At 71.7% G+C, this 54363-nt stretch carries 59 protein-coding genes, 1 tRNA gene and 1 pseudogene (1 of these 61 only partly in view); 15 read left to right on the forward strand and 46 right to left on the reverse strand.

Annotated elements, in window-relative coordinates; translation table 11 throughout:
- The 3 genes and pseudogenes from JAN01S_RS17095 to JAN01S_RS16870 all read left to right on the forward strand — a co-directional run.
- A pseudogene (locus JAN01S_RS17095) lies at window positions 1-681 on the forward strand (hypothetical protein); the annotation flags it as partial.
- An 87-nt stretch (window positions 682-768) separates the two neighbouring features.
- Window positions 769-1485 (forward strand): PspA/IM30 family protein, encoded by a 717-nt coding sequence (locus JAN01S_RS07050; protein ID WP_068315776.1) that lies wholly within the window; start codon window positions 769-771, stop codon window positions 1483-1485.
- A gap of 174 nt (window positions 1486-1659) precedes the next feature.
- Window positions 1660-1818, forward strand: a complete 159-nt coding sequence (locus JAN01S_RS16870) for a hypothetical protein (protein WP_157075642.1) — start codon at window positions 1660-1662, stop codon at window positions 1816-1818.
- Between the two features lie 12 nt (window positions 1819-1830).
- Here JAN01S_RS16870 and pth read toward each other — a convergent pair whose 3' ends face one another.
- The gene (pth, locus tag JAN01S_RS07055) at window positions 1831-2421 is read right to left on the reverse strand and encodes an aminoacyl-tRNA hydrolase (RefSeq protein ID WP_068315779.1); all 591 of its coding nucleotides are present in this window, start codon (window positions 2419-2421) and stop codon (window positions 1831-1833) included.
- Window positions 2422-2533: 112 nt separating this feature from the next.
- Between pth and JAN01S_RS07060 the strand changes: the two genes are divergently transcribed.
- Window positions 2534-2944, forward strand: a complete 411-nt coding sequence (locus tag JAN01S_RS07060) for a hypothetical protein (protein WP_068315782.1) — start codon at window positions 2534-2536, stop codon at window positions 2942-2944.
- Window positions 2945-3018: 74 nt separating this feature from the next.
- Here the strand turns inward: JAN01S_RS07060 and JAN01S_RS07065 are convergent, their stop codons facing one another.
- Together JAN01S_RS07065 and JAN01S_RS07070 are read right to left on the reverse strand one after the other, a co-directional pair.
- Window positions 3019-3696, reverse strand: coding sequence for a 50S ribosomal protein L25/general stress protein Ctc (locus JAN01S_RS07065; protein WP_068315786.1), 678 nt, complete (start codon window positions 3694-3696; stop codon window positions 3019-3021).
- A 181-nt stretch (window positions 3697-3877) separates the two neighbouring features.
- Window positions 3878-4927, reverse strand: coding sequence for an EamA family transporter (locus JAN01S_RS07070; RefSeq protein WP_068315789.1), 1050 nt, complete (start codon window positions 4925-4927; stop codon window positions 3878-3880).
- Window positions 4928-5000: 73 nt separating this feature from the next.
- Here JAN01S_RS07070 and JAN01S_RS07075 point away from each other — a divergent pair, with 73 nt between their 5' ends.
- Window positions 5001-5546, forward strand: coding sequence for a CGNR zinc finger domain-containing protein (locus JAN01S_RS07075; protein ID WP_068315792.1), 546 nt, complete (start codon window positions 5001-5003; stop codon window positions 5544-5546).
- 208 nt (window positions 5547-5754) lie between these two features.
- Here the strand turns inward: JAN01S_RS07075 and JAN01S_RS07080 are convergent, their stop codons facing one another.
- The 4 genes from JAN01S_RS07080 to JAN01S_RS07095 all read right to left on the reverse strand — a co-directional run bounded on the left by JAN01S_RS07080 (window position 5755) and on the right by JAN01S_RS07095 (window position 9560).
- Window positions 5755-6726, reverse strand: coding sequence for a ribose-phosphate diphosphokinase (locus JAN01S_RS07080; RefSeq protein WP_068315795.1), 972 nt, complete (start codon window positions 6724-6726; stop codon window positions 5755-5757).
- The gene (gene glmU / locus JAN01S_RS07085; RefSeq protein WP_084360084.1) at window positions 6723-8198 is read right to left on the reverse strand and encodes a bifunctional UDP-N-acetylglucosamine diphosphorylase/glucosamine-1-phosphate N-acetyltransferase GlmU; all 1476 of its coding nucleotides are present in this window, start codon (window positions 8196-8198) and stop codon (window positions 6723-6725) included. The genes JAN01S_RS07080 and glmU overlap by 4 nt, the downstream gene beginning before the upstream one ends.
- A gap of 111 nt (window positions 8199-8309) precedes the next feature.
- Window positions 8310-8987, reverse strand: a complete 678-nt coding sequence (locus JAN01S_RS07090) for a histidine phosphatase family protein (protein ID WP_068315798.1) — start codon at window positions 8985-8987, stop codon at window positions 8310-8312.
- 9 nt (window positions 8988-8996) lie between these two features.
- Complete coding sequence (locus tag JAN01S_RS07095; protein WP_068315801.1) at window positions 8997-9560, reverse strand: TOPRIM nucleotidyl transferase/hydrolase domain-containing protein; 564 nt, start codon at window positions 9558-9560, stop codon at window positions 8997-8999.
- Window positions 9561-9613: 53 nt separating this feature from the next.
- Here JAN01S_RS07095 and JAN01S_RS07100 point away from each other — a divergent pair, with 53 nt between their 5' ends.
- The gene (locus JAN01S_RS07100) at window positions 9614-10243 is read left to right on the forward strand and encodes a cation diffusion facilitator family transporter (protein WP_068315803.1); all 630 of its coding nucleotides are present in this window, start codon (window positions 9614-9616) and stop codon (window positions 10241-10243) included.
- Window positions 10244-10246: 3 nt separating this feature from the next.
- On the opposite strand, the gene JAN01S_RS07105 is transcribed toward JAN01S_RS07100, so the two are convergent.
- The 3 genes from JAN01S_RS07105 to JAN01S_RS07115 form a co-directional block, all read right to left on the reverse strand.
- Window positions 10247-11608, reverse strand: coding sequence for a hypothetical protein (locus JAN01S_RS07105; protein ID WP_068315806.1), 1362 nt, complete (start codon window positions 11606-11608; stop codon window positions 10247-10249).
- The gene (locus JAN01S_RS07110) at window positions 11605-12999 is read right to left on the reverse strand and encodes a hypothetical protein (protein WP_157075643.1); all 1395 of its coding nucleotides are present in this window, start codon (window positions 12997-12999) and stop codon (window positions 11605-11607) included. The genes JAN01S_RS07105 and JAN01S_RS07110 overlap by 4 nt, the downstream gene beginning before the upstream one ends.
- Before the next feature lie 70 nt (window positions 13000-13069).
- Window positions 13070-13148, reverse strand: a tRNA-Gln gene (locus JAN01S_RS07115).
- Between the two features lie 115 nt (window positions 13149-13263).
- Between JAN01S_RS07115 and JAN01S_RS07120 the strand changes: the two genes are divergently transcribed.
- Window positions 13264-13869 (forward strand): TetR/AcrR family transcriptional regulator, encoded by a 606-nt coding sequence (locus JAN01S_RS07120; RefSeq protein ID WP_084360088.1) that lies wholly within the window; start codon window positions 13264-13266, stop codon window positions 13867-13869.
- Window positions 13870-13875: 6 nt separating this feature from the next.
- Here JAN01S_RS07120 and JAN01S_RS07125 read toward each other — a convergent pair whose 3' ends face one another.
- Entirely contained in the window at window positions 13876-14235 is a 360-nt protein-coding gene (locus tag JAN01S_RS07125) for a VOC family protein (protein ID WP_068315810.1), read from the reverse strand.
- Window positions 14232-15032 (reverse strand): methyltransferase domain-containing protein, encoded by an 801-nt coding sequence (locus JAN01S_RS07130; protein WP_068315811.1) that lies wholly within the window; start codon window positions 15030-15032, stop codon window positions 14232-14234. The genes JAN01S_RS07125 and JAN01S_RS07130 overlap by 4 nt, the downstream gene beginning before the upstream one ends.
- Window positions 15033-15122: 90 nt before the next feature.
- Here JAN01S_RS07130 and JAN01S_RS07135 point away from each other — a divergent pair, with 90 nt between their 5' ends.
- The gene (locus JAN01S_RS07135; protein WP_068315812.1) at window positions 15123-15629 is read left to right on the forward strand and encodes a MarR family winged helix-turn-helix transcriptional regulator; all 507 of its coding nucleotides are present in this window, start codon (window positions 15123-15125) and stop codon (window positions 15627-15629) included.
- Here JAN01S_RS07135 and JAN01S_RS07140 read toward each other — a convergent pair whose 3' ends face one another.
- The 6 genes from JAN01S_RS07140 to metG all read right to left on the reverse strand — a co-directional run bounded on the left by JAN01S_RS07140 (window position 15630) and on the right by metG (window position 23701).
- Window positions 15630-17456 carry an ABC-F family ATP-binding cassette domain-containing protein gene (locus JAN01S_RS07140; RefSeq protein ID WP_068315814.1) on the reverse strand — a complete coding sequence of 609 codons (1827 nt, stop codon included), beginning with the start codon at window positions 17454-17456 and terminating at the stop codon, window positions 15630-15632.
- Window positions 17456-18394, reverse strand: a complete 939-nt coding sequence (locus JAN01S_RS07145; RefSeq protein WP_068315818.1) for a 4-(cytidine 5'-diphospho)-2-C-methyl-D-erythritol kinase — start codon at window positions 18392-18394, stop codon at window positions 17456-17458. Before JAN01S_RS07145 ends, JAN01S_RS07140 begins: the two co-directional genes overlap by 1 nt.
- Window positions 18391-19305 (reverse strand): 16S rRNA (adenine(1518)-N(6)/adenine(1519)-N(6))-dimethyltransferase RsmA, encoded by a 915-nt coding sequence (gene rsmA / locus JAN01S_RS07150; protein ID WP_084360085.1) that lies wholly within the window; start codon window positions 19303-19305, stop codon window positions 18391-18393. Before rsmA ends, JAN01S_RS07145 begins: the two co-directional genes overlap by 4 nt.
- 96 nt (window positions 19306-19401) lie before the next feature.
- Window positions 19402-20649 carry a resuscitation-promoting factor gene (locus JAN01S_RS17675; RefSeq protein WP_280513181.1) on the reverse strand — a complete coding sequence of 416 codons (1248 nt, stop codon included), beginning with the start codon at window positions 20647-20649 and terminating at the stop codon, window positions 19402-19404.
- A gap of 377 nt (window positions 20650-21026) precedes the next feature.
- Complete coding sequence (locus JAN01S_RS07160) at window positions 21027-21902, reverse strand: TatD family hydrolase (RefSeq protein WP_068315821.1); 876 nt, start codon at window positions 21900-21902, stop codon at window positions 21027-21029.
- A complete protein-coding gene (gene metG, locus JAN01S_RS07165; protein ID WP_068315824.1) occupies window positions 21902-23701 on the reverse strand; it encodes a methionine--tRNA ligase in 1800 nt (599 codons plus the stop codon). The genes JAN01S_RS07160 and metG overlap by 1 nt, the downstream gene beginning before the upstream one ends.
- Before the next feature lie 93 nt (window positions 23702-23794).
- Here metG and JAN01S_RS07170 point away from each other — a divergent pair, with 93 nt between their 5' ends.
- Window positions 23795-24403 (forward strand): DUF4126 domain-containing protein, encoded by a 609-nt coding sequence (locus tag JAN01S_RS07170; protein ID WP_068315827.1) that lies wholly within the window; start codon window positions 23795-23797, stop codon window positions 24401-24403.
- Between the two features lie 12 nt (window positions 24404-24415).
- Here the strand turns inward: JAN01S_RS07170 and JAN01S_RS07175 are convergent, their stop codons facing one another.
- Window positions 24416-25009 carry a TetR/AcrR family transcriptional regulator gene (locus JAN01S_RS07175; protein WP_157075644.1) on the reverse strand — a complete coding sequence of 198 codons (594 nt, stop codon included), beginning with the start codon at window positions 25007-25009 and terminating at the stop codon, window positions 24416-24418.
- Between the two features lie 121 nt (window positions 25010-25130).
- Between JAN01S_RS07175 and JAN01S_RS07180 the strand changes: the two genes are divergently transcribed.
- Window positions 25131-25313, forward strand: coding sequence for a hypothetical protein (locus JAN01S_RS07180; protein ID WP_068315835.1), 183 nt, complete (start codon window positions 25131-25133; stop codon window positions 25311-25313).
- 94 nt (window positions 25314-25407) lie between these two features.
- Window positions 25408-26175, forward strand: coding sequence for a CPBP family intramembrane glutamic endopeptidase (locus tag JAN01S_RS07185; RefSeq protein WP_068315838.1), 768 nt, complete (start codon window positions 25408-25410; stop codon window positions 26173-26175).
- A 12-nt stretch (window positions 26176-26187) separates the two neighbouring features.
- Here the strand turns inward: JAN01S_RS07185 and JAN01S_RS07190 are convergent, their stop codons facing one another.
- From JAN01S_RS07190 to JAN01S_RS07205, 4 genes are read right to left on the reverse strand one after another with little or no spacing between them, the layout of a single operon-like run.
- Complete coding sequence (locus JAN01S_RS07190; RefSeq protein ID WP_068315841.1) at window positions 26188-27087, reverse strand: hypothetical protein; 900 nt, start codon at window positions 27085-27087, stop codon at window positions 26188-26190.
- Between the two features lie 10 nt (window positions 27088-27097).
- Window positions 27098-27841 (reverse strand): succinate dehydrogenase/fumarate reductase iron-sulfur subunit, encoded by a 744-nt coding sequence (locus JAN01S_RS07195; RefSeq protein ID WP_068315844.1) that lies wholly within the window; start codon window positions 27839-27841, stop codon window positions 27098-27100.
- A gap of 2 nt (window positions 27842-27843) precedes the next feature.
- Window positions 27844-29832 (reverse strand): fumarate reductase/succinate dehydrogenase flavoprotein subunit, encoded by a 1989-nt coding sequence (locus JAN01S_RS07200; protein ID WP_068315847.1) that lies wholly within the window; start codon window positions 29830-29832, stop codon window positions 27844-27846.
- An 18-nt stretch (window positions 29833-29850) separates the two neighbouring features.
- The gene (locus JAN01S_RS07205) at window positions 29851-30567 is read right to left on the reverse strand and encodes a succinate dehydrogenase cytochrome b subunit (RefSeq protein ID WP_068315851.1); all 717 of its coding nucleotides are present in this window, start codon (window positions 30565-30567) and stop codon (window positions 29851-29853) included.
- A 137-nt stretch (window positions 30568-30704) separates the two neighbouring features.
- On the opposite strand from JAN01S_RS07205, the gene JAN01S_RS07210 reads away from it, so the two are divergent.
- Window positions 30705-31388, forward strand: coding sequence for a spermine/spermidine synthase domain-containing protein (locus tag JAN01S_RS07210; protein WP_068315854.1), 684 nt, complete (start codon window positions 30705-30707; stop codon window positions 31386-31388).
- A gap of 521 nt (window positions 31389-31909) precedes the next feature.
- Here the strand turns inward: JAN01S_RS07210 and hemL are convergent.
- From hemL to JAN01S_RS07270, 13 genes are all read right to left on the reverse strand, one after another.
- Window positions 31910-33241 (reverse strand): glutamate-1-semialdehyde 2,1-aminomutase, encoded by a 1332-nt coding sequence (gene hemL / locus JAN01S_RS07215; RefSeq protein ID WP_068315857.1) that lies wholly within the window; start codon window positions 33239-33241, stop codon window positions 31910-31912.
- Between the two features lie 18 nt (window positions 33242-33259).
- Window positions 33260-33739, reverse strand: a complete 480-nt coding sequence (locus JAN01S_RS07220; RefSeq protein ID WP_068315859.1) for a MarR family winged helix-turn-helix transcriptional regulator — start codon at window positions 33737-33739, stop codon at window positions 33260-33262.
- Window positions 33736-34740, reverse strand: coding sequence for a porphobilinogen synthase (gene hemB, locus JAN01S_RS07225; RefSeq protein WP_068315862.1), 1005 nt, complete (start codon window positions 34738-34740; stop codon window positions 33736-33738). The genes JAN01S_RS07220 and hemB overlap by 4 nt, the downstream gene beginning before the upstream one ends.
- On the reverse strand, window positions 34737-36371 hold the full coding sequence (locus JAN01S_RS07230) for a bifunctional uroporphyrinogen-III C-methyltransferase/uroporphyrinogen-III synthase (protein WP_068315865.1): 1635 nt from the start codon (window positions 36369-36371) through the stop codon (window positions 34737-34739). The genes hemB and JAN01S_RS07230 overlap by 4 nt, the downstream gene beginning before the upstream one ends.
- The gene (gene hemC, locus JAN01S_RS07235; RefSeq protein WP_068315868.1) at window positions 36368-37327 is read right to left on the reverse strand and encodes a hydroxymethylbilane synthase; all 960 of its coding nucleotides are present in this window, start codon (window positions 37325-37327) and stop codon (window positions 36368-36370) included. The genes JAN01S_RS07230 and hemC overlap by 4 nt, the downstream gene beginning before the upstream one ends.
- Window positions 37324-38598, reverse strand: a complete 1275-nt coding sequence (locus JAN01S_RS07240; protein ID WP_068315871.1) for a glutamyl-tRNA reductase — start codon at window positions 38596-38598, stop codon at window positions 37324-37326. Before JAN01S_RS07240 ends, hemC begins: the two co-directional genes overlap by 4 nt.
- A complete protein-coding gene (locus tag JAN01S_RS07245) occupies window positions 38595-39275 on the reverse strand; it encodes a redox-sensing transcriptional repressor Rex (RefSeq protein ID WP_068315874.1) in 681 nt (226 codons plus the stop codon). Before JAN01S_RS07245 ends, JAN01S_RS07240 begins: the two co-directional genes overlap by 4 nt.
- A 124-nt stretch (window positions 39276-39399) precedes the next feature.
- Complete coding sequence (locus JAN01S_RS07250) at window positions 39400-39648, reverse strand: glutaredoxin family protein (RefSeq protein ID WP_306305658.1); 249 nt, start codon at window positions 39646-39648, stop codon at window positions 39400-39402.
- Window positions 39649-39656: 8 nt separating this feature from the next.
- Window positions 39657-41219 carry a lysophospholipid acyltransferase family protein gene (locus JAN01S_RS07255; RefSeq protein ID WP_084360086.1) on the reverse strand — a complete coding sequence of 521 codons (1563 nt, stop codon included), beginning with the start codon at window positions 41217-41219 and terminating at the stop codon, window positions 39657-39659.
- Window positions 41219-42271, reverse strand: a complete 1053-nt coding sequence (locus tag JAN01S_RS07260) for an NAD-dependent epimerase/dehydratase family protein (protein ID WP_084360087.1) — start codon at window positions 42269-42271, stop codon at window positions 41219-41221. The genes JAN01S_RS07255 and JAN01S_RS07260 overlap by 1 nt, the downstream gene beginning before the upstream one ends.
- A gap of 172 nt (window positions 42272-42443) precedes the next feature.
- Complete coding sequence (locus JAN01S_RS16600; RefSeq protein WP_003792170.1) at window positions 42444-42542, reverse strand: 30S ribosomal protein bS22; 99 nt, start codon at window positions 42540-42542, stop codon at window positions 42444-42446.
- Between the two features lie 160 nt (window positions 42543-42702).
- Window positions 42703-42900, reverse strand: coding sequence for a helix-turn-helix domain-containing protein (locus JAN01S_RS07265; RefSeq protein ID WP_068315878.1), 198 nt, complete (start codon window positions 42898-42900; stop codon window positions 42703-42705).
- Between the two features lie 170 nt (window positions 42901-43070).
- A complete protein-coding gene (locus JAN01S_RS07270; protein WP_068315881.1) occupies window positions 43071-44261 on the reverse strand; it encodes an acetoin utilization protein AcuC in 1191 nt (396 codons plus the stop codon).
- Between the two features lie 71 nt (window positions 44262-44332).
- Here JAN01S_RS07270 and JAN01S_RS07275 point away from each other — a divergent pair, with 71 nt between their 5' ends.
- Window positions 44333-44992, forward strand: coding sequence for a potassium channel family protein (locus JAN01S_RS07275; protein WP_068315933.1), 660 nt, complete (start codon window positions 44333-44335; stop codon window positions 44990-44992).
- 115 nt (window positions 44993-45107) lie between these two features.
- On the opposite strand, the gene JAN01S_RS07280 is transcribed toward JAN01S_RS07275, so the two are convergent.
- From JAN01S_RS07280 to JAN01S_RS07325, 10 genes are all read right to left on the reverse strand, one after another.
- Window positions 45108-45626 carry a GNAT family N-acetyltransferase gene (locus JAN01S_RS07280; RefSeq protein WP_068315884.1) on the reverse strand — a complete coding sequence of 173 codons (519 nt, stop codon included), beginning with the start codon at window positions 45624-45626 and terminating at the stop codon, window positions 45108-45110.
- A 42-nt stretch (window positions 45627-45668) separates the two neighbouring features.
- Complete coding sequence (locus tag JAN01S_RS07285) at window positions 45669-46157, reverse strand: GNAT family N-acetyltransferase (RefSeq protein WP_157075645.1); 489 nt, start codon at window positions 46155-46157, stop codon at window positions 45669-45671.
- Window positions 46157-46942: a pyrroline-5-carboxylate reductase gene (gene proC, locus JAN01S_RS07290; protein ID WP_068315890.1), complete on the reverse strand. Its 786-nt coding sequence runs from the start codon at window positions 46940-46942 to the stop codon at window positions 46157-46159. The genes JAN01S_RS07285 and proC overlap by 1 nt, the downstream gene beginning before the upstream one ends.
- A gap of 29 nt (window positions 46943-46971) precedes the next feature.
- The gene (locus JAN01S_RS07295; RefSeq protein ID WP_068315895.1) at window positions 46972-47916 is read right to left on the reverse strand and encodes a proline dehydrogenase family protein; all 945 of its coding nucleotides are present in this window, start codon (window positions 47914-47916) and stop codon (window positions 46972-46974) included.
- Window positions 47913-48833 (reverse strand): diacylglycerol/lipid kinase family protein, encoded by a 921-nt coding sequence (locus tag JAN01S_RS07300; protein ID WP_068315898.1) that lies wholly within the window; start codon window positions 48831-48833, stop codon window positions 47913-47915. Before JAN01S_RS07300 ends, JAN01S_RS07295 begins: the two co-directional genes overlap by 4 nt.
- A gap of 44 nt (window positions 48834-48877) precedes the next feature.
- The gene (locus tag JAN01S_RS07305; protein ID WP_068315901.1) at window positions 48878-49612 is read right to left on the reverse strand and encodes an ABC transporter permease; all 735 of its coding nucleotides are present in this window, start codon (window positions 49610-49612) and stop codon (window positions 48878-48880) included.
- A complete protein-coding gene (locus JAN01S_RS07310) occupies window positions 49609-50331 on the reverse strand; it encodes an ABC transporter ATP-binding protein (RefSeq protein WP_068315903.1) in 723 nt (240 codons plus the stop codon). Before JAN01S_RS07310 ends, JAN01S_RS07305 begins: the two co-directional genes overlap by 4 nt.
- A 195-nt stretch (window positions 50332-50526) precedes the next feature.
- Entirely contained in the window at window positions 50527-51111 is a 585-nt protein-coding gene (locus tag JAN01S_RS07315; RefSeq protein ID WP_068315905.1) for a TetR/AcrR family transcriptional regulator, read from the reverse strand.
- On the reverse strand, window positions 51111-51911 hold the full coding sequence (locus tag JAN01S_RS07320) for a sugar phosphate isomerase/epimerase family protein (protein ID WP_068315907.1): 801 nt from the start codon (window positions 51909-51911) through the stop codon (window positions 51111-51113). Before JAN01S_RS07320 ends, JAN01S_RS07315 begins: the two co-directional genes overlap by 1 nt.
- A gap of 68 nt (window positions 51912-51979) precedes the next feature.
- Window positions 51980-52906 carry a Ppx/GppA family phosphatase gene (locus tag JAN01S_RS07325; RefSeq protein ID WP_068315910.1) on the reverse strand — a complete coding sequence of 309 codons (927 nt, stop codon included), beginning with the start codon at window positions 52904-52906 and terminating at the stop codon, window positions 51980-51982.
- A gap of 61 nt (window positions 52907-52967) precedes the next feature.
- Here JAN01S_RS07325 and JAN01S_RS07330 point away from each other — a divergent pair, with 61 nt between their 5' ends.
- Together JAN01S_RS07330 and JAN01S_RS07335 are read left to right on the forward strand one after the other, a co-directional pair.
- Window positions 52968-53804 carry a DUF3109 family protein gene (locus JAN01S_RS07330; RefSeq protein ID WP_068315936.1) on the forward strand — a complete coding sequence of 279 codons (837 nt, stop codon included), beginning with the start codon at window positions 52968-52970 and terminating at the stop codon, window positions 53802-53804.
- Between the two features lie 2 nt (window positions 53805-53806).
- Window positions 53807-54363: part of an FAD-binding oxidoreductase coding region (locus JAN01S_RS07335; protein ID WP_157075646.1), annotated on the forward strand (this coding region is incomplete at its 3' end). 131 nt of the annotated region lie beyond the right edge of the window; the window shows 557 of its 688 annotated nt.

Below are 54363 nucleotides of genomic sequence, written 5' to 3' on the forward strand. Positions count from 1 at the left end.
GCGTCGATCTCCTCCGACCTCATGGACGTCAAGCGGCTCCAGGCCAACGACCAGATGACGGCCGACGCGGTGGCCCAGGCCCAGCAGGCCGTCGACCTCGGGACCAGGGCGCGCTCCGGGGGCGACGTCCTGCACGCCCTGAGCACCCTCGAGCGGGCCGAGCACTACCTCGACACGGCCCTCGAGCGCTACCGCAAGGACGCCGACCGCACCGCCGCCCGGGCGGAGAAGTTCGACCGCCGCTACGAGCACGTCCGCTCCCGGATCGTCATGGTGGAGCGGCAGATCGACAGCCTGCGCGGCCTCGTGGACGCGGGTCCGCGCACCCAGGTCAAGGAGGCCTCGCGCCAGCTCGCCGCGGCGCACTCGGCTCGCTCGCACGACCTCGACCAGGCGGCCGAGCACCTCACCGAGGCCGAGATCCTCGTCGAGCGCGCCGTCGCGGCCGTCAACTCCCGCTCGAACGACCACCACGGGTTCGGCGGTGGGTTCGGTGGCGGCATCGGCGGTGGCCGCAACAACGGCATCGACGTCGGCTCGCTCATCCTCGGCGGCATCCTCTCCGGCGGCTTCGGCGGCCGCGGCGGTGGCTGGGGCGGCTCCTCCGGTGGATTCGGGGGCGGCAGCTTCGGCGGCGGCGGTGGCGGAGGCGGCGGCTTCGGCGGAGGTGGTCGTTTCTGACCGGCCCGCGCTCCCCCCTTCGTCCTTGACCGCACGACCAGACCACCAGCACCACGACCGGCGGGAGACCGCCAGGAGGAACGCACGATGACCAAGAAGCAGACCATCCTCGGCCGCGTCAGCCAGCTGGCCAAGGCCAACATCAACTCCCTCCTCGACCGCGCCGAGGACCCTGAGAAGATGCTCGACCAGCTCGTGCGCGACTACACGAACTCGATCGCCGAGGCCGAGGAGGCCGTCGCGCAGACCATCGCCCACGTGCGCATGGCCGAGGGCGACCTCAAGGCCGACCGCGAGGCCGCCACCGAGTGGGGCAACAAGGCCGCCGCCGCGGCCAACAAGGCGGACGAGCTCGCCGCTGCCGGTGACAGCGCCGGCGCCGAGAAGTTCACCAACCTCGCGCGGGTCGCCCTGCAACGCCAGATCCAGCACGAGGGCGAGGCCAAGGACGCCGAGCCGGCGATCGCCGCGCAGAACGCGCAGGTCGACCAGCTCAAGTCCGGTCTGGTGTCGATGAAGACCAAGCTCGAGGATCTCAAGACCCGCCGCGACACCCTCGTCGCTCGGGCCCGCTCCGCCGAGGCCCAGTCGCGCGTGCAGGAGGCCATCGGGTCCATCGACGTCATGGACCCCACGAGCGAGCTGGGCCGGTTCGAGGACCGGATCCGTCAGCAGGAGGCGCTCGTCCAGGGCCGCGCCGAGGCCCAGGCCACCACGCTGGAGGACCAGTTCGCCGAGCTCGAGGACCACAGCCAGGACGCGGAGATCGAGGCGCGGCTGGCCGCCCTGCGCAACAAGGGCTGAGGCTGCCTCACCCGTCCCGGGATCATCGGGTCACCCGAGAAACCCCGCCTTCGCAAGAGTTCGGAACTCTTGCGAAGGCGGGGTTTCTCTTGTCCAGCGGCGCTGGCCCCTCCCGCGGGCCGGCGACTGCCAAAATCGTGCGACACAGCAGGATCCACGCGAAGGGGGAACGACATGTGGTGGTTGATCGGAGGCCTGGTCGTGGTGTGCGCCGGTCTGGGCGGGGTCATCGCCCCACGCGGCGGGACCATGAGCAGCGACGACATCGACGGTCACGCACGTGCGGCAGCGGAGACCATCAGCTCCAAGAACAACGAGGGCCGCGGCCTCTGAGACCGAGGCCGATCAGGGGCGCGGCGCGTGCACGACCTGCTGCGCGTCCGTCAGCCCCTTGTCGATGAGCAGCTCGACCGCGTCGGCGGCGTCGTCGATGAGGAAGGGCAGCTCCTTGCGCTCCGTCGAGCTGAAGTCCTTGAGCACGTAGCTCGCCGCGTCCATGCGTCCCGGCGGGCGACCGATACCGATGCGCACCCGCAGGTAGTCCTTCGTCCCGAACGAGCTGGTGATCGAGCGCAGGCCGTTGTGCCCCCCTTCGCCTCCACCGAGCTTGAGACGCACCTCGCCGAAGGGGATGTCCAGCTCGTCGTGCAGCACGATCGTGCGCTCCGGCGGGACGGAGAAGAAGGTCGCCAGGCCCTTGGTCGGGCCCCCGGAGAGATTCATGTACGAGTGCGGCACCGCGATGATCGCGCGGACCCCAGGCGGGGGTCCGAGGCGGATCGACTCGGCACTCGCCCCGGCCTTGTGCGTGCGCAGCCGAGCGCCCGCGCGCTCGGCGAGGTGGTCGATGACCATCGCGCCGACGTTGTGCCGGTTGCCGGCGTACTGCGGGCCGGGGTTGCCGAGACCGACCACGAGCCAGGTGTCATCACTCACGGGGCCCCACTCTAGGCAATGACGAAGGGAGGTGAGCGCACCTCCCTTCGTCGTCCACAGGAGTCGCGCACACGCACTGCGCCGTCACCTCCGGCGTGCCATCGTCTCGTCCATGGCATCTGGACCCAAGGCTGTCCCCGACCTGAGCCCCCGCGAGGAGTTCGACATCCGTGCGCGCAACCTGCGGATCCGGATGGCCACCTACGGTCGACGGCTCGACAACGTGCACAACCATCCCCACAACGACCTGAGGCCCGACGACGTGGTGATGCTGCGCGGGCGCCTCGACGACGCACGCGCAGGGCTGTTCGCAGCCGAGCAGCAAGCGAAGGACGACCTGCACGGCGCGTCGTTCGCGCTCGACTCAGCCGCTGATCTGGCCGATCGCATCGGCCGGCTGGGGCTGATCACCGGGCCGGCACCCCAGGAGTCCGTCGACGTCTTCGAGGCGCCACCCGGGTCCACGCCCGTGCTCGACGCGATCTTCTGGCTCCTCGAGGGCGGCCCGTTCCGCAGACCGTGACCTGACCACGGACAGACGAAGGGCGGGACCTCCGTGTGGAGGTCCCGCCCGTCGTCATGCGGTGTGCCGTTGGGTCACTCCTGCTCGGAGGACTCCTCGCCACCCTCGGTGGACTCCTCGCCATCGGCGGCCTCGGCGTCGGACTCGTCGTGCTCGATGCCGGCCTCGGCCTCGGCCTCGGCGAGCTCGGCCTCAAGCTCCTCGGCGGAGATCTGCTGGGTGATGTTGACGACGAGCAGCTCCGGGTCGGAGGCGAGCGTCGCACCGGCGGGCATCTCGACCTCGCTGGCGTGGATCTGGGTGCCGACCTCGAGGCCCTCGACGGAGACCGTGAGGCTCTCGGGCAGGTTGGTGACGTCGGCCTCGATCTCGAGGGTCTGCGCGTCGACCGTGACCACGGTCTCGGGGGCGGCGTCGCCCTCGACGTGGACGGGGACCTCGACGGTGACCTTCTCGCCGCGCTTGACCATGACGAGGTCGACGTGCTCGATGATCGGCTTGATCGGGTCGCGCTGGACGTCCTTGGCCAGGGCCAGCTGGTCGTCCTCGCCCTCGACGGAGATGGTGAGCAGCGCGTTGGGGTTCTTCAGCGCCTGGAAGGTGTCGTGGAAGGGCAGCGCGAGGTGGATCGGGGCCTCGCCGTGGCCGTAGAGGACCGCGGGGACCTTGTCGGCGCGACGCAGCTTGCGCGCCGCGCCCTTGCCGAACTCGGTGCGCTTGTCGGACACGAGGCGGATCTCGTCGGTGGACATGTGGTGCTCCTTGGTGTGGGGGTCGGCCCGCGCAGGGAGCGGGCGTGTCTCGGACGGTGGCCTCGACGCGGGACGCGGCGCGGACGGATGTCGACGCGCGGGAGAACCCACGGGGCGGCACCGCGTCGATCACGGATCGCTGCGACCGTGCAGCGTCCCTCGCCGAGGCAACCCCGAGATCCTAGTGGACCCGCTCGGGCTGCGACAAACCGGTCCCGGAGCTGGCGCCGGCCACGTCCGCGGACGTGGCCGCGTGCACCGCGATGTCGACGTCGTCGGCGGGCGCGGAGGCGGCTGCATCCTCCCCTTCGCCCAGCTTGACCATGACGACGCCCGCGAGGACCGCCGCGCCCCCGAGCAGTTGGCCGGGCGTCATCGCCTGGCCGACGAGCACCCAGGCGAAACCGATCGCGAGGAGCACCTCGCTCAGCCCGACGAAGGAGGCGACAGTGCCGCCCAGCGCCCGGGCGGCCGCGATCCCGCTGGCGTACGCGACGGCACCCGCGACGAGGGCCAGCTCGAGGACGGCCACCCACCACGGCAGGCTCGTCCCACCGAGGACCACGGTGCCGGTGGTCATCGACCACGGCAGCAGACCGACCGCCGCGGTGACGACGAGGCCCACGGCGCCGACGGCCAGGCCGCCACCGGCGAGGGCGATGGGCGGCAGCGAGTCACGCGTCTCGTGCGCGGCGACGAGGAAGAAGACGACGAGGCCGACCGCGGCGAGCAGGCCCCACAGCACACCGACGACGTCGAGACGGGCCCCCGAGGCGACGTCGAGGACGAGCACGAGCCCCACGACGGCGGCCGCGACACCGGCGCTGGTCAGCACGCTCGGTCGACGCCCGTGCCGGGCCCACATCCACCCGACGATGAGCACCGGCGCGAGGTACTCCAGCAGCAGGGCGACGCCGACGGAGAGCCGCTCGACGGCCATGAAGTACGCGAACTGACACCCCGCGACCGCGAAGAGTCCGTAGGCCAGGGCCTGGCCGAGATTGCGCCGCAGGAGGTGCCACCGCCCGCGCATCGCGATGACGGTGGGGCCGGCGAGCAGCAGCGCCGCCCCGACGATGCGCAGGGTGACCACCGCTGCGGGACTCCAGCCGGCCTCCATGAGCGCGGTCCCGAAGGTGCCCGACGAGCCGAAGGCCGCCGCGGAGAAGAGCGCGATGGCCAGCCCGACCACGAAGGGGGTCCGCTGCGCGGTGGAGTCGACGCTCGCCACGGGCGCTCCTGACGTCATGAGTGAACTAACCTGTTGGTGATGACGCTAGACCTCGCTGACGTCAGGAGTCAACATGACCTTTGCCCATGACACGGACGTGGCACTGCGTACGGCCGCCGCGCTCGTCAACACGAGCGGCCCCTCCCGCGACGAGGACGCCCTCGCGACCACCGACGACCTGCGCGCGTTCTACGTCGAGTGGGGCTGGACCGGCCGATTCGACGGTGACGACGCAGAGCTGACCCAGGCGCGCGCTCTTCGCTCCCGCGTGCGCGCGGTGTGGCTCGCCAGCGAGGACGAGGTCACCACCGTCGACCTCGTGAACGAGCTGCTGCGCGACGGCCGAGCCCTCCCCCAGCTCGTCGAGCACGACGACTACGGCTGGCACATCCACGCGACGGACGGCGACGCCCCCTTCGCCCGGCGGATGCAGGTGGAAGCCGCGATGGCCTTCGTCGACGTGATCCGCGCCGGCGAGCTCTCCCGCCTGCGCGTCTGCGCCGCCGACGACTGCGACGACGTGCTCGTCGACCTCTCCCGCAACCGCTCCAAGCGCTATTGCGAAGGGGGCTGCGGCAACCGCCTCGCCGCCGCCGCCTATCGGGCGCGGCACGGCTGAGCCCGGACCGACTGTCGTCCACTCCGTGGCCCGGAGTGGGGTCGGCGGCTGCCGAAGTCCTTCGTTGTCATGTGGTGAAGTTGTCGTTCTCGACTTCGGCTTGATGCTCGCCGACCCCACCCCGGACCTCTGCGCTCCAGCACAGCTCACCTGACGCAGCGAGCCCCGCAGCCGGGGGGCTGCGGGGCTCGTCCGGTCACGTGATGGCTCAGGTGAACAGGCTGGTGACCGAGCCGTCCTCGAAGACCTCACGGATCGCGCGGGAGACGAGCGGGGCGATCGACAGGACCGTCAGGCCCTCGAACTTCTGCTCGTCGAGGAGCGGGAGGGTGTCGGTGACGATGATCTCCTCGGCGGCGCAGGCGACCATGCGCTCTGCGGCCGGGCCGGAGAAGATCGCGTGCGTGGCGGCGATGATCACGCCTGCGGCCCCGTCGGCCATGAGCGCGTCGGCAGCCTTGGTGATCGTGCCGGCGGTGTCGATCATGTCGTCGACGAGCACGCACCAGCGGCCCTCGACCTCACCGACGACGCGGTTGGCGACGGACTCGTTGGGCCGGTCGATGTTGCGGGTCTTGTGGATGAAGGCCAGCGGCACGCCGCCCAGCTGGCGCGACCACTGCTCGGCGACCTTGATCCGGCCGGCGTCCGGGGAGACGACGGCGAGCTTGCGGTCGCCGTACTTGTCCTTGACGTAGTCGGCGAGGATCGGCCGGGCCATGAGGTGGTCGACCGGGCCGTCGAAGAAGCCCTGGATCTGGTCGGTGTGCAGGTCGACGGCGATGAGCCGGTCGGCGCCGGCGGTCTTGAAGAGGTCGGCCATGAGGCGGGCGGAGATCGGCTCGCGGCCGCGGTGCTTCTTGTCCTGGCGGGCGTAGCCGTAGAAGGGCTGGACGACGGTGATCCGCTTGGCGCTGGCCCGCTTGAGGGCGTCGACCATGAGCAGCTGCTCCATGATCGCCTCGTTGATCGGGGTCGCGTGGCTCTGCAGGACGAAGGCGTCGCACCCGCGCACCGACTCCTCGTAGCGCACGTAGATCTCACCGTTGGCGAACTCGTACGCGCTGGAGGGGACGAGGTCCGTCCCGAGCTCCTCCGCGACGGCCTCGGCCAGCGCCGGGTGGGTCCGCCCGGTGAAGACCATGAGGTTCTTTTCCGTGGTCTTGTTGATACCGGTCACTGGGAGTCCTCGCTGCTGTCGGTGGTGGACGAAGGGGGCGTCGCGGCCTGTGCCGCGGCCTCGGTCGGGGTGCCGGCCCGGTGGGCGGCCACCCAGCCGTCGATGTTGCGCTGGCGGCCGCGGGCGACACCGAGCTGGCCGGGGCCGACTGCATCGGTGAGGGCGGAGCCCGCGGCGACGTAGGCACCGTCGGCGACCTCGACCGGCGCGATGAGCACCGTGTCGGAGCCGACGAAGGAGTGCTTGCCGATGACGGTCTGGTGCTTGGCCACCCCGTCGTAGTTGGCGAAGATCGTGCCGGCGCCGATGTTGGCGCCCTCACCGATCACGGCGTCGCCGGCGTAGGTGAGGTGCGGGACCTTGGCCCCGTCCCCGATCTTGGCGTTCTTGGTCTCGACGAAGCCACCGATCTTCCCCTTCGCCCCGAGCTCGGTGCCGGGACGCAGGTACGAGAAGGGACCCACGGTGGCGTCCGCGCCGATGACCGCGAGGTGCCCCTCGGCCCGCTTGACCTCGGCCCCGTCGCCGACCTCGCAGTCGGTGAGCGAGACGTCCGGGCCGATCGTGGCCTCGGCGCCGATGCTCGTCGCACCCAGCAGCTGGGTGCCGGGCAGCACGCGGGTGTCCTGGCCGATGGTCACGTCGACGTCGATCCACGTGGAGTCCGGGTCGACGATCGTCACGCCGGCGCGCATGTGGCGCTCGAGGACGCGCTGGTTGAGGACCTTGCCCAGCTGCGCGAGCTGGACGCGGTCGTTGACGCCCTCGGTCTGCCGGATGTCGTCGAGGACGTGCGCGGCGACCGTCCCTCCGGCAGCGCGGGCGAGCTGGAGGACGTCGGTGAGGTACTTCTCGCCCTGGGCGTTGTCGGTGGTGACATTGGCCAGCTCACGGCGCAGGACCTGCGCGTCGAAGGCCCAGATGCCCGAGTTGATCTCCCGGATGCCCCGCTCGGCTTCGGTCGCGTCCTTGAACTCGACGATCCGCTCCACGTTGCCGTCCGCGTCGCGGACGATCCGGCCGTAGGACTGGGCGTCGGGCAGCACGGAGGTGATGACGGTGACGGCCGCGCCGGCGGTCACGTGCACCCGGGTCAGCTCGCTGATCGTCTCGGACGACAGGAGGGGGACGTCACCCATCGTGACGATGACCGTCCCCTCGAGGTCCGCAGGCAGCACGTCGAGGCCGCACTCGACGGCGCGTCCGGTGCCCTTGAGCTCGTCCTGGTCGGCGGTGCGGCAGGCGATCCGGTGGCGCTGCGCGTACTCGTCGATGAAGGCGGCGACCCGGTCGCGCTGGTGGCGGATGACGACGACCGTCTCGCTCGCCCCGGCTCCTGCGGCCGCTCGCATCGCGTGCCCGAGGAGCGGGGCCCCGCCGATCGGGTGGAGGACCTTGGGGAGGGTCGATTTCATCCGGGTGCCCTCGCCGGCGGCGAGGATGATGACTGCGTCTGGACGGACGTCGTTCACGCGGTGTTCTCCGAGGTGTCGGGGGTGCGGCCGGCCGTCATGGCCGCTTCGTCACTGTAGCGGCCCGGCGGGACGCTCATCGACCGAGTCCGGTCGCAGCCGCTCGAGCGGTCAGTCGTCGAACTCCTCGTCGACCGCCTCGCCGGTGACGTCGTGGGCGCGGACACCCGCGAGGTGCGCGCCGCCGAGCGGCTCACTCGTCCAGTGCACGAGGCCCCAGCCCTGCGTCGGGTGCCCCTCGAGCAGGATCATCCCGGTGTTGTTGATCCACATGCTCTCCACGTCCTCCGCCGCGAGCCCGGCCGCACGAGTCGCGTAGGCCCGGATCGCCGCGCCGTGGCTGAAGAGCGCGACCGTGTCGTCCCGCCCGTGGCGTTCGGCGACGGCCCGCACCGCCGCGTCGTAGCGTGCGATGAACTCGTGACCGGTGCTGCCTCCCGGCAGGGCGTGGTCGAGGTCGCCGTGCAGCCAGCTCGACAGCGCACCGAGGTAGGCCTCGACGGCCGCCCGGTCCGAGCGCATCTCGAACTCGCCCGCGGCGATCTCCTCGAGTCCCTCACGCACGTGCACCTCGATGCCGCGCTCCTGCGCGAGGGGTGTGCCGGTCAGCTGGGTGCGCACGAGCGGTGAGGCGTAGACCGCGCTGACGTCCTCGTCGGCGAGCGCGGTCGGGACCGCAGCCGCCTGGGCCCGACCGAGATCGGTCAGCCCGGCTCCGGGGAAGGCGGTGTCGAGCGCTCCCACGACGTTGTTGGGGGTCTGACCGTGACGGATGAGCAGGAGTCGCACGCCTGCAGGCTACGCGGCGCCCTCCCGGAGCACGTCGAGGAGGGGACGCGGTGCCCGATCGAGGTCGAGGGCCTGCGTGAAGAGCTCGGCGTATCGCGCCTTGCGTCCCGACTGCGACCCCAGGAACCGTCGCAGCAATTGTTCGCGCGACCATCCCCGCTGGGCGGGCATCTGGGCGAGCAGACGACGGGAGCGCCCCTCGCCTGCGCGGTCGACGATGGCCTCTGCGGCGTCGAGCCCGAGGGCCCGCAGCAGCTCACCCTCCAGATCGGGGTCGCAGGCGTGGAATCCCTGGGCGACCGGACCCACGACGGGGTCGACCAGAAGGCCGGCAGCGGCCAACCCCCTTCGCACGTGGCGCTCCTCGCCGATGTCGTAGAGGCCGATGACCCGTCGGCCCAGACCCTGCGGGCCGTGCTCGCTGGCGAAGGCACGGATGTTGGTCACGCCGCCCATCGGCAGGATCGCGACGCCCTCGGCCGCCAGGTCACGACCCAGCCGTCCGGCGAGGACACGCAGCGCCACCCGGTCGCTCTCCCCCTCGACCAGCACGACGACCCGTGGAGCGCTCACCCGACCATTGAGCGCCGGAGGGCCTTGCGACGCAAGCGGTTATCGTCGCCGACATGAGCAGCGACTCCGCGCCACGGACCGCAGCCGATCGACTCCGCCGGATCGTGCTCGTCGTGGCACTGATCAACTTCGCCTACTTCTTCGTCGAGTTCTCCGTCGCCCTCGTCGCGGGGTCGGTGTCACTGCTCGCCGACAGTGTCGACTTCCTCGAGGACACGGCGATCAACCTGCTGATCTTCGTGGCCCTGGGCTGGCCGTTGGCCCGGCGTGCCCTCATGGGCAAGGGGATGGCCCTGGTCATCCTCGGCCCGGCGACCGTGGCCGGCATCGCGGCGGTCCGCCGCTTCGCCGACCCGGTGGCGCCGGACGTGCTGCCCGTCGTGCTCGCTTCGCTCGGCGCGATCGCCGTCAACGGCACGAGCGGGTGGCTGCTCGCCGGCGTGCGGCACGACGGCGGCTCGCTCAGTCGCGCCGCCTTCCTCTCCGCGCGCAACGACGTGCTGGTCAACATCGCCGTCATCGGGATGGCCGTGGTGACCCTGTGGACCTCCTCAGGCTGGCCCGACCTCGTCCTCGGGTGCGCGATCATCCTCATCGCCCTCCACGCGGCCTGGGAGGTGTGGGAGGTCAGCGAGGAGGAGCGCCTCGCCGCCAAGGCGCTGGCCGGCGAAAAGATCGACTGACCATCACGGGCGCTGCACCTCGTCGACCCCGACGACCCAGGCGCGTTTCTCCGTTCGAGCAGGGGCCTTGTTCTCGATGTACTCGCTGACGATCGCGAAGCCATCGGTCGAGACGTCCGCGCCGGGCGACAGGCCGTCCTTGCTCATGATCAGCTCGGTGGTCCGGGTGTCGACGATGCGGAAGGAGCTCTCCGGGCTGTCCCCGAACAACTGGTCGGTCGGCTGGTAGAAGACGATGAGTCGCCCGCGCGGGTCGTTCGTGGCGATGCGGAAGCCGTCCTCCACCTCGACCGTCCCGATCTCCTTGTCGGCCAAGGCATCCCGCAGTGTCAGCTCGTCGCCGTCCCGGGAGATGAGGAACCGGTCGTGCACCACCGAGCCCCCGTCGGGGACCTGCTGGTTCTTCCCGACGGGCGGGGCGTCGACCTCGACGAAGCCGTCCTCGCCGAGCAGTCGCACGCTGTCACCGCAGCGGACGACGGGCGTCCCCTCGGGCGCCAGTCGGCCTCCGGACTCGCCGACGCCGTCGAGACGGGCGCCCGGGCAGGAGACCTGCGCGATCTCGTCCCCGGAGCGAAGGGAGGTGACTGTCACCTCGTCGCCGGACCGGTGGACCGCCTCGTCACCCCGGACGATGACCCGGCCGCGGGGCGAGTCCTCGAACGTCTTCGCCACCTTGCCCGTGTCGAGATCGAGCGCCTGCGTCGTCTCCTCCTGCGGGGTGATCAGGACGTACTCCTGCTCGGGCAGCCCCTCGGGGAAAAGCGTCACCAGATCGGTGTCGCACCCGACCTCGGTGTCATGGCTCCACGTCACGGCGCCGTCCTCGAGCGCGACGCCGGAGACGACGAGGGTGCCACCGTCGACGTCCTCGCCCAGCCGGGCCTCGCTCTGCGGGGACATGCACGAGACGACCGCGACGTGCTGCTCGGACAGGCCGATGATCTCGACCTCGCCACCCGGCTGCAGCGACCGGTCACCCTGGGCGACGAGCAGGTCGGTGCCGGGCACCTCGATCTCACCGCTCTCCCTGCGGATCCGCACGTCGGGGCCGAGTGCGCTGACGTGGGTCCCATCGGAGGTGAGCGCGGGCACCCCCACGCCGTAGAACATGTCGCCACCCCAGCGACGACCCGTCGGCGCGTGCTCCACCCAGTCGTTGGCGTCGTCGTCGGAGTAGGCGAACCACCCGTTCGGGCCGATCGACATGCCATGGGGCTTGTCGCCGGTGAAGTACACGTGCCCGTCGACCCCGCCGCCACCGCGGGTGAACCAATACCAGCCGCCGAGCGTCACCGTGAGCGCACCCACGACCAGCACGGCAACGAACTTGGCGAGGTCGGCCGCCCGGCTCGGAGTGCTCACGTGGTCTCTCCCTTCGTCCCCGCGACCCAAAGGCGCGTGCCCTCGGTGTCCAGGTCATCGGTCTCCACGATGACGATGCCATCGGGTGAGGCGTCCGGGCCCGTACGCAGCGGGCCGTCGGCGGTGACCACGACCTCGCCGGTGCGGGCGTCGAAGATCCGGTAGTTGCCGGTGCTGCGGTCACCGCCCCGCTCCCACTTCACGAATCCGACGAGATCGCCTGCGGGCAGGAACCCGGCCAATTGGAAGTCGTCGGGGACCTTCAGGTCGTCGAGGGTCTCACCTGTGAGCGCATCGCGCAGGTGGACGGTCTCGGTGTCGGCGACCCGCTCGAGCACGAGGCGACCGACGGCCACCTCCTCGCCCTGCGGGAGCGGGGTGTCGGTCGGTGCGGGCGGCGCCCCGACGTCGACGAACTCGTCGCCGTCGAGGACGTGGACGGTGTCTCCGCACTCGACGAAGGGAGTCGCCCCGGGCGCGATCTGCCGAGAGATGTCGCCCGTGTCACCGATGCCGGCGCCCTCACAGCTCAGGTCGGCCAGCTCCTTGCCGGTGCGCAGCGAGCTCCACGTCACCGAGCCCTGACCGTCGGAGGCGAGCACGTGCTCGCCCTGGACTGCGTACCAGCGACTCTTGGCGCCGGACCAGCGCTGGGCCACCGTGCCGGTATCGATGTCCACGGCCATGATCTGCTCCTCGGCCGGCTCCAGGAGGAGGTACTCCTGCGCGGGCAGGGTGCTCGGGTAGCCGCGCACCCCGAACTCGGCGCTGCAGGCGCCCCGCGTGTCGAGGGTCCAGGTGATCGAGGCGTCCTCGAGCGAGACACCGGCGAGGACGTAGCGCCCACCTTCCGGGTCGTCGTAGAGGTTCGAGGGCTTGGGGGCGAGGCAGGTGGCGGCGACGACGTGGGTCTCGCTCACCCCCGCGAGCTGGATGTTGGTGCCCGGCCACAGGTCCTCGTCGCCGAAGGCGTCCGCGACCTCGGTCGTCGAGGTCGAGTCGCTCGAGCCCTTGCGCTTGATGTGGAGTGCCTCGGCGTCCGGCTGCACGACGACACCGTCCTCGGTGATCTCCCTCGTGGAGGTCATGTCGTCGACCGTCCACGTCTCGCCGGTGCGGACATTGCGCACGACGTCCCCGCTCCCTTCGCCGGGGTGTGTCAGCCAGCCGCCCGGGCCGAGCTGCACGGCGATGTCCTCGCTCGTCCACAGGACCTGCCCGTCGACCTGCGGCGGGTCGGCGCGGTCGAACACGCCCCCGAGCCCGCCGGGGAGGAAGGAGACGACACCGGCCGCGAACATCGCCACGAGCGCGAGGACACCGAGGGCCCCCACCACCTTTTTCACGGTCCGGTTGCGAGGCTGCGGGTCGGCGGCGTGCGGAGCGGTCACTCGGCGATTGTCGCGGATGCGGGCGCTTCGGGGGCGACCGGGGCGTCCGCACGTCGGTCAAGGACGCGAGCTCCCCGGGTAGGAGTCGAACCTACGTCGCTAGTCCTGATTCAAAGTCAGGCGGGCCCTGCCGGCAGACCAACCGGGGAACGCCGCCGAGGCGGCTCCGGTCAGGGTAGTCGACGCGACCACGCGGTCGTCACCGACAATGGCGACATGAGCATGCACGAGGACGAAGGGCGGACCGCAGCCCGTCGACCGCGGATGACGGGCGCGGCCCGCCGGGAGCAGCTCGTGAGCGTGGGCCGACGACTCTTCGCCACCAGGGGGCTCGAGGGCACATCGGTCGAGGAGATCGCGGCGACGGCCCAGGTGTCCAAGCCCGTCGTCTACGAGCACTTCGGCGGCAAGGAGGGCCTCTACGCCGTCGTCGTCGACCGGGAGCTGAGCAACCTCACGGCCGAGATCACGGCCGCGCTGACCGCCGGCGGCTCCGACCGCGAGACGATCGAGCGCGCGGCCCTGGCCCTCTTCGACTACATCGAGGGCTCACCCGACGGCTTCCGCATCCTCGTGCGCGACGTGTCCGGCGCGGCCCCGACCGGCACGTACTCGTCGCTGATGTCGGACGCGGCGGCCCAGGTGGCCTACCTGCTCTCGGACGCCTTCGCGCACCGCGGCTTCGACACCGAGCACGCGCAGATGTACGCCCAGATGCTCGTCGGCATGGTCTCGCTCACCGGCCAGTGGTGGCTCGAGACCCGCACCCCGCCCAAGGAGGTCGTCGCCGCCCACGTCGTCAACCTCGCGTGGCACGGCCTGACGGGCCTGAGGCACACCCCCGGGCTCGTGGACCAGCGCGCCGGCTGACCGGCCTCAGGCCTGCTGCAGCTCCACCCGGTTGCCCACCGGGTCGTCGGTGTGGAAGCGCCGGATGCCGGGGATCGCCTCGTCCCACCGGATCTCAGCACCTGCCGCGGACACCACCTTCGCCACTGCGTCGACGTCGGCGACGAGGAAGCAGGGGTGCGCCTTGAGCGCCGGGCGGAAGTCCGCCTCGACCCCGCAGTGCAGCTCACGGTCCCCGGCCCGGAACCACACCCCGCCGCGCGCGGCGAGGACCGGCGGCTTCGGGATCTCGGACATGCCGAGCACCCCGCCGTAGAACTCGCGGAGCAGGCCCTCGCTGCCCGCAGGACAAGCGATCTGGACGTGGTGCAGTCCGACGACGCTCATGCCTTGCGCCCCACCGCGAAGACCCGGCGGAAGGCGAGCAGCACCCCCGCGGGCGTCCGTGGGTAGGCCTGCGCAACCCTCTCTGCGTACGCGGCGAGGAACTCCTCACGCTCGGTCTCGTCCTGGAGCACCTCGAGCATCGGGCGCAGACCGGTGCCCGTCACCCAGTCGAGCACCGGGTTGTCGCTGCGCCCCTCGGGGTCGAGCACGTGCGTGTACGTCGTCTCCCAGGCGTCGACGGTCAGGCCAGCCGCGGAGAGGACCTGCAGGTAGGTCGACGGATCGCCCGCGCCATAACGCTTGGTCGCCGCCTCGAGCTCGCCGCTGCGCGGGTGCTCGATCGCAACCTCACGCATCAGGGCGTGCGTCGGGGCATCGAAGTTGCCCGGCACCTGCAGCGCGAACCACCCTCCCGGCGCCAGCGCCTCCACCCAGGTGTCGATGAGGGGCAGGTGACGCGGAACCCACTGCAGCGCAGCGTTGCTCACGATGACGTCGGGCGCCTGGCCCAGACTCGAGATGTCCCACTCGGCGAGATCGGCCTCGACCCACTCGACGCGGGACGCGGTGTCGAGGGCCCGGGCCGCGTCGAGCATCGCGGTACTGCTGTCGACGCCCACGATCCGTGCCTGCGGCCAGCGCTCGGCCAGGCTGAGGGTCGGTCGTCCGTTGCCGCAGCCCAGGTCGACGACCAGCTGCGGATCCGTCGCCCCGATCCGCGCGACCAGGTCCGCGAAGGGGCGGACGCGTTCGTCGGAGAACTGCCCGTACCGGTCCGGGTCCCAGGTCACCGTCATGTTGCCTCCTCGGTAGCGTGCGACGAGCCTATCGGCCGAACGGCCATTTGCCTCGACATCAAGATTCACGACGGCAGGTATTCTCGACGCATGAGCAGCCGCCACGACCCCTCGGACGACGTCGACGCCATCGTCGAGGCCTGGCGTCGGGAGCGGCCGGACCTCGACGTCGAGCCGCTCCACGTCTTCTCCCGGGTCTCGCGCCTCTCCCGCCTGCTCGACCTCGACCGCACCAATGCCTTCGCCCGGCACGACCTCGAGGGCTGGGAGTTCGACGTGCTGTCCGCGCTCCGGCGCGCGGGCGAGCCGCACGAGCTCTCCCCCGGCCGGCTCGTGCAGGAGACGCTCGTGACCTCGGGGACGATGACCAACCGCATCGACCGGCTCGCGACCAAGGGCTGGGTCGAGCGTCTCCCCTCCCCCGCCGACCGCCGCGGCGTGATCGTGCGGCTCACGGCGACCGGCCGGGCTGCCGTCGATGCCGCCATGGCCGACCTGCTCACCCGTGAGGGCGAGCTGCTCGCCGACATGCCGGGTGACGAGCGTGAGGCGCTCACCCGGGCGCTCAAGCGGCTGCTCGCTCCCTTCGAGAGCTGATCAGCCGACGAGCTCGGCGGCCTCGAGCCACTCGAGCTCGAGCAGCTCCTTTTCGTCGGCGAGCTCGCCGAGGCTCGCGTTGAGCTCGGCCAGCCGCGTGTGGTCGTGCACCGCGTCGGCCATCTCGTGGTGGAGCTTGTCCTCGCGGTCCGCGAGCCGTCCCAGCTGCTTCTCGATCCGGGCCATCGCCTTGCGGGCCTCACGTTGCGCCGCCGGGTCCACGGCAGGTGACGAGGACGAAGGGGGCGCCCCGCCCCCCTTCGTCGTGGTCGCCGGGGACCCGGCGGACCCGGACATCGCCGCGGGGCCGCCGGTCGCGCGCTGCGCCTCCCGCAACCGCAGGTACTCGTCGACTCCACCGGGCACGTGCCGCAGGCGACCGTCGAGGATCGCGTACTGCTGGTCGGTGATCCGCTCGAGGAGGTAGCGGTCGTGGGAGATGACGATCAGCGTGCCCGGCCAGGAGTCGAGCAGGTCCTCCATCGCCGCGAGCATGTCGGAGTCGACGTCGTTGGTCGGCTCGTCGAGGGCGATGACATTGGGCTCGGCGAGCAGCAGCAGGAGCAGCTGCAGGCGGCGCTTCTGCCCACCCGACAGGTCGTCGACGCGCGCGGACAGGTGCTCGCGCGCGAAGCCCAGCCGCTCGAGCAGCTGCGCCGGCGTGTGGTCCTTGCCGTCGATGGTGAAGGTCGTCTTGGTACGGGCCAGCACCTCGCGCACCCGGTCGGAGCCGATCTGCGCCAGCTGGGAGAACTGCTGGTCGAGGAAGCCGAACTGCACGGTCTTGCCCCGCTTGACCCGACCGGACGTCGGCTCGATCTCGCCGGCGACGAGGTTCAGGAGGGTCGACTTGCCGGCACCGTTGGCGCCGAGGATGCCGGTGCGCTCGCCGGGGGCGATCCGCCAGGTGATGTCGCGCAGGACGGTGCGCTCACCGAAGTCGACGCCGGCGCCTTCGAGGTCGATGACGTCCTTGCCCAGGCGCGCGACGGCCATCCGCTGCAGCTCGATCGGGTTGCGCACGGGCGGCACGTCGGCGATGAGCTGGTTGGCGGCCTCGATGCGGAACTTCGGCTTGGAGGTGCGCGCAGGTGCGCCCCGGCGCAGCCAGGCCAGCTCCTTGCGCATGAGGTTCTGCCGCTTCTGCTCCGTCGCGGCGTTGATCCGGTCGCGCTCGACCCGCTGCAGGACGTAGGCCGCGTATCCGCCCTCGAAGGGCTCGACGATGCCGTCGTGCACCTCCCAGGTCTCGGTGCACACCTCGTCGAGGAACCACCGGTCGTGGGTGATGACGAGCAGGCCGCCGGTGCCCCGCGGCCACCGAACCTTGAGGTGCTGCGCCAGCCAGGCGATGCCCTCGACGTCGAGGTGGTTGGTCGGCTCGTCGAGCGCGATGAGGTCCCAGTCGCCCACGAGCAGCGCCGCGAGCGCGACCCGGCGGCGCTGCCCGCCGGACAGCTCGCCGACGCGCGCCTCCCAGGGGACGTCGGCGACGAGACCGCCGATGACGTCACGCACCCGTGGGTCCCCGGCCCACTCGTGCTCGGGGCGGTCACCGACGATGCAGTACGCGACCGTGTCGTCAGGGTCGAGGTCGTCGGCCTGGGTCAGCACGCCGAAGCGCACTCCCCCGCGCCGGGTGATGCGGCCCGACTGCGGCTCGATGGTGCCGGCGAGCATGCCGAGCAGGCTCGACTTGCCGTCGCCGTTGCGGCCGACGAGGCCGATGCGGTCGCCCTCCTCGATGCCGAGGCTGACGTCGTCGAAGACGACACGCGTGGGGTACTCGAGATGGAGCGACTCGGCTCCGAGCAGGGGTGTGGCCATCAGGTCGTGCGCGCGGTGGGCAGGATGTGGGCCCCGTGCACCGGTCCGGTGGCCCGCAGGACGTCGCCGGCGACCCCCGAGGCGGTGAGGGCCACGGCGAGGTCGATGGCGCCCTCGGCGCCGGAAGCCAGCATCGCGACGGTCGGACCCGAGCCGGACACGATCGCGGCGAGTGCACCGAAACCCATCGCGGCGTCGATGACCTCGCCGATGGCCGGCTGCAGGGACACGGCGTCGGGCTGCAGGTCGTTGTCGAGCACGGGCGCGAGCGCGGTCGGGTCGCCCGAGCGCAGGGCGCTCATCAGGGCGGCACTGGGGCGCGGCTCGTCGATCGTCGTGCCGGAGGTGCGCTGGTCGAAGGCGCTGTAGACCATCGGCGTCGACAGCCCGCTCGCGGCGGAAGGCACGAAGACCCAGTGGTAGGTCCCCTTCGCCAGCACGGCGGTGACCACCTCGCCGCGGCCGGAGCCGACGGCGGTGCCCCCGTGGAGGAGGAAGGGCACGTCGCTGCCGATGCCGGCGGCGATCTCCTCGAGCTCCTCCTTGGGCAGGTCGGTGCCCCAGAGGGCGTCGCACGCGACGAGCGCGGCGGCGGCATCCGCGGAGCCACCGGCCATCCCACCGGCCACCGGGATCTCCTTGTGGATCGACAGGTGGACCGGGTCCTGGCCGCCGGTGTGCTCGGCGAGGGCGTGGGCCGCGCGCAGCGCGAGGTTGGACTCGTCGGTCGGCACCTTGTCGGCGTCGCGGCCGCGCACCGAGCAGCCCCAGTCGTCGGCGAGCGCCGCGGTGACCTCGTCGTGGATGCCGACGGCCTGGTAGACGGTCGAGAGCGAGTGGTACCCGTCCTCCCGGAGGGGCCCCACGAAGAGCTCGAGGTTGACCTTGGCCGGCGCGCGCACGGTCACGGCCGCGGGCTGCTCGAGGACGGAGGTCATGCGGTCACCCTAGCCATGAGCTCCTCGGCGATCCGGGCAAAGGCGGTGACCTCCAGCTGCTCCCCGCGGGTCCGGGGGTCGACGCCCGCGGCGAGCAGGGCCTGCTCGGCGACCTCGCCGGACCCCGCGACGGGACGAAGGGCGGCCCGCAGCGTCTTGCGGCGCTGGGCGAAGGCGGCGTCGACGACGGCGAAGACCTGCTCGCGGGTGGCGTCGGTGGCCGGAGGGTCGCGGCGCACGAGCCGCACGAGCCCGGAGTCGACATTGGGCACCGGCCAGAAGATGCTGCGCGAGACCCGTCCGGCCAGGTCCACCTGCGTCCACCAGGCGGCCTTGACGCTCGGGACGCCGTAGGTCTTGCTGCCCGGGCCGGCGGCGAGCCGCTCGGCCACCTCCAGCTGCACCATGACGAGCACCCGCTCGATGGACGGGAAGGTCTCGAGGAAGTGCAGGACGACCGGGACCGAGATGTTGTAGGGCAGGTTGGCCACGAGGGCCGTGGGCGGGGGGCCGGGCAGGTCGGTGACGGTGAGGGCGTCGGCGTGCACGACCTCGAGCCGGTCCTGCGCGCCCGGCAGCTGCGTCGCGACGGTCTCCGTGAGGGCACCCGCGAGGACGGGGTCGACCTCGACCGCGGTGACCCGGTCGGCCTCCTGCAGGAGGGCGAGGGTCAGCGAGCCCAGGCCGGGTCCGATCTCGACGACGTGGTCGGTCGAGGTCACCTCTCCGGCCCGCACGATCCGGCGCACGGTGTTGGCGTCGACGACGAAGTTCTGCCCCCACTGCTTGGTCGGGCGCACGCCCAGCCGGTCGGCCAGCTCGCGGATGCGCGTGGCGCCGAGCAGCCCCTGCGAGCCCGCACCGGAGTCGGGGACGGGTCCGTCCGCGGCGGGCTCGGGGGTGGGGCTCATGGGGCGACTCTATTCATCGTCGGTCGGGTCACGGCAATCACGGCGACGGGCCCCGGGACCGCGATGGTCCGGGGGCCCGTCGTCAGGGTGCGGTGGTCAGGCCGCGTGGGCGCAGCCCCACGGCTGCAGGCCGCGCTGGGCGTACACGCGGTTGGCCACCGTGATCTGCTCGGCGCGCGAGGCCAGGTCGGCACGCTGGGCGAAGTCGCCACCGCCGGCGCCGAGCCAGGTCTGGATGTCGAACTGCAGACCGCCGTAGTACCCGTTGCCGGTGTTGATCGACCAGTTGCCGGTCGACTCGCACTGGGCGATGCGGTCCCACATCGCCGCGCGGGAGAGGTCGATGCCGGCGCCGCTGCCGGTGCTCTTCGGCTCGGACGTGGGCTCCGAGGTCGGCTCGGGCGAGGACGTCGGCTTCGGGGCCGAGGTCCGGGTGGAGCTCTTCGGCGCCGGGGCCTTGGGCGCCGGGGCCTTGGGCGCCGCGGTGGCGGTCGGCTTGGGCTCCGGCTTGGGCTTGGTGCCCTGGACGACGATCCTGCTGACCGGCTTGCGGGTGACCTTGCTGCTGGTCACCTTGGAGACGGCGACCTTGCCGTTCTTGTAGGTCTTGCGCACGGTGTTGGTGCGCAGTCCGTCACGGCCCTCGCGCTCGACCTTCGTCGTGCCCTCGAGCATCGACGCGTCCTTCGTGTAGACGGTCGTGAAGGGGATGCTCTCCGTGCGGCGGTCGGACCTGTTGCTGATCCGGTCCAGACGGATCGTCATGCCGTCCTTGACCGCGGCGGAGGCGCCCGGCTTGATCCGGTCGTTGGAGTCGTAGCGGACCTCGGCCTGCTTGAGCGCGGCCTCGACGGTCGCGGCCGTCACGGTGGCCGTGCTGCGCTTGCCCCCGATGAGGAGCTTGACGTCCTTGGGGGTGGACATCTTCAGCTCGAGGCCGTCACGGCCGATGCCCTGGCTGCGCGAGGCGGACAGGACCGCGTCGTCGCTGCCGCGGATGCCGAGCTCCTTGAGCGCGTCGCCGACGGTCGTGGCCGTGGTCCAGTACTCCCGCTCCTTGCCGTCGACGGTGACCGTGAGCTTGCGGCCGTACCGCACGACGATCGTCTGCCCGTCGTCGACGGGGGTCTGCGCCGAAGGCGTCACGGTGTCGTGCTCGCCCAGGTCGATGCCCTGCTTGTCGAGGACGTCGGCGACCGTGCCGCCGAAGGAGTGGACGGTGGACTTCTCACCGTCGACCGACAGGGCGACGGACTTGTCCATGACGACGACGCCCGAGACCCCGAGGGCCAGGGCTCCGACGACGCCGGCCTGGGTGATGCGGCGGATCGCGGGTGAACTCACAGTGCTCCGATGATTGTTCTTCCCGGGCACCGGTGGGTCCGCGCACGGGGACCCATGGATGGCGGGCACCTGTGTCAGCGATAAGAGATCAGGGGAAACCGGCCCCGGCCAACAGCGGACCACCCTGCACCACGGGCGACCCCAAGGTCAAGTTTTGGTAACGACACCCTCGGGCGCTTGCGGGAACCGCCCCTCGCAGACCCTCGAGAACCCCCGAAAAACCGGGGCCGAGAGCGGGCGCTATGACCTCTGCCACGACGACGCATCTCCCCGGGCGAATGCGCGCCCGGGGCCGCCAGAACGCGCATTTCCCCGGGCAAATGCGCGTTCTGGTCACGGACGAACAGCCGGCCGCGCGCATGGGGAGATGCGCGTGTCTACCAGGAGCCGTAGACGCGCTCGCTGTTGGCGGAGATCGCCGCGCACATCGTCGGCACGTCGACCCCCAGCGTGCGGGCCATGATCCGGACCGTGTGCGGCAGGAGGTACGGGGCGTTGGCCCGGCCCCGCTCGGGCGTCGGCGTGAGGTACGGGGCGTCGGTCTCGGCGAGCACCTGCTCGATCGGCACGTGCGCGAGGGCCTCGCGCAGACCCGCCGCGCTCTTGAAGGTGACCGTCCCCGCGAAGGACAGGTAGTAGCCCCGGTCGACGCACTCGCGCGCCATCGCCAGGTCCCCGCTGAAGCAGTGCAGCACGGTCATCTCCGGTGCCCCCTCCTCGGCGAGCACCCGCAGCACGTCGTCATGGCTGTCCCGGTCGTGGATCTGCAGGGCCTTGCCCGTCCGCTTGGCCAGGTCGATGTGCCAGCGGAAGGACTCCTGCTGCGCCGCGTGCCCCTCCGGGCCGGTGCGGAAGTAGTCCAGCCCCGTCTCACCGATCGCGCGCACCCGGGGATGTGCGGCGTGCGCCTCGATCTCGTCCCACGCCTCCTGCAGCCGACCGGCGTCTGCCAGCGCGGGGATCTCGTTGGGGTGCAAGGCGACTGCGCCGAGCATGGCCGGATGGCGGTCGACCTGGTCGACGGTGAATCGGGCGCTCTCGAGGTCACATCCGACCTGCACGACCCGGTCCACCCCGACGGCCGCGGCAGTCGCCAGTGCTACGGCGACGTCGTCCGCGGTCCGCTCGTCGCCCCCTTCGGGCGCAATCGCGTCGGGCACGTCCCGACGACGGATGTCGAGGTGGGTGTGGTTGTCGACGACGGCGACCGGGAGGGGGTCGGGCCGGGCCGCGACCTCGTCGCGCCCCGTCATCACTCGTCCGCCGACATGGCCGCACGCTCGGTGGTGACGACCTCCTCGGCGTCCAGCTTGACGAAGACCGGGGTCGGCTTGGCGATCGGAGTCCCCACGGCCACAGGGGTGCTCGCCCACGCAGGGAAGCCCGAGTAGTCCCCGGTGATGACCGGGTATCCGGGACCGCCGTCGAGGTCGTCGACCTCCTCGACCCGCGGCATCGGCACGAACTCACCGGTCCCGCCGAGCACCGCGTGCACCCGGTTGGCGGCGTGCGGGAGGAAGGGGGCGAGCAGCCGGTTGCAGTCGCTCGTCGCCTGCACGAGCGTGTGCAGGACCGTCGCGAGCCGCTCGCGCTCGTCCTCGCCCTTGAGACGGAAGGGCTCGGTGTCGGAGACGTACTTGTTGACGTCACCGACGACGCGCATCACCTCGGCGAGCGCCGCCTTCTGCCGGTTGCGGGTGATGAGGGCGCCCACCTCGTCGAAGGCCGCGCTGACGCGTGCGAGCACGGCGCTGTCGACCTCCTGCAGCGGTCCGGGCTGCGGGATCTCGCCGAAGTTCTTCGCCACCATCGACGCCGTGCGGTTGACGAGGTTGCCCCAGCCGGCGACGAGCTCGGAGTTGTTGCGCTGGACGAAGTCCGGCCAGGTGAAGTCGGAGTCCTGGGTCTCCGGACCGGCGGCGCAGATGTAGTAGCGCAGCGGGTCGGGGCCGAAGGTCTCGAGCACGTGGCGCAGCCCGATGACGTGGCCGCGGCTGGACGAGAACTGCTTGGACTCCATCGTGAGGAACTCGCTGGCGACGACCTCCGACGGCAGGTTCAGCTCGCCGAGGGCGCCGGGCTCGCCCCCCTTCGCCCCCTTGCCGGAGTACGCGAGCAGCTCCGCGGGCCAGATCTGGCTGTGGAAGGTGATGTTGTCCTTGCCCATGAAGTAGGACGACTGCGCCTGCGGGTCGTTCCACCACTCGCGCCAGCGCTCCGGGTCACCGGAGCGGCGGGCCCACTCGATCGACGCCGAGAGGTAGCCGATGACCGCGTCGAACCACACGTACAGGCGCTTCGTCGGGTACTTCTCCCCCAGCTCGCCGGGAAGGGGGATCCCCCAGTCGATGTCGCGCGTCATGGCCCGCGGACGGATGTCGTCGAGGATGTTCAGGCTGAAGTTGATGACATTGGGCCGCCACGTGCCGGTGGCCTCACGCCCCTGCAGGTACTCGCGCAGCGCGTCGGCGAGCGCGGGCAGGTCGAGGAAGAAGTGCTCGGTCTCGCCGAACTGCGGGGTCGCCCCGTCGATCTTGCTCCGGGGGTTCTTCAGGTCCGTCGGCTCGAGCTGGTTGCCGCAGTTGTCGCACTGGTCGCCACGCGCGTCCTCGTACCCGCAGATCGGGCACGTGCCCTCGATGTAGCGGTCGGGCAGCGTGCGGCCGGTGCGGGGATCGAGCGCCACCTGCTGCATCTGCTCGACGAAGTAGCCGTTGGCGAGGCACTGCTCGAAGAGGTCCTGGACGACCTGGTAGTGGTTGCGCGAGGTCGTGCGCGTGTAGAGGTCGTAGGAGCAGCCGAGGTCGGCGAACTCCTGCGCGATGATCCGGTGGTTGCGGTCGGCGAACTCCCGGGCGGAGATGCCCTCTTTGTCGGCCTGGACGAGGATCGGCGTGCCGTGCTCGTCGGACCCACTGACCATGAGCACGTCGTGGCCCGCCATGCGCATGTACCGGCTGAAGACGTCCGAGGGGACGTTCATCCCGGCGACGTGACCGAGATGGCGGGGTCCGTTGGCATACGGCCAGGCAACGGCGGAGAGAACCTTCATGCGGCTCATCCTAGGTTCCCGGCGCGCGTCGCCCGTCGGCGCTAGCCTGCCGGGAACGCGTGGGGGCCACCCATGCCGACGAGAGGTGGGCCGATGATCGCCGCACTGACCGGGATGGGCCTGAGCGCCGCCGCGGGACTCAACGCCTACATCCCCTTCCTCATCGTCGCGCTGCTCGCCCGCTTCACCGACGTCATCACGCTGCCGGTCGGCATGGAGTGGATGGAGTCGTGGTGGGCCATCGGCATCGGGGCCGTGCTGCTGCTCACCGAGCTCACCCTCGACAAGGTGCCGGCCGTCGACAGCATCAACGACGCCGTGCAGACCTTCATCCGACCGACGATGGGTGGCCTGATGGGCGCAGCGACGGCGGGGGCGAGCACCCTCGACGAGTCGACGTGGATGCAGGAGAACGCGTGGGTGGGTGTGCTGCTCGGCGTCATCGTCTCGGCACTCGTCCACACCGGCAAGGCCGCCGCCCGGCCGGTCGTCAACGCCGGCACGGTGGGCCTGGGCGCACCCGTGGTCTCCACGGCCGAGGACGGGGCGTCCATCGGCATCTCGCTCCTCGCCGTCTTCGTGCCCATCCTCGTCGTGCTCGTGCTCATCCTCCTCGCGGCGCTGCTCATCCAGGTCCTACGACTCTGGCTGCGGTTGCGCCGACGTGCCGGTCGGGACCGGCCCCTGCCGGGTCGGGCCTGAGTCGGCTCGCGGTCAGCTCGCGTCGGGCACGAAGGCGGTGATGATCCGCTTGCCCACGCCCCGCACATAGGCCTCGCGCTCGGCCGCCGGCTTGGTCAGCGCGCTGCCGAGCACCCCCTCCATGGCGGCGACGACCGCCTGCGCCGAGGTCTCGGCGTCGGCGACCTGAGCCCGCACGAGGATCTGCTCGACGATGCTGTTGATCCGCTCGCGCGCCGGGGCCATCGCCTCGGCGATCTCGGGCCGACGGATCGCCTCCTGCGTCAGCTCGGCCTTGGCGAGCAGCGCGTCGGGCTCGCGCAGCCACGACGCGAAGAGGTCGAGCGCGTGCTCGATGACCGTGGCATCGGACTGCCCGGCCTGCTGCTCACCGGCCAGCGCCTCGACGCTGTCGATCAGCCCCGCGGCGGTGAACTCCGTGAGCGCAGTGACGAGGGCCAGCCGGGTGCGCAGGTAACCGGAGGTGCTGCCCTGCGGCAGACCGGCCTCGGCGTCGACAGCCCGGTGCGTGAGGCCCCGCATCCCGCCGGCCGCCACGACCCGGGTGGCGGACTCGAGGATCAGCCGCATGCGCGGGGACAGGTCGGGGCTCTCGTGCGTGGTCATCGTGCTCACGGTACCGCCGCGCCGCCCGCCGCCGAGTCGATCACCCGTCGAGTTGACCAGGTCTTTCTACTTCTGTAGAGTCATTGATGTCTTCAACAGATGTAGAAAGGAACGCATCGCCATGAGCATTGCGACCATCTCCACCTTCGTCACCGCCGCCCTCGTCCTCGTCGGCATCGCGCTGGCCCTCCTCGTCGGCACCGTCGGTGTCGCCGCCTACCAGTTCTTCTCGCAGAACCGCCGGGTGCGCGTCGCCCGTCGCGAGCCGGTCCTCGGCTACTACCGCAACCTCGCCTTCGGCTAACGAGGGGAGAGGCGCGCCTCCCCCTTCGCCCGTCCGGCAGGTGCCGTCCCGGCAGGACCACCGGGGCGGCACCGTCTGCGCCTAGGCTGAGCCCATGTCAGCACCGGCCGCACTCCCCCGCCGGAGCGCGCTCACCGAGTCGCTGCTCGTGCTCGGCGTCTCCCTCGGAGCCTCGGCCCTGTGGTCCGCGCTCTCGCTCGTGCGCAAGCTGACCTCACAGGAGAGCCTGTCCGGGCAGGTCACGGCGATGAACCAGTCCGTGACACCCGACCAGCCGTGGCTGGACCTGACCCACCAGCTCGTCGGCATCGGTCTGGCCCTCGTCCCCGTCGCGCTGGCGCTGCACCTCCTGGCACGCCAGCACCCCCACCCCACGCGGCTCATCGGCCTCGACGGCCGCGCGCCCGGACGCGATCTCGCGCAGGGCCTGGCCCTGGCCGCGGTCATCGGCATCCCCGGGCTCGGCCTCTACCTGGCCGCTCGGGCCCTCGACCTCAACACGACGATCGCCGCCGCCGACCTCTCGAGCGTCTGGTGGGCGATCCCCGTGCTCGTCCTCGCAGCCGGGCAGAACGCGCTGCTCGAGGAGGTCATCATGCTCGGCTACCTCTTCACCCGGTGGCGCGAGGCGGGCTGGTCACCGGTCGCCATCGTCGTCGTGAGCGCCCTCGTGCGCGGCAGCTACCACCTCTACCAGGGCATCGGCGGCTTCGTCGGCAATGTCGCGATGGGCCTGCTGCTCGGTGCCGTCTACCTCAGGGTGCGACGGGTCGCGCCGATGTTCATCGCCCACTGGGTCATCGACATCGTCGCCTTCGTCGGCTATGCCCTGCTCGTCACCCGCGTCGGATGGCTGGGCTGAGCTCGGCAGCGATCAGAGGTCGCCACTGCTGAGGTCCTCGAGAGTCTTGGCGCCCGCGGGCTTCTTCCAGTTCTCCCGGCTGCTGCCCCACCTGGTGTACTCGAGGACCGACTGGCGGTCCCCCTCGCCGTAGCTCAGGCGGATGGGCGAGGGCTTGCCCGGCTCCGTCGACACCCACAGGATCCGCTCGCCACCGCGTGCGTTGTCCGCCTTGCGGATGGCGACGCGATAGGTCTCCTGGCCGTCGAGCGTCTCGTAGCTCGCGGGCGACTGCTTGGCGTCGAAGGGGGTGAGGGACTTGCCGTAGAAGGTCTGCTGCAGCAGCGTCTGCGGACGGTAGGCGTCCATCGGCGAGTCCTCGAAGGGGACCTTGATCCACCGGCCGGTGTTCTTGCGCATCGGGCTGTCGTCCGGCGCCTGCATGACCTCCAGCCAGGCCTTGTCGACCTTGACGAAGTGGTCGGTACCCACGGCGATCGTCTCCAGCGAGCCGCCTCCGGGGATCGACAGGGTCGTGCGCGAGATGCCGGCCTTCTTCGAGGTCGACAGCAGCCCGCCCGTAGAGCCCTCCGCCCGCAGCGTGACGGTGAGGTCACGCTCCTCGTCGTACAGGGTCCCCTCGATCGTCACGTTGTTGGTCGCAGCCATGTACTGGCGTGACTCGGTGAGGATGCTGTTGCCGCTCGGCGGGTTCTTGCTCGAACCGCTGGTGGTCGAGGACGAGCTGCTCGAGCTCGGCTCGGTCGTCGTGGTCGTCGTGAGGGGCGCGTGCGTGGTCGTCGACGATGGCTCACCGCCCCCTTCGATCAGTCCGCAACCGCTGATCCCCACGGCCACGGCGCCGGCCAGCAGGATGCTGACGCGGCGCCGGGCGTGGTCGGTGCGGGCGCTGATGACGGTCCCCCTCGTCATCGGCAGGACCTCAGGAGCCGCTGCGGGCGGCCTTGCGCAGGTCCGCGTTGAGCGTGCTGATGACGTCGAGCGGGATCTCCTTCGGGCACGCGGCCGCGCACTCGCCGATGTTGGTGCAGCCGCCGAAGCCCTCGAGGTCGTGCGTCTCGAGCATCTTGACGACGCGACCGTTGCGCTCGGGCTGACCCTGCGGCAGCTCACCCAGGTGGGTGACCTTGGCGCCGAGGAAGAGCATGCCCGAGGCGTTGGGGCACGCAGCCACGCAGGCACCGCAGCCGATGCACTTGGCCGAGTCGAAGGCGCGGTCGGCCTTCTCCTTCGGCACCGGCACGGAGTGCGCCTCCGGGGCAGCACCGGTGTTGACCGACACATAGCCACCGGACTGGATGATCCGGTCGAAGGCGCTGCGGTCGACGACGAGGTCACGGATCACCGGGAAGGCGTTGGCCCGCCACGGCTCGATGGTGATCGTCTCGCCGCTGCGGAAGGAGCGCATGTGCAGCTGGCAGGTGGTCGTCCGCTCGGGGCCGTGGGCCTCGCCGGAGATCATCAGGCCGCACATGCCGCAGATGCCCTCGCGGCAGTCGCTGTCGAAGGCGATCGGCTCGGTGCCCTCGGTGATGAGCTGCTCGTTGAGGACGTCGAGCATCTCAAGGAAGGACATGTCCGGGGAGATGTCCTTCACCTGGTAGGTGACGAGTTCGCCCTTCGCCGTGGGTCCGGCCTGGCGCCAGATCTTGAGGGTCAGTTCCATGCTCACTTGTAGCTCCGCTGCTTCAGCTCGATGAACGTGTAGTTCAGGTCTTCCTTGTGCAGGACGGGCGCGCCGTCGCCGTACTCCCAGGCCGCGACGTACGCGAACTCGTCGTCGTGGCGCAGGGCCTCGCCGTCCTCGGTCACGGACTCGGCGCGGAAGTGACCGCCGCAGGACTCGCGACGGTGCAGCGCGTCGATGCACATCAGCTCGCCGAGCTCAAGGAAGTCGGCCACGCGGCCGGCCTTCTCCAGGCTCTGGTTGAGGCTGTCCGCGGTGCCGAGCACCCGGACATTGCGCCAGAACTCGTCCTTGAGGGTGCGGATCAGGCCGATGGCCTTGCGCAGGCCCTCGTCCGTGCGCTCCATCCCGCAGTACTCCCACATGATGTTGCCGAGCTCGCGGTGGAAGGAGTCGACGCTGCGCTCACCGTTGATCGACAGGAACTTCTCGATCCGGTCGGTGACGGCGGTCTGCGCCTCGACGACGGCCGGGTGGTCCTCGGAGATCTTCTCGAAGGGGCCCTTGGCGAGGTAGTCGCGGATGGTGTTGGGCAGGACGAAGTAGCCGTCGGCGAGGCACTGCATGAGCGAGGAGGCGCCCAGGCGGTTGGCTCCGTGGTCGGAGAAGTTGGCCTCACCGATCGAGAACAGGCCCTCAACCGAGGTCTGCAGGTCGTAGTCGACCCACAGGCCACCCATCGTGTAGTGCACGGCGGGGTAGATGCGCATCGGCACCTCATAGGGGTTCTCCCCCGTGATGCGCGCGTACATGTCGAAGAGGTTGCCGTACTTCTCCTCGACCGTGTCCTTGCCGAGGCGCTCGATGGCGGCGGCGAAGTCGAGGTAGACACCCCGACGCATCTGGCGCGCGTTGCCGTCGGCGTCGACCTCGTCGACGAGCGGTCCGACGCCGCGGCCCTCGTCGCACATGTTCTTCGCCTGGCGGGAGGCGATGTCACGGGGCACGAGGTTGCCGAAGGCGGGGTAGATCCGCTCCAGGTAGTAGTCGCGGTCCTCCTCGGGGATCTGCCGCGGGTCCTTGTCGCAGTCCTCGGCCTTCTTCGGCACCCAGATGCGACCGTCGTTGCGCAGCGACTCCGACATCAGGGTCAGCTTCGACTGGTGGTCGCCGGAGACCGGGATGCAGGTCGGGTGGATCTGCGTGTAGCACGGGTTGGCGAAGTAGGCGCCCTTGCGGTGCGCGCGCCACGCCGCGGTGACATTGCAGCCCATCGCGTTGGTGGAGAGGAAGAAGACGTTGCCGTAGCCACCGCTGGCGAGGACGACGACGTCCGCGAGGTGGGTCTCGATCTCACCGGTGACCATGTCGCGCGCGATGATCCCGCGGGCGACACCGTCGACGATGATGACCTCGAGCATCTCGTGGCGGCTGTACTCGGTGACGGTGCCCTTGGCGACCTGGCGCTCCATGGCCTGGTAGGCGCCGATGAGCAGCTGCTGACCGGTCTGGCCCGCCGCGTAGAAGGTCCGGGCGACCTGGACGCCACCGAAGGAGCGGTTGTCGAGCAGACCGCCGTACTCGCGGGCGAAGGGGACGCCCTGGGCGACGCACTGGTCGATGATGTTGGCGCTGACCTCGGCCAGTCGGTAGACGTTGGTCTCGCGGCTGCGGTAGTCGCCGCCCTTGACCGTGTCGTAGAAGAGGCGGTAGATCGAGTCGCCGTCGTCGTTGTAGTTCTTGGCGGCGTTGATGCCACCCTGGGCGGCGATCGAGTGCGCCCGGCGAGCGCTGTCCTGGTAGAAGAAGCTCTTGACGTTGTACCCGGCCTCGCCCATCGTGGCGGCGGCCGAGGCGCCGGCGAGACCGGTGCCGACGATGATGACGTCGAGCTTGCGGCGGTTGGCCGGGTTGACCAGGGCCGAGTCGAACTGGTGCTGCGTCCACATCTTCGCGATGTCGACATCGGGCGCCTTGGTGTCCGCGACGGGCGCGCCCTCGGAGAAGTACTCGCTGAGAGTGTCAGTCATGTGTGTTCAGGCTCCTGCTCAGAGGCTGTCGATGAAGATGTAGACCGGCGGGATGAGGAACCCGACGACGATCACCGCAGCGAGGACGGCGCCGATCGCACGGGCGCGCGCACGGGCGGTGGCGGTGTTGTTCAGACCCATCGTCTGCGAGGCGCTGTAGACGCCGTGGTAGAGGTGCATGCCGAGCGCGACCAGGGCCAGGACGTAGATGAGCAAGACCCACCACATGGCGAAGGCTGCGCTGATCATGACGTACGGCGACTCCTTGATCGCCTCGGCGCTCGCGGCGTCGCCGTAGAGGTTCGGCTTGACGATCGTGAACTGGATCAGGTGGAAGATGACGAAGATGAAGAGGGCGAGCCCACCCCAGCGCATGGTGCGCGAGGCCAGCGTCGAGCCGATGTTCTTCTTCACCTGGTACCGGACCGGGCGGGCCGCGTTGTTGCGCGCGATGAGCTTGAGCGCGGCGTAGACGTGCCCCACGAGCGCGAGGATCAGGACGATCCGGACGATCCACAGCAGGCCGCCGTACGGGAGCATCGGCTCACCGAAGGTGCGCAGGTGGTGCGCGTAGGTGTCGAAGGCTTCCTGTCCGGCCAGGGCCTTGAGGTTGCCGTACATGTGCAGCAGCACATACAGGATGAAGATGACGCCGGTGCCTGCCATGAGCATTTTGAGCCCGATGGAGGACGACGCCACCCCCTTCTTCTTCGCGGGGAGGGTCGTAGTAGCCACGGGGTCAAGGTACCGCCTTGTGAGCGGGCACACCTTACCCGGGTCGCCCTTCGAACGTGTGACATTGCTCCGGTTACCGTGACGTAATAGACCACACATCCGTCCCGAAAATCCGGCCCACCGAGCAGAGGAGCACCATGCACGCCCCTCCCGAGACGATCGTCTCGGCCGACACGCCCCGCGGCGAGATCGCCCTGCGCGAGCGCCCCGACCCGGACGGCACCGGCGTCGTGCACGAGCTCGTCGTCGCCGGTGTCTTCGCCATGGACAGCCTCGACACCACCACGGAGGCCGCACTTGCGCTGGAGTCGCTGGCCCGGACCTCCGATCCCGAGCGGGTCCTCGTCGGCGGTCTGGGGCTCGGGTTCACCACGTGGCAGGTGCTCAAGGACAAGCGCGTGCGCCACGTCGACGTCGTCGAGATCGAGGCGGACCTCGTGCAGTGGGGTCGGCTCGCCCTGGCGCCCACCCTCGGTCTGGTCTCGCGCCACCCTCGGGTCAGCGTGCACGCCGGCGACGTCGGCCCGGTCCTGCGGGGCGAGGCCTCCCCCACCGGCCCGTGGGACCTGGTCCTGCTCGACGTGGACAACGGCCCGAGCTTCCTCGTCCACGAGCGCAACGAGCGCATCTACCGCACCGACTCCCTGCGCGCGGCCCTCGACCGGGTCACCCCCGGCGGCGTCCTCGCCGTGTGGGCCGCGCAGCGCGAGCCGGCCCTGCTCACCGCCCTCGCGGGCCTCGCCCCCACCGAGGAGATCCTCCTCGACGTCGAGCGCGAAGGGCGGCGCCTGACCTACGCGCTCTACCTCACCCGCGCCTAGCCTCCGTTTGTCACAGGCCGGGCGAGGTCGGCCCGCGGGAAGGGGCCCCGCTCGCCGAGCCGTCACCTCGGCGCGGCCCCGGGCCGGTAAGCCCCCGGCGGGCCGCGAAACCTCCGGCGGGCCGGGTCGTGTCCCGGCCCGCACAGGGCAACCCGGCCCAAGCTGGGGAACCCGGCCCGGGCCCGGCGAACGACGAGGGAAGCCGACCGGGGCGGGCCCGGCGAACGACGAGCGAGGCCGACCGAGGCCGGCCCGGCGAACGACGAGGGAAGCCGACCGGGGCGGGCCCGGCGAACGACGAGGGAAGCCGACCGAGGCCGGCCCGGCGAACGACGAGGGAAGCCGACCGGGGCGGGTCGGTGCGAATCAAGCCGAAGTCGAGAACGACAAGGCCACCACACGACGACGAAGGACTTCGGCCCAGCGCCGACCCGCTCCGGTCGGCCGAACGCCTCGGTCGGCCAACCGGGGCCGACCAGGGCCGACCGCTGAGGTCGGCCGAATCCCACAGCGTCGAACGCCTACGCCGAGGCAGCCGCCTTGGCAGCACCAGGAAGGGCGGCGCGGATCGTGTCGAGCGCGCTCTCGTCGAGCGCGTCCGAGACGAACCACACCTCGAAGGCGCTGGGCGGCAGGTGCACCCCGCCCTCAAGCATCGCGTGGAAGAAGCGGCCGTAGGCGGCGGTGTCCTGAGCCTGCGCGTCGTCGAAGGAGCGCACCTGCCCGTCACGGAAGAAGATCGAGAACATCGACCCGGCCCACTGCACTCGGTGGGCGACGCCCTCGGCGCTCAACGCGGCGGAGGCGGCGTCGGCGATCGTGCGGGCCGTGGTCTCCAACCGGGGGTAGAGGTCCTCGGTGCAGCCGCGCAGCGTGGCCAGACCGGCGGCGGTGGCGACGGGGTTCCCGGAGAGGGTGCCGGCCTGGTAGACGGGGCCGTCGGGAGCGAGGTGGGCCATGAGGTCGGCCCGGCCACCGAAGGCCGCGGCGGGGAAGCCACCGCCCATGACCTTGCCGAAGGTGAACAGGTCGGGAGCCCCGCCCTCGTAGCCGCCGGGGTGCGCCCCCTTCGTCCCGGTCTCGAGGCCGTACCAGCCCGACCGGCTGGCGCGGAAGCCGGTCATGACCTCGTCGCTGATGAGCAGCGCGCCGTGCTCGGCCGTCACGCGCCGCAGGCCCTGGGTGAAGCCGGGCTCCGGCGGCACGACGCCCATGTTGCCGGGGCTGGCCTCGGTGATGACCGCGGCGATCTCCTCGCCGCGCGCCGCGAAGAGCTCCTCGACGGCCGCGAGGTCGTTGTAGGGCAGCACGATCGTCTCGCCGGCCGCGGAGGCCGGCACGCCGGCCGAGTCGGGGAGGGCGAAGGTCGCGACTCCCGAACCGGCCTGTGCGAGAAGGGCGTCCACGTGGCCGTGGTAGTTGCCGGCGAACTTGACGACGACCGAGCGGCCGGTCGCGCCCCGGGCCAGGCGAAGGGCGGACATCGTCGCCTCGGTCCCGGAGGAGACCAGGCGCACCTGCTCGAGGGGCTCGACGCGGGCGACGATCTCCTCGGCGAGCGCCACCTCGTTCTCACTCGGGGTGCCGAAGGAGAAGCCCTTGCCAGCCGCCTCGGTGACCGCGGCGAGGACGTCGGGGTGGGCGTGGCCGAGGATCATCGGTCCCCACGAGCAGACGAGGTCGACGTAGCGGTTGCCGTCGACGTCGGTGAGCCAGGCCCCCCGCGCACTGTCGATGAACCGCGGGACGCCACCGACGCCGCGGAAGGCGCGCACCGGCGAGTTGACCCCGCCCGGGATCACCGAGCGGGCACGGTCGAAGAGGTCCTGGGAGCCGTGGGTCGAGAGCGTCATGCCCCCAGTCTCCCCCACCTAGTCGTCGAGCCCGATCTCGTGGTGCTGCGGTGCCATCTGGTCGCGCAGGGCGGCCATGGCGTCGCCGAGGGCCGCGAACTGCTCGGGGGTGAGCGCGTCGACGAGGTGGCGACGCACCGACTCCACGTGCACCGCGGCGAGGTCCGCGATGGCGGCGCGCCCGGCGTCGGTCAGCGAGATCTCCACGCCACGCCCGTCGTCCAGGGATCGGCAGCGCTCGACCCAGCCGCGCTTCTCGAGGCGGGCGGCGGTGTGCGTCACCCGGGAGCGCGACTGGATGATGTCGTCGGCCAGGCGCGACATGCGGGTGCGCTGCCCGGGCGACTCGGAGAGCATCGAGAGCAGCTCGTACTCGGTCAGCTGGACGTTCATCGGGGCGAGGTCCTCGGCGAGGGCCCGCTCGAGCAGCCGTGAACCCCGCAGGTAGGCCCGCCAGTGCTCCTGCTCGTGCTGGTCCAGCCAGCGTGTCCCGCTCACAGCCGCTCCGCGATCTCGAGCGCGAAGTAGGTGAGCACGATCTGGGCCCCGGCCCGCTTGATGTGCAGCAACGACTCGAGGACGGCGGCGTCACGGTCGATCCAGCCGCGCTCCGCGGCCGCGACGATCTGGGAGTACTCCCCCGAGATCTGGTACGCGGCGACGGGCACCGGCGAGACGTCCGCGGCCGCGGCCACGACGTCGAGGTGCGGCTGTGCGGGCTTGACCATGATGATGTCGGCGCCCTCGGCGAGGTCGAGTTCGATCTCGCGCAGCGCCTCGGTCGCGTTGGCCGGGTCCTGCTGGTAGGTCGCGCGGTCCCCGCTCAGCGACGACTGCACGGCCTCGCGGAAGGGGCCGTAGAGCGCGGAGGTGTACTTCGCGGCGTAGGCGAGCACGAGGGTGTCGACGTACCCGGCCTCGTCGAGGGCTGCCCGCACGTGGGCCACCTGGCCGTCCATCATCCCGGACAGGCCGAGCACGTGGGATCCGGCAGCGGCCTGCGCGAGGGCCATGTCGGCGTAGCGCTCGAGGGTCGCGTCGTTGTCGACGACGCTGTGCCCGTCGAGGGTGGTCGTGAGCACCCCGCAGTGACCGTGGTCGGTGAACTCGTCGAGGCACAGGTCGGTCATGACGACCAGGCGGTCCCCCACGGCCTCGACGACCGCGCGCGTGGCGATGTTGAGGATGCCCTGGGGGTCGTCGGCTCCGGAGCCGCGCGCATCCTTGGCCTCCGGCACGCCGAAGAGCATGATCCCGCCGATGCCGACGTCGACGCAGGCGCGCGCCTCGTCCACCAGCGACTCGAGGGTGTGCTGCACGACGCCGGGCATCGAGGAGATCTCGACGGGCGCGTCGATGCCCTCCCGTACGAAGACCGGCAGGACGAGGTCGGCAGGGTGCAGCCGCGTCTGCGCGACGAGACGGCGAAGGGGGATGCTCCCCCGCAGCCGGCGCGGCCGGACGACGGGGCCGACCGGGCGGGTCCCGGCCGGGCTCACCCCTTCGCCTTGCGTCGGCTCGACGACTTCTTGCGACGCTCGCTCGGGCGCGTGACCTCTTCGCCGGCCTCGATGGCTGCGGCGGCAAGCTCACGCCCGTGGGTCGCCAGAGCCTCGACGAGGCTCTCACCGGTCGCCTCGGGCGCCATGACGTCGACGCGCAGGCCGGCCTCCTCGGCCGTCTTGACCGTCGCCGGGCCGATGCAGGCGATGACCGTCGCGGGGTGCGGCTTGCCGGCGATGCCGACGAGGTTGCGCACGGTCGAGGAGGAGGTGAAGACGACGGCGTCGAAGGCGCCCTGCTTGATGGCGTCGCGCACCGGCGCCGGCGGCGGCGTGGCCCGCACGGTGCGGTAGGCGGTCACGTCGTCGACCTGCCAGCCCATGTCCTGCAGACCCGCGACGAGGGTGTCGGTCGCGATGTCCGCACGCGGCAGGAAGACGCGGTCGATGGGGTCGAGCACCTCGTCGTAGGGCGGCCACTCCTCGAGCAGGCCCTTGGCCGACATCTCGCCGGTGGGCACTAGGTCGGGCTCCAGGCCCCAGTCGCGCAGCGCATCGGCGGTGACGCCGCCGACGGCGGCGATCTTCAGCCCGGAGAACGCGCGAGCGTCGAGACCGAACTCCTGGAACTTCTCCCGGATGGCCTTGACCGCGTTGACCGAGGTGAAGCCGATCCACTGGTACCGACCGGTGACCAGACCGCGCACGGCACGCTCGACTGCCTGGGGGGTGCGGGGCGGCTCGACGCTGATCGTCGGGACGACCTCGCTGGTGGCGCCGTGCCCGAGCAGCTGCTTGGTCATCGGACCGGCTTGGTCCTTGGTGCGCGGGATGAGCACCCGCCAGCCGTAGAGCGGCTTGGTCTCGAACCACGAGAGGTCGGCGCGCATGCCGACGGTCTGGCCGACGACCGCGAGCGTGGGCACCTCGAGACCGGCGACGGCCTCGGCGGCCTCCTCGAGCGTGGTCTGCCGGGTGCTCTGGTGCGTCGTGGTGCCGCCGCGGGTGAGGGCGACGGGGGTGTCGGCGGCCCGGCCGGCTGCCAGCAGGTCACCGAAGGCACGACCAAGGTGCTCGGGCAGGCCGAGCAGCACGAGCGTGACGTCGTCGGCGACCGAGCCCGACAGGTCGGCGCGCTTGGCCCCGGAGACGCTCACGACGTGCAGGGCACCGGTCGAGCGCGAGGTGAGCGGCACCCCGGCGTAGGTCGGCACGGCGCTCACCGCGGAGACGCCGGGCACGATGTCGAAGTCGATGTCCGCCTTGACCAGGGCCTGCGCCTCCTCGGCCAGGCCGTTGAAGGTCGCGGGGTCACCGTCCATGAGGCGCACGACGAGTCCACCCTTGTGCGCCTTGGCCGTGCGCACGACGAGCTTGGCGCGCATGGCGTGCGTCAGCTGCTGGCCGTGCTCGCCGTGGCTGGCGTCGACGACCTCGACGTCCGTGCCGGTCATCGAGGCGACGAGGTCCTCGTTGGTCAGCTGGTCGGTGATGACCGCGTCCGCGCGAGCGAGCAGCTCGACGGCGGCGACGGTCATGAGGGAGACGTCACCGGGCCCCGCGCCGACGAAGGCGACGCGCGCCGGTCGGCGGGTGGCGGTGGGGGTGGCGGAACGCTGGGGGGTCACGTGACTTGCTCCGAAGCGGTCGTTGGGTGGGTGGCTTGCAGATCGGCGAGGTCGGTGGCGCCGTCGGCGACGAGGATGCGGGCGAGGCGACGGCCGAGGTCCTCCGCCTCGACCACCGGGCCGGTGACGGACCGGCGCAGGTCCCCCGAGCCGTCGGTCGCGGCGACGACGGCTCGCAGGGAGATCACCGGACCGTCGACGTCCTCGACGATCTCGGCGAGGGCGCCGACGGGGGCGGCGCATCCCGCCTCGAGCTCGGCCAGGACGGCGCGCTCGGCGGTGACCGCCGCCCGGGTGTCGGCGTGGTCGATCGGACGAAGGGCGGCCAGCACCTCCTCGTCGTCCTCGCGGCACTCGACGGCCAGGGCTCCCTGGCCGGGGGCGGGCAGCATCTGGATCGGCTCGAGGTGCTCGGTGACGTGCTCGAGCAGCCCGGCCCGGGTCAGTCCCGCGGAGGCGAGGACGATGGCGTCGAGCTGCTCCTCGCCGGGGCCGACCATGGCCAGTCGGGTGCCGAGGTTGCCGCGGATGTCGCGGAACTGCAGCCCGAGCCCGAGGGCGGCGAGCTGGGCGCGCCGGCGCGGGGAGCCGGTGCCGACGACGGAGCCCTCACCGAGCTCGCCGAGGGTGAGTCCGTCGCGCGCGCAGAGCGCATCGCGCGGGTCGACCCGCGCGGGGATGGCGGCGATGGCCAGACCGGGTGCGGGCGCGGTCGGCAGGTCCTTGAGCGAGTGGACGGCCAGGTCGATCTCGCCGGCGAGCAGCGCGTCGCGCAGCGCCGTGGCGAAGACCCCGGTGCCGCCCATGCTCGCGAGCGAGGCGCGGTTGGTGTCGCCCTCGGTGACGATCTCGACGAGCTCGACCTCGTGGCCGGCCGCGCGCAGCGCGTCGGCGACGTGGCCGGACTGGGTCATGGCCAGCATCGAGCGACGTGTCCCCAGACGAAGGGAGGTCATCGGGCACCCCCTTCGGCGTGCAGGTCGAAGAGCTGGTGCAGCGCGTCCTCGTACTCGCCGAAGCGACCGTCGATCGCCAGCTCCTTGGCACGGACGGTGGGCGCGTGGAGCAGCTTCTCGACGATGCGGTGCACGGCGAGCTCGACCTCGGCGCGGTCGCCGTCGGCCATGTCGGGGGTGCGCTGGCCGAGTCGCTCCAGCTCCCGCTCGACGACCTGCTGGGCGGCGCTGCGCAGTGCCCGGACGGTCGGTCCGGCGATGCTCGCGGCCCGCTGCCCGAGGTGCTTGGTGACGGCGTCGCCGACGATCTGGCGCGCCTGCTCGACCTCGGGCACCGCGCCTGCGGTCCCAAGCAGGTCGCCGAGCTCGGCGAGGCCGAGGCGGGTGACGCCGCTGAGGTCCGCGACCTCGTGGGCGACGTCGTGCGGCAGGGCGAGGTCGATGTAGGCCTGCCGACGACCGGCCCGGGCGACCTGGGCATCGGCCGCGTCGGGCAGGGCGATCGCCAGACCGGTCGAGCCGGTGCAGGAGATGACGACGTCGGCCTCGGCGAGGGCCTCCGCGAGCTCGTGCGTCGGGCGGGCCCGGCCACCGAGCCGCTCCGCGAGGGCGGCCCCGCGCTCGTGCGTGCGGTTGACCACGGTCAGCTCGGCGACGCCGCGGCGGATGGAGCTGGTCGCGGCGAGGGCACTCATGGCCCCGGCACCGACGACGAGGACGTGCACGTCGGCGAGCGGCCCGACGTGCTGCTCGGCGGCATCGAGCCCGGCACCGACGAGGGAACGCGAGACCTCGTCGATCGCGGTCTCGGAGTGCACCCGCTTGCCGGTGCGCAGCGCCTGCTGGACGAGGGAGTTGAGCTTGCTGCCGACGTGGCCGTCGCTCTGGCCGCGCCCGAGGGCGTCGCGCAGCTGGCCGAGGATCTGGGCCTCGCCCACCGCCATGGAGTCGAGCCCGGCGGCGACGTTGAAGACGTGGGCGACCGCGGCGTCCCCGTAGTGCAGGTCCAGGTGCGCCTTGAGGTCGTCGTGGGTGATCTCGGTGGCGCTCGTGAGCGCCTCGGTGAGGTCGGCGACGGCACCGTGGAAGGCGCTGACCTCGGCGTAGACCTCGGTGCGGTTGCACGTCGCGACGACGAGGTGCTCGGTGATGTCGGGGCTGGCCGAGGCGGCCGCGATGATCCGGGACAGGCTGCCCTCGTCGAGCGCCGCCCGCTCGAGGACGGAGATCGGGGCGCGACGGTGGTTCAGGCCGAAGGCGAGCAGGCTCATCCGGCACCCTCCAAGAGGTCCTCGGGAACGGTTCCGGAGCGCTGCTGCTCGTGGAAGGCGAGGATCTGCAGCTCCGTGGACAGGTCGACCTTGCGCATGTGGACCCCTTCGGGGACCTGGATCGCGGTCGCGGCGAAATTGAGGATCGAGCTCACGCCCGCGGTGACGAGCAGGTCGGCCACCTCCTGGGCGGACGCGGGCGGGGTGGCGATGACGCCGATGCACGCCTCCCCGGGCGTGACGAGCGAGGTCAGCGCGGCCATCGGCTGGATCGTCAGCTCGTCGACCTGGACGCCGACGAGCTGGGGGTCGCGGTCGAGCAGGGCGACGACCTTGAAGCCCTTGGTCGCGAAGCCGCCGTAGGAGGCGAGCGCGCGGCCCAGGTTGCCCATCCCGACGATGACGACCGGCCAGTCGTGGGTCAGCCCGAGGGCGCGGGAGATCTGGTAGGTCAGGTGGGCCACGTCGTAGCCGACGCCGCGCACACCGTAGGACCCGAGGTGGCTGAGGTCCTTGCGCAGCTTCGCCGAGCTGACCCCGGCGCTGTGCGCGAGCTCCTCCGAGGAGACCGAGAGGACGTCCTGGGCGGTGAGCTGGCCGAGGGCCCGCAGGTATCCGGGGAGCCGGGCAACCGTCGCGTCGGGGATGTCGCGCTTGGCGGCCTGATCGACGGACACGGCTGGGCTCGGGCTCCTCTCCCGGTCGAGGGGCGAGCGCCTCCTGACGACCGAACTCCCACGAGATTACGCTCTTGTGAACAAATGCACAAAGTCGCGACGGTCCGCGGACACCGCCGGACGTTCAGCCCTCGAGAGCCGCGCGCAAGCGCCCTTCGTCCACCCGCCAGTAGTCGTGCTGGCGGCCGTCGACGAAGGTGACCGGCACCTCGTCGGTCCAGCGCGCCAGCGCCGGGTCGGCGTCGATGTCCACCTCGGCGAAGCTGTCGCCGGTCTCGCCGACGACGCGCTCGATGACCTCGCGCGCCACGTCGCACAGGTGACAACCGTCGCGACCGATCATCACGACGCGGGTGTCGGGCAGGTCGGACACGACCGCTCCTAGAAGAAGACCGAGCGCCGGGTGACGAGCACGGAGTACAGCGTCTGCTGGATCGTCTCGCGCACCTGGTCGGTCACCTCGAAGACGAGCATCGGGTCATCGGCCGCCGACGGGCCCAGGGACGCGGTGTCGACCGGCTCGCCGAACTCGATGATCCACTTGCTCGGCAGCGGCACGAGCCCCAACGGACCGAGCAGCGGGAAGAACGGGGTGATCGGCGCATAGGGGGCGCCGACGAGCCGGGCCACCGTCTTCATGTTGCCGATCATCGGGTAGACCTCCTCGGCCCCGACGACCGAGCACGGGATGATCGGGACCTCGGAGCGCACGGCCGCGGAGACGAAGCCGCCCCGGCCGAAGCGCTGCAGCTTGTACCGCTCGCGGAAGGGCTTGCCGACGCCCTTGAACCCCTCGGGCCACACCCCGACGAGCTCGCCCTGGCGCAGCAGCCGCTCGGCGTCGGCGTTGGAGGCCAGGGTGGCCCCGGTCTTGCGGGCGAAGTCCCCGACGACCGGCAGCTGGAAGACGAGGTCGGCACCGAGCATCCGCAGGAAGCGGCCCTGCGGGTGCGCGTCGTGGATCGCCAGCTGGGTCATGACCGAGTCGATCGCGATCGTGCCGGAGTGGTTGGACACGAGCAGCGCGCCGCCCTCGGCCGGGATGTTCTCGATCCCGCGCACCTCGATCCGGAACCAGTGGTCCTTGAGCAGGCGCAGCACCGGGAAGACGGTGTGGATCGTGAAGTCCTCGTCGAAGCCGAAGTCGTCGACGGCGTAGTCACCCTTGACCCGGCGCTGCAGGAAGTGCAACGTCTCGGCGAAACGGCGCTCCCAGGTGTCGCCCGCGGCGGCACCGGCCGCCTGACCGAGGGTCCGGGAGGTCAGCTGCCCCGCGGACAGCAGCACGGAGAGCATCTCCGCCAGCCCCGGGACGAGCGCCTGCCCGGAGTCGGGCGTGCCCGACGTCGCCGGGGTCGGGGCGGGCCGACTCGCTGCCGCCGGCCGGTCCGACACCGTGCTGCGGCGCGCCGGTGGGCGGCGCCGGGCGGTGCTCGGGGTCGACGTCGTGCGCTGGGCCGTGGGGGGCGTGCCGTCCGGTCCTGGCACGACGGTGAGGTTGGGCTTGCGCGTCGTCGTGCGACGGGTGGCGGGCGCCTTGCCCTGGGTCCGGGAGGCGGGCGCCGCACTCGCCTTCACCTGCGCGGAGGGACCCGTGAGAAGGGGGGTGCTCCGGCGCCGTGCCCGCTCGCCGCCCGCGCGGTCGGCTGCGGCCGAGACGCTGCTCGGGCGGACCGTCGACTTCTTGGCGGCGGCCCTCTTCGCCGTCGCCTTGGTGGCGGGGGCCTTGGCCGCGGCCGTGGTGGCCGGGCTCTTCTTCGCGGCGGCCTTCTTCGCCGTCGCGCTGCGGGTGGTCTTCTTGGGGGCGGCCTTCGCGGTGGCCGCCTTCTTCGCGGTGGCCGCCTTCTTCGCGGTGGTGGCCTTCTTCGCGGCGGCCGCCTTCTTCGCGGGAGCCGCGGAGGCCGTGGTCTTCTTCGGTCCGGAGGCCCGGGTGCTGTCGGCCATCACTTCTCGCTCTCGGTGGTCGGCGTCACGGCCCGCATCGCGGCCTGGGCGGCCTGCACGGCCGACCAGCCGGGCTGGGCGAAGGGCAGACGGTCGAGGACGCGCCCCTTGGTCGCGCGGGCGAAGTCCTCATAGGCGGCACGCGTGGTGTAGGCCGGCTCGAAGCCGAGCGCATCACGCATGCGGGTGGTGTCGAGCCCGCGACCGAAGCTCAACATGTCCAGCTGGTCGGACCCGATGTCGATCAGGCCGAAGCGCTTGGCAAGGTCGGCGATGCCGGAGGTCGTCATGCGTGGCACGAGGACGTAGGGCCGTCCGGCGATGTTCGCCGCCTGGCTCGCCGTGATGATGCCCTCGCCGGCCACGTTGACCGCGCCGAGACCGGGCACCGTGAGGGCCTGCGCCAGGGCGCCGACGCAGTCGTCCTCGTGGACGAACTGCAGCCGGGCGTCGTACCCGAGCGGGATGGGGATGACCGGCAGGCTGAAGTGGTCGGTGAAGGCGGTGCGGATCCGCGGCCCGATGACATTGGCGAACCGCAGTGTCGTGATCTCGATGTCCGGCCGCCGACGTGACAGACCCCGGACGTATCCCTCGACCTCGACGCTGTCACGCGCCCAACCCGAGCTCGGCATCTTCTGCGCCGACATGTCCTCGGTGAACATGGCCGGGTCACGCGGGCTGGACCCGTAGACGCCGGCCGTGGACTTCACGACGAGCCGGGTCACCGACTCCGCCCGCTGGCAGGCCGCCAGGAGCTGCATCGTGCCGATGACGTTGACCTCTTTTTGCGTGGCCCGGCCGCCACCGGCGCGCGGGGTGGCGATGACGCCCATGTGCACGACCGTGTCGACGTCGTTGCCCGCGATGATCCGTCCGATGAGCGGGCTGCGGATGTCGGCACGCATGAATTCGGCGCGGCCGATGCCGTGGCGCGGCGGGACGACGTCGACGCCGATGATCCGGCCGATGGACTCGTCTCGGCTCAGGCGACGCACGAAGGCGCCGCCGAGGTGGCGCGAGACGCCGGCGACGAGGACTGTCTCTGGCACGGCAGGTCCTTCCTGGACGTCGAGGTCACTGATCACGGCTTGCGCCGAGCCTAGTCTCGCGCGCCCGCTGCGGGTGGCGCGGGGTCTCTCGTGGTCGATGAGAGACAGGAATCACGCGGGGACGACGAAGGGGGTCCGACCGCGATCTCGCGGTCGGACCCCCTTCGTGAGGTCACTTCTTGTTGCGACGCTGGTGGCGCGTCTTGCGCAGCAACTTGCGGTGCTTCTTCTTCGCCATGCGCTTGCGACGCTTCTTGATGACAGAACCCATGCGGATGTCCTTCGTGTCGTGATCAGTGCTTGCCGGTGGTGGCTCGAGCGATGCCGGTCCTGCGGCCGCAGGCACCACCGAGTCCGAGTCAGGCGACAGAGTCTATCCGCTGACGGGGAGTGCCCCGTGCACGACCCCCGTCCGGCTGCTCGTCAGGGACTCAGGCCGTCTCGACGAACGAGGTCTCGAGGTAGGTGTGGACCGCGTCCTCCGGGACGCGGAAGCTACGACCGACGCGCACGGCCGGCAGGTCGCCGTTGTGGACCATGCGGTAGACCGTCATCTTGGACACGCGCATGATCGACGCGACCTCAGCCACGGTGAGGAAGCGCACCTCACCCAGTCGGTCGTTGGACATGATCACCTCGATATCCGCAGGGGCGTGCCGCCGACCGGTGTCGGCGTCCTGGGACGAGCCCTGCAGGTGACCACCATAGGGGCAGATGTGACGACTGTGAAGACGAGAGGACGAATTTCGCGGCCGAGTCCACCCGACACGCCGATACCGACCCCTCGAGTCCGCGCGATTCAGTCGAACCAGACGTCGAGACCGTGCAGCGGGAAGACCGCTTGGCGGGTGGCCATGATGGCGCGATCGACACCGCTGTGCGGGTTGTGGCCCATGGCCCACGGTTGCACCCAGATGGGCAACTCGCTCTGGGGCAGGTCGCCCATGCGCTCGGGTCCGGGCTGGCCGGAGACCAGTTCGACGTGCTCGCGCCAGGCCGCCGGGATCTCGGTGGCGGCGGACAAGGGCCGGTGCGCGGCGATGGCGGTCAGGTGCGTCCAGGCACGCGGCACGGCACCCGTGACGTCGTAGCCCCCTCCCCCGACGGCCACCCACCGTCCGTCGCAGACCTCGTGCGCGAGCCGGTGCAGGTCGACCGCCGCCTGCCGTTGCGCGTCGAGGGACAGCGCCATGTGCGCCAGCGGGTCCTCCTTGTGCGTGTCGCAGCCGTGCTGCGTGATGAGCACCTGCGGCTCGAAGGCGCGCACGATCGGGCCGGCGACGGACGTGATCGCCCGCAGCCACGGCCCATCGGTCACGCCCGGGGGCAGCGCGACGTTGACGGCGGTGCCCTCGGCACCCGGCCCGCCGGTGTCGGCCGGCCACCCGGTGCCCGGGAAGAGGGTGCGTCCGGACTCGTGGATCGAGACGGTGAGCACGCGCGGGTCGTCGTAGAAGATCTCCTGCACACCGTCGCCGTGGTGCACGTCGACGTCGATGTAGGCGATCCGCTCGACGCCCTGGTCGAGCAGCCAGGCGATGGCGGCGGCGATGTCGTTGTAGATGCAGAAGCCCGCGGCCCGGTCGCGCATGGCGTGGTGCATGCCGCCGGTGAAGTTGACCCCGTGCATGGCCTCGCCGGACCACACCCGCCGGGCGGCCTCGACGGTGCCGGCGACGATCCGGGCGCTGGACTCGTGGATCCCGGCGAACCCGGGCACGTCGTCGGTGCCGATCCCCCACCGGCCGTCGGCGGAGGCGGGGTCGGCGGAGATCGCGCGCACGCCGGCGACGTAGTCGGGGTCGTGGACGCGCAGGAGGAGCTCGTCGGGGGCGGGTTCGACGTCGACGACGTCCACGTCGTCGAAGACCCCGAGCTCGCGGCACAGGCGTGCCGTGAGGTCGAGCCGCACGGGTGACATCGGATGTCCGGCCCCGAAGTCGTACCGCGTGAACTCCTCGCCCCAGATGGCGCACGTCCGTGTGCTCATGATCCAGACGCTACCCCGGCTAGTGTCGTCTTCCACGACTCACCCGACGATCGGAGGACCGCGTGCCGCGCATGCGTCTGCACAACGAGGACGTCCTCGTCCTCGGCCTCGGCCGTTTCGGCGGCGCCGTGGCCACCGAGCTGCACCGCCTGGGCAACCGGGTGACCGCGCTCGAGCTCGACCCCTCGCTCGCCGAGACCTACCTCGGGCGCGTGGGCCGCATCGTCCAGGGCGATGCCACCTCGGTGGCGACGATGGAGGAGCTGAAGCCGCACGCGTTCTCCGCGAGCGTCCTGGCGATCGGCTCCTCGATCGAGGCCAGCGTCCTCGCCGCGGTCAACCTCATCGACGGCGAGGCGCCGAAGGTCTGGGCCAAGGCGGTCAGCCCCGAGCACGCCCGGATCCTCAACCGCATCGGGATCCACCACGTCCTCTCCCCCGAGATCGAGTCCGGCAAGCGCCTGGCGCACCTCATCGGCAGCCGCCTGATGGACTACATCGAGTTCGATGACGGCTTCGCGATCGTCAAGATGACGCCGCCGCAGGAGGCGGTCGGTTTCACCCTCGAGCAGTCGGCGATCCGCAGCAAGTACGGCGTCACCGTCGTCGGGGTGAAGTCCCCGGGCCAGGACTTCACCTATGCCCGCCCGGAGACCAAGGTGCGCAACGGGGACCTGATCATCGTCAGCGGCCCCACGACCCTCATCGAGCGGATGGCCGCCCGCCCCTGACCCGCGCATCTCCCCGGGCGCCTGCGCGGTCACGCGGCCTGCCGCGAGCCGGTACGACAGCGCCGCGCCCCCCTTCGAGCGAAGGGGGGCGCGGCGCGCTGGTCGTGGGCTCGGGTCAGCCGCGGTCCTCGCCGAGGGCGAGGACGAGGGCGATCTCCTGCTCGTCGTCGCCGTTGCCGTTGTTGACGCGCATGGGACGACGGTCGTCGGTGGGGCGGAAGCCGAAGCTCGAGGCGAAGGCGACGGCGCGGCCGTTGTCCGAGCCGACCCAGTAGAAGAGCTGCGTCAGGCCCTTGCCCTCGGCGATGCGGGCGCTCTCGCGCACCAGGCTGGCGGCGACGCTGCGGCCACGCCAGTCCGGGCGGACCCACAGGCCGAAGAGCTGTCCGGCGGTCTCGGGGCGGTTGCCCTCGGCGGCACCGATGCTCACGACGCCGACGCCCTCACCACCGGACTCGGCGACGAGCCGGTCACTCCGACCCATCCGCGCCCGCCAGAACTCCTCGGGCTCGGCGGCCTCGGTGTCGTGGTCGGCGACGAAGGCGTCGGGAGATTCCTGCAGCGCTTCCAGCCGAAGGGTGCGGTAGGTCTCCCACTCGTCCTCGGTCAGTGCACGCACGGTGATCTCACTCATGGCATCACTCTCTCATCCCGGACGGCCCAAGGTGGTGGTGGGTCATCGATTGTTCACCCGTCCGCCCACCCTTCGGACCATCCGGTCACAGCCGTCGATGTCCCCGTGGCTCCCGTCGAAGGCGAACCCGAGGCGTCGGTAGAACGCGACGGCCCGCGGATTGTCGAGCATGACGTGCAGGTGCACCACCTCCGCGCCCACCCGTGCCGCCTGCTCGACGGCGGCCTCCACGAGGGCGTCGGCGATGCCCTCGCCGCGGGCGTGACCGGCGACCCACATCGCGACGATCTCCGGGACGGCGTCGGGGGCAGCGGTGTAGAGCGTCGCCGCTCCGAGCGGCAGGCCGTCCTCGCGCTCGGCCACGAGGACCGGGTTCCCGAGGCGGTCGCGCCAGGTGGCCTCGTCGAAGGCGACCTCCCGCTGGAAGCTGCTGCCGTAGGCGCCCGGCTCGTCGAGGAGCATGGCCAGTCGGACGGCGCGGTAGCGCCGCCAGTCGTCGGCCGCGACCCGGTGGACCGACCAGTCGGGCATCAGCCGGCCCGCTCGGTGCACGCCTCGACGGCCCGGGCGAAGGCGTGCCGCACGCCGTGGGCCTCGAGCTCGGCGAGCGCGACGGCAGTGGAGCCGCCGGGAGAGGTGACCGCGGCCCGCAGCAGGGCCGCCTCCTCACCGGTCTCGACGAGCATGGCGCCGGCTCCGCGGGCGGCCTGGGAGGCGAGTGCGAGGGCATCGGCCCGGGTGAGCCCGCGCGCGACCCCGGCGTCGATGAGCGCCTCGACGACGAGGTAGAAGTACGCCGGCGCCGACCCCGAGAGCGCGGTCGCCACCCCCTGCTGCGACTCGGGCAGGACGAGGGTGCCCCCGGTCGGGGCGAGCAGGTCGCGGACCCGCTGGAGCTGCTCGTCGGTCACGTCGTCGGCCGGGCTGAGCACGGTCATCCCCTGCCCCACGCGCGCCGGTGTGTTGGGCATCCCGCGGATCGCGGCGACGCCCTCGGGCAGTGCGGCCGCGAGGTCGGCGAGGGAGACGCCGAGGGCCAGGCAGAGCACGATCGAGCCCGGACGAAGGGAGGGAGCCAGCTGCTCGAGCAGCGCGGGCACGGAGTAGGGCTTGACGACGACGAGGTGGACATCTGCGCGGGTGGCCGCGGTGGTGGCGTCGACGACCTCGACGCCGCGGTCGCCATAGCGCTCACGCACTCGCTCGGCCAGCTCCTGGCTGCCCTCGACGGCGAGCACGTCGCCCGAGCCGTCGGCGGTGAGCGCCTCGAGGATGGCGCTGCCCATCGCGCCGACTCCGTAGATCGCGGTCGTCATGTCTGCTCCTGCTCGTGGGGTGGGAGTGGTCAGGCCCGGCCGGTGAGCGTCTCGACGAGCCGCCGCAGGCCGGAGGGGCGGCGGGCCAGGTCGTGGAGGTGCTCGAGCCACATCGGACCGTAGGGCACGAGCACGCGCACCCGGTGGCCGGCGTCGGCGGTGCGTAGCTGCAGGTCGGGGTCGGCGCCGAGGAAGAACTGGTACTCGAGGCCCTCCGGGCCACGGCCGGACTGGTCGGCGAGACCGTCGGCGAGGTCGAGGAGCAGCGGTTCGTGGGTGGCGACGACGGCGTGGACGCCGCTGCCGAGCAGGGTGGCCAGGCACCGGGCGAAGGCCAGGTCGACCTCGTGCTGGTCCTGCCACGCGATCGCCCGGGGCTCGCCCGTACCGCCACGCACGAGCCGCACCCGGGCGCCGTCGGCGGCCAGGGTCAGGGCGTCCGCCTCGCTGCGGTGGCGCCGGGCGACGAGCGAGGTCGTGAGGCGCGGGTGGTCCGGGCGGACCCGCCGCACCAGGTCGAGCAGGGCGTCGGTGTCGGCGTGGGGACCGGAGCGCAGGGTCACGTCGACCCGGTGCTCGTCCCCGGCCACGCAGATGCGGTGGAGGGCATCGGCGGCCTGCTCGGGGTCGGTACCGAGGGCGAGGTGCTCGGGCGCGAGGTAGATCTCGGAGTGGTAGTCGCCGCCGGAGGTCACGGGCGCGACGCGCTCGATCGCGGTGACGGCCTCCTCGACGCAGGCCTCCACACCCGCGGTGTCGGTCGCCTCGGGCAGCAGGGGGTGCAGCGCAGCCAGACGGTTGGTGCGACGCAGCCAGGCGGCGGTGGCGACGGCCTCGTCGACGGTCTCCCCGGCGACGAAGCGTGACCGGGCCGCCGCGAGGACCGTGGAGCGGGTGAGCAGGTCACGTCGCTCCGGCTCGAAGAGCGCGTCGAGGACCCGGGTGCGCAAGCGGTCGGCGCTCAAGGCGCTCATGCGGTCTCCTCCGGTGCGTGCAGGCGGTAGGCCCCGGGGACGACTCGCCACGTCCGCTCGCGCGCCGGCTCGAGCTCCTCGCCGTCGGCGTTCGCCGCCACGTCGTGGTTGACGCCCCGCACCGTGACCGTGCGCGCCCGCGTCGTGACGACGTCGTCGAGCCGGGTGTGCGTGCCCGACCCCAGGTGGAGGGCGTACCGGGCGCGGCGCATCGGCGCCACGGCATAGGAGACGACGACCTCGGCCAGCCCGTCCCCCGGCCGGGCGTCCGGCGCGATCTCGGTCCCGCCGCCCACGCTCGTGCCGATGGTGATCGCGACCTGCAGCACCCTCCGGCTGCCGTCGCTCACGACCTCGTCGTCGGCGACGACCTCGAGGTGGCGGCCCTGCTGGCCGAATCCGGCCGCGATGCCGCCGATGGCGTAGCCGAGGACCCCGAGACAGACCTTGCCGAGGCGCTCCTTCCACGGGGCGGCGATGCGGCCTGCCTCCTCGCCCACACCGATGTGCACGGCGTTGGCCACGAGCCGGTCGTCGTCGTCGATGAGCAGGTCCACAGGGCGCAGCGGGCTGGACAGCACGATCCGGGCCGCCTGCGCGGGGTCGGTGGGCAGACCGACCGAGCGGGCGAAGTCGTTGCCCGTGCCCATCGGCAGCAGCCCCACGGTCGGCGGGTCCTCGCCGAGGGTCCCGGTGCGGCACAGCGCGGTGGCGAACGCATTGAGCGACCCGTCGCCACCGGCGATGACGACCTCGCGCCCGTCCCGGCCCGCGATCGCGTCGGTGAGGTCGTCGATCGACTCGGTCTCGACGACCTCGACCTCGGCCTCCTCGCGCAGGACGTCCAAGGCGGCGTCGCGGCTCCGGCGGTCGGAGGTGCCGGCGGAGGCATTGGTGATGAGGAGCAGTCGTCTCACGGCGTCAGCCTACGGCGCGGGGACCGGCGGGACGGGCGTGCGGGTCAGGGGGTGCGTCGACGCAGCGTGAGGCTGCCGAGGAAGAGTGCCAGCACGATCCAGCCGACGATGACGAGCACCGGGGTCGTGAGGTCGCCACCGGGGTCCGGCTGCCGGGCGACGGCGGTCGCGGCGTCGACGACATAGGACAGCGGCAGCACGTCGGAGACGAGCTCGAGCGCACGGGGCAGCTGCTCGCGCGGCACGAGCAGGCCGCACAGGAGGAACTGCGGCAGCACGGTCGCGGGCATGAGCTGGACCGCTTGGAACTCGGTGGCGGCGAAGGCCGAGGCGAGCAGTCCCAGCGCGGTGCCGAGCACACCGCTCGCGACGACGACGAGCACGAGCCAGGCGGGTGTCGCGGCCGTCTCCAGCCCGAGCAGCCACACCGAGACCGCCGTGACGAGGGCACCCTGCACCACGGCGAGCAGGCCGAAGGCGAGCGCGTACCCCAGCACGAGGTCGGCCTTGCCGAGCGGGGTCGTGAGCAACCGCTCGAGGGTGCCGCTCGTGCGCTCGCGCAGGGTCGCGACGCTCGTGACGACGAACATGACGACGAAGGGGAAGACCGTGAGCAGGGTGGGTCCGACCCGTTCGAAGAGGACACCGTCGACGTAGATCCACGCGAGCAGCCCCATGAGGACCATTGGCACGACGAGCATCAGGGCGAGGGTGCGGTGGTCGCGTGTCACCTGCCGCAGCACCCGGGCCGCGGTGACGGCGGTCAGGCGCGGGTTCATGCCGCCGCTCCGTCCACGAGGGCGAGGAAGGCACTCTCCGCGTCGGGCGCTCCGGTGCGACGCAGGAGCTCGGCCGGCGTCTCGTCGGCGAGGACCTCCCCTTCGCGCAGCAGCACGAGCCGGTCGCACCGGGAGGCCTCGTCCATGACGTGGCTGGAGACGAGCAGGGTCACGCCGTCGCCGGCGAGCCGGCGAAACAGGTCCCACAGGTCCCGGCGCAGCACCGGGTCCAGGCCGACCGTCGGCTCGTCGAGGACGAGCAGCTCCGGCGCTCCGACGAGCGCGGCCGCGAGGCTGGCTCGGCTGCGCTGCCCGCCGGACAGCGCATCGGCCCGCGCCTGCGCGTGGCTCGTGAGGTCGACCCGCTCGATGGCCTCACGCGCGGCGGCCCCGGGGGCGGCCACGCCGAGCAGACGGGCGAAGTGCGCGACGTTCTCGCCCACCGTCAGGTCTCCGTAGACGCTCGGCGACTGGGTGACGTAGCCGACGCTGCGGCGCAGGGCCGGGTGCCCTGCCGGTCGCCCCAGGACCTCGATGCGACCGTCGTCAATCTGCTGCACACCGACGATCGCGCGCATCACGGTGGACTTGCCACCACCGCTCGGGCCCAGCAGCCCGACGACCTGGCCCGTCGGGACCTGCAGGTCCAGGCCGGGCAGGACGAGGCGGCCCCCGCGCGTCACCCGCAGCCCGCTGATCTCGATCGCCGAATTCACCATGTGATGAATTGTCCTCCCGTGGATCCGGCGGGGCAATCCCCCTTCGTCCTCGTGCGCCGAACGGTCACCCACCGCGCAGCCGCCCGGGCAAATGCGCGCCCCACGCGCAGCCGCCCGGGCAAATGCGCGCCCCCACGCGCATTTGCCCGGGGAGATGCGCGCCCCCACGCGCATTTGCCCGGGGAGATGCGCGGATCAGGGGTCGAGCAGGCGCTGGACGGCGGGGCCGACCGTCGCGACGATCTCCTCGGGTTCGGCCGCCACCATGCTCGGCAGCCCGACCACGTAACGCAGCATGCCCATGCCGACGACCTGCGCGCCCACGGCGGCGATGGCGAGGTCACTGATCTGCCCTTCGTCGGCGTAGAGCTCGGCGATGCGGGCGAAGACGGTGCGCAAGACGAAGTCCTGCAGCAGCCGGGCCGCCTCCGCGTGGGTCGCCACGGCCCCGACCATCGCCTGGAAGCGGACGCGACCCTCCGGGTGGTCCCACACGGAGAGGAAGGTGCGCACGATCCGCTCCCCCGCGCTCGACCGCGGCCCGTCCACAGCGGCGAGGATCTCCTCCTCGATGCCCGGCGGCACCCCGACGACCTCGGCGAAGAGGCCCGGCTTGCCCTCGAAGTAGTGGTGCACGAGCGCCGGGTCGACCCCGGCCTCACGGGCGACCGCGCGCATCGACGTGCCGTCGTAGCCCTGGGAGGCGAAGAGGGCGCGCGCCGCCGTGACGATCTCGCGGCGGGTGTCGCCCTCCCCCGGCCGGCGCCCTCGCGGGGACATCAGGCCTCGGCCTGGCCCAGGTGGCGCCGGGCGAACTCCAACGACTCGCGCAGGTCGTCCTCGCGCTCCCGCGGACGGCGCCGCGTGCCGACCTCGAGCACCACGGAGCCGGCGAAGCCGCTCGAGGCGACGTGCGCGAGCACCTCGGCGCACGGCTGGGTCCCGCGACCGGGGACGAGGTGGTCGTCCTTGAGCGTCGTGAGCAGCCCGTCGGCCAGGTGGATGTGGGCGAGCCGGTCCCCCAGGTCCTGCACCATCTGCATCGCGTCGCTGCGCGCGGTCGCGGTGTGCGACAGGTCGATCGTCACGTTGTCGTAGGGCTGCGGCACCGGGTCCCAGTGCGGCAGGTAGGCCTGCACCTGCCGGCCGCGGGCGGCCCAGGGGAACATGTTCTCCACCGCCAGCACGATGCCGCTGTCGTGCTCGCGCTCGGCGACGCCGTCGGCGAACCCTCGGGCGTACTCGCGTTGCCAGCGGAAGGGGGGATGCAGCACGACCGTCGGCGCCCCCACCTCCTGCGCCAGCTCGATCGAGCCATCGACCTTGCCCCACGGGTCCGGCCCCATGACGCGCTGGGTGAGCAGCAGGGTCGGCGCGTGGATGGAGACGATGTCGAGGCCGTGGTGGTCGGCGAGCGCGCGCAGGGCGCCCGCGCTTTGCGAGATCGGGTCGGTCCACACCATGATCTCGACGCCGTCGTAGCCGAGGCGGGCCGCGGTCTCGAAGGCAGCGGCCGCGCCCTCGGGATAGACCGATGCGGTGGACAGCGCCACCGGCACGTGACGGGTTGGATCGGGCATGTCCTCGAGCGTAGCCCCGTGGCGTGGCCCCTCCTCGGGTGCGCCGCCGGGGCTCGGGACCGCGGCCGTCAGGACATCAGGTCGAGATAACGCAGGAGCACGCCCTCGCGCAGCGCCCAGGGGCAGATCGTCAGCTCCTCGACACCGAGCAGGTCCATCGCGGCCTCGGCGACGATGCCACCGGCGAGCATCTGGTGGGCTCGCGAGGAGGAGACGCCCGGCAGCTGGACCCGCTCGGCCGCGGTCATCGGCGTGATCCGCGCGATCGTCGCGGTGACGTCGGCCCGGCGCAGGCGGCGCTCGACGTAGGGGCCGTCGCCGCTCGGCGCCGCGCCGGCGATGCGGGCCAGCGAACGCATCGTCTTGCTCGTGCCGAGCACGGTGTCGGGCGAGCTCGCCTTGGCGTAGGGGCGGATCTCCTTGGCGAGCGTGGCGCGCACGTGCCGCCGGGCCGCCTTGATCTCCGCGGCGGTCGGCGGGTCGCCGGGCAGCAGCTCGCGGGTGGTGCGGCCGGCACCGAGCAGCAGGGACTTGGCGATGTCGGGGTCCTCGTCGTCGCCGAGGGTCAGCTCCAGCGAGCCGCCGCCGATGTCGATGACGAGCAGCTTGCCCGCCGACCAGCCGGCCCAGCGACGAGCGGCGAGGAAGGTCAGGCGTGCCTCGTCCTCACCGCTCAGCACCTGCAGGTCGACGCCGGTCTCGGCGCGCACCCGGGCGAGCACCTCGTCCCCGTTGGGCGCCTCGCGCACGGCACTGGTGGCGAAGGCGAGGATCTCCTCGGCGCCCTGGTTCTCCGCGACCTCGAGGCACTCTGCGACGAAGCGGGACAGGTCGGCCGCACCCTGGTCGTCGATGCAGCCGTCGTCGTCGACGTGCTCGGACAGGCGCAGCAGGATCTTGTGCGAGGTCGCAGGGATGGGCGCCGCACCGTGGTGGGCGTCGACGATGAGCAGATGGACGGTGTTGGAACCGATATCGATGACACCAAGGCGCACGGGGCAACAGTAGACGGCGTGGGCCTCGATCGACGCAGCACGGGCGCATAGGGTGACGACCGTGACCGATGACGCCCCGCAGCACCCCGGCGAGACCGACCTGACGGCGGCCCGGACCTGGGTCGAGTTCGAGGACCCGGCGCAGGAGGGGCAGCGCTTCCGCTGCGACCTGACCTGGCTCACCTCGTCGTGGACCTGCGTCTTCGGCTCGGGCTGCCACGGCATCGACGCGGACAAGCCCGACTTCGGGTGCTGCGTCCTCGGGGCGCACTTCACCGACAAGGACGACATCGCGCGGGTCAAGGCCGTGGCCGAGGAGCTCGGCGAGGACGAGTGGGAGCTGCACCCCGGCTCCACCCGCAAGTCGGCGTGGACGGAGAAGGAGGACGGCGAGCTCAAGACGAAGGTCGTCGACGGCGCCTGCATCTTCTTGAACCGCCCGGGCTTCCCCGCCGGCGCCGGCTGCGCCCTGCACCAGCACGCGGTCCTCACCGGGGTCGAGCCGCACACGGTCAAGCCCGACGTGTGCTGGCAGCTGCCGATCCGGCGCACCTACCGCACCGTCGAGCTGCCCGACGACAGCAGCTACCTCGAGGTCAGCATCGGCGAGTACGACCGCCGCGGCTGGGGGTCGGGCGGGCACGACCTGGACTGGTACTGCTCGGGCAGTCCCGACGCGCACGTCGCGGCCGACCCCGTCTACGTCACCGAGCGCGCCGGGCTCATCGAGCTCATGGGTGACGCCGGGTACGCGGAGCTCGCCGAGCGCTGCGAGGCCCACCTGGCGCTCGTGGCCGCCGCCACGACGACGACGGGAGGGTCCCGCCCTTCGCCCTCCGGCCGGCGCCTGCTGCCGCTGCTCGTCCACCCCGCGACCCTCGCCGCCAAGGAGTGGTGACGATGTCCCCCTTCGTCCCCGTCGAGGTGGTACGCGCCGAGCTCGGCGCCGCGCTCGGCGACGGCGTCCTCGTCACCGACCCGGACGTGCTCGACGCCCACTCCCGCGACCAGGCGCTGTGGTGCCCGGCGGACGGCGCGGTCGCCCTCGTGCGGGCCCGCTCGGTGGCGGACGTGCAGGAGACGATGCGCTTCGCGACCCGCCACCACGTCCCGGTCGTGCCGCAGGGCACCCGGACCGGGCTGTCGGGCGGAGCCAACGCCGTGCCCGGCTGCATCCTGCTCAACCTGGAGCGGATGACGCGCGTGCTCGAGATCGACGCGGCCGAACGGACGGTGACCGTCGAGCCGGGGATCATCAACCAGGACCTCAAGGACGCGCTCGCACCGCACGGCCTGTCCTACCCGCCCGACCCGGGATCCGTGGCGATCTCGTCGATCGGTGGCAACGTCGCGACCAACGCCGGCGGCCTGTGCTGCGTCAAGTACGGCGTGACCCGCGACTACGTGCGGCAGCTGCGGGTGGTCCTCGCGGACGGCACGCTCACGACGATCGGCAC

It is taken from the genome of Janibacter anophelis NBRC 107843 (genome assembly GCF_001570945.1).
Taxonomy (GTDB): Bacteria; Actinomycetota; Actinomycetes; order Actinomycetales; family Dermatophilaceae; genus Janibacter; species Janibacter anophelis.

What these genes read in the sequence shown, in the direction of transcription:
- JAN01S_RS07100 (WP_068315803.1), top strand. Translation starts at nt 9,614, where the DNA reads ATGAGCAGCGACTCCGCGCCACGGACCGCAGCCGATCGACTCCGCCGG.
- JAN01S_RS07135 (WP_068315812.1), top strand. Translation starts at nt 15,123, where the DNA reads ATGAGCAGCCGCCACGACCCCTCGGACGACGTCGACGCCATCGTCGAG.
- proC (WP_068315890.1), bottom strand. Translation starts at nt 46,942, where the DNA reads ATGACGACCGCGATCTACGGAGTCGGCGCGATGGGCAGCGCCATCCTC.
- JAN01S_RS07175 (WP_157075644.1), bottom strand. Translation starts at nt 25,009, where the DNA reads ATGACCACGCACGAGAGCCCCGACCTGTCCCCGCGCATGCGGCTGATC.
- JAN01S_RS16600 (WP_003792170.1), bottom strand. Translation starts at nt 42,542, where the DNA reads ATGGGTTCTGTCATCAAGAAGCGTCGCAAGCGCATGGCGAAGAAGAAG.
- JAN01S_RS07140 (WP_068315814.1), bottom strand. Translation starts at nt 17,456, where the DNA reads ATGGCCACACCCCTGCTCGGAGCCGAGTCGCTCCATCTCGAGTACCCC.
- JAN01S_RS07285 (WP_157075645.1), bottom strand. Translation starts at nt 46,157, where the DNA reads ATGCCCGACTGGTCGGTCCACCGGGTCGCGGCCGACGACTGGCGGCGC.
- JAN01S_RS07295 (WP_068315895.1), bottom strand. Translation starts at nt 47,916, where the DNA reads ATGAGCGCCTTGAGCGCCGACCGCTTGCGCACCCGGGTCCTCGACGCG.
- JAN01S_RS07240 (WP_068315871.1), bottom strand. Translation starts at nt 38,598, where the DNA reads ATGAGCCTGCTCGCCTTCGGCCTGAACCACCGTCGCGCCCCGATCTCC.
- JAN01S_RS07315 (WP_068315905.1), bottom strand. Translation starts at nt 51,111, where the DNA reads ATGTCCCCGCGAGGGCGCCGGCCGGGGGAGGGCGACACCCGCCGCGAG.
- JAN01S_RS07265 (WP_068315878.1), bottom strand. Translation starts at nt 42,900, where the DNA reads ATGTCCAACGACCGACTGGGTGAGGTGCGCTTCCTCACCGTGGCTGAG.
- JAN01S_RS07180 (WP_068315835.1), top strand. Translation starts at nt 25,131, where the DNA reads ATGAGCATTGCGACCATCTCCACCTTCGTCACCGCCGCCCTCGTCCTC.
- JAN01S_RS07160 (WP_068315821.1), bottom strand. Translation starts at nt 21,902, where the DNA reads ATGACGGGGCGCGACGAGGTCGCGGCCCGGCCCGACCCCCTCCCGGTC.
- JAN01S_RS07060 (WP_068315782.1), top strand. Translation starts at nt 2,534, where the DNA reads ATGGCATCTGGACCCAAGGCTGTCCCCGACCTGAGCCCCCGCGAGGAG.
- JAN01S_RS07050 (WP_068315776.1), top strand. Translation starts at nt 769, where the DNA reads ATGACCAAGAAGCAGACCATCCTCGGCCGCGTCAGCCAGCTGGCCAAG.
- JAN01S_RS07270 (WP_068315881.1), bottom strand. Translation starts at nt 44,261, where the DNA reads ATGAGCACACGGACGTGCGCCATCTGGGGCGAGGAGTTCACGCGGTAC.
- JAN01S_RS07170 (WP_068315827.1), top strand. Translation starts at nt 23,795, where the DNA reads ATGATCGCCGCACTGACCGGGATGGGCCTGAGCGCCGCCGCGGGACTC.
- JAN01S_RS07255 (WP_084360086.1), bottom strand. Translation starts at nt 41,219, where the DNA reads ATGGCCGACAGCACCCGGGCCTCCGGACCGAAGAAGACCACGGCCTCC.
- JAN01S_RS07275 (WP_068315933.1), top strand. Translation starts at nt 44,333, where the DNA reads ATGCGTCTGCACAACGAGGACGTCCTCGTCCTCGGCCTCGGCCGTTTC.
- JAN01S_RS07120 (WP_084360088.1), top strand. Translation starts at nt 13,264, where the DNA reads ATGACGGGCGCGGCCCGCCGGGAGCAGCTCGTGAGCGTGGGCCGACGA.
- JAN01S_RS07210 (WP_068315854.1), top strand. Translation starts at nt 30,705, where the DNA reads ATGCACGCCCCTCCCGAGACGATCGTCTCGGCCGACACGCCCCGCGGC.
- JAN01S_RS07310 (WP_068315903.1), bottom strand. Translation starts at nt 50,331, where the DNA reads ATGGTGAATTCGGCGATCGAGATCAGCGGGCTGCGGGTGACGCGCGGG.
- JAN01S_RS07065 (WP_068315786.1), bottom strand. Translation starts at nt 3,696, where the DNA reads ATGTCCACCGACGAGATCCGCCTCGTGTCCGACAAGCGCACCGAGTTC.
- JAN01S_RS07125 (WP_068315810.1), bottom strand. Translation starts at nt 14,235, where the DNA reads ATGAGCGTCGTCGGACTGCACCACGTCCAGATCGCTTGTCCTGCGGGC.
- JAN01S_RS07195 (WP_068315844.1), bottom strand. Translation starts at nt 27,841, where the DNA reads ATGGAACTGACCCTCAAGATCTGGCGCCAGGCCGGACCCACGGCGAAG.
- JAN01S_RS07130 (WP_068315811.1), bottom strand. Translation starts at nt 15,032, where the DNA reads ATGACGGTGACCTGGGACCCGGACCGGTACGGGCAGTTCTCCGACGAA.
- JAN01S_RS07190 (WP_068315841.1), bottom strand. Translation starts at nt 27,087, where the DNA reads ATGACGAGGGGGACCGTCATCAGCGCCCGCACCGACCACGCCCGGCGC.
- JAN01S_RS07185 (WP_068315838.1), top strand. Translation starts at nt 25,408, where the DNA reads ATGTCAGCACCGGCCGCACTCCCCCGCCGGAGCGCGCTCACCGAGTCG.
- JAN01S_RS07145 (WP_068315818.1), bottom strand. Translation starts at nt 18,394, where the DNA reads ATGACCTCCGTCCTCGAGCAGCCCGCGGCCGTGACCGTGCGCGCGCCG.
- hemC (WP_068315868.1), bottom strand. Translation starts at nt 37,327, where the DNA reads ATGACCTCCCTTCGTCTGGGGACACGTCGCTCGATGCTGGCCATGACC.
- JAN01S_RS07305 (WP_068315901.1), bottom strand. Translation starts at nt 49,612, where the DNA reads ATGAACCCGCGCCTGACCGCCGTCACCGCGGCCCGGGTGCTGCGGCAG.
- metG (WP_068315824.1), bottom strand. Translation starts at nt 23,701, where the DNA reads ATGAAGGTTCTCTCCGCCGTTGCCTGGCCGTATGCCAACGGACCCCGC.
- JAN01S_RS07280 (WP_068315884.1), bottom strand. Translation starts at nt 45,626, where the DNA reads ATGAGTGAGATCACCGTGCGTGCACTGACCGAGGACGAGTGGGAGACC.
- JAN01S_RS07320 (WP_068315907.1), bottom strand. Translation starts at nt 51,911, where the DNA reads ATGCCCGATCCAACCCGTCACGTGCCGGTGGCGCTGTCCACCGCATCG.
- JAN01S_RS16870 (WP_157075642.1), top strand. Translation starts at nt 1,660, where the DNA reads ATGTGGTGGTTGATCGGAGGCCTGGTCGTGGTGTGCGCCGGTCTGGGC.
- hemL (WP_068315857.1), bottom strand. Translation starts at nt 33,241, where the DNA reads ATGACGCTCTCGACCCACGGCTCCCAGGACCTCTTCGACCGTGCCCGC.
- rsmA (WP_084360085.1), bottom strand. Translation starts at nt 19,305, where the DNA reads ATGAGCCCCACCCCCGAGCCCGCCGCGGACGGACCCGTCCCCGACTCC.
- JAN01S_RS07200 (WP_068315847.1), bottom strand. Translation starts at nt 29,832, where the DNA reads ATGACTGACACTCTCAGCGAGTACTTCTCCGAGGGCGCGCCCGTCGCG.
- JAN01S_RS07075 (WP_068315792.1), top strand. Translation starts at nt 5,001, where the DNA reads ATGACCTTTGCCCATGACACGGACGTGGCACTGCGTACGGCCGCCGCG.